Source organism: Lujinxingia vulgaris, from assembly GCF_007997005.1.
Taxonomy (GTDB): domain Bacteria; phylum Myxococcota_A; class Bradymonadia; order Bradymonadales; family Bradymonadaceae; genus Lujinxingia.
Genome location: NZ_VOSL01000006.1, coordinates 1 through 57,671, shown reverse-complemented (window position 1 = coordinate 57,671; position 57,671 = coordinate 1). Strand labels below are relative to the sequence as shown.

49 protein-coding genes and 1 pseudogene (1 of these 50 running past the window's edge) are annotated in these 57,671 nt (G+C 64.1%); 27 read left to right on the top strand and 23 right to left on the bottom strand.

The window, feature by feature from the left end; translation table 11 throughout:
* On the bottom strand, positions 1-805 hold the start of the coding sequence (fusA, locus tag FRC96_RS01080; RefSeq protein ID WP_146972195.1) for an elongation factor G. The gene continues 1,283 nt to the left of window position 1, outside the view; 805 of the gene's 2,088 nt are visible here — the first part of the coding sequence; its start codon is at positions 803-805; its stop codon lies off the left edge, out of view.
* A 566-nt stretch (positions 806-1,371) separates the two neighbouring features.
* Between fusA and FRC96_RS01075 the strand changes: the two genes are divergently transcribed.
* On the top strand, positions 1,372-4,167 hold the full coding sequence (locus tag FRC96_RS01075; RefSeq protein ID WP_230469720.1) for a DNA translocase FtsK: 2,796 nt from the start codon (positions 1,372-1,374) through the stop codon (positions 4,165-4,167).
* Between the two features lie 68 nt (positions 4,168-4,235).
* Here FRC96_RS01075 and FRC96_RS01070 read toward each other — a convergent pair whose 3' ends face one another.
* A complete protein-coding gene (locus tag FRC96_RS01070; protein WP_230469718.1) occupies positions 4,236-5,012 on the bottom strand; it encodes an ATP-binding protein in 777 nt (258 codons plus the stop codon).
* A gap of 216 nt (positions 5,013-5,228) precedes the next feature.
* On the opposite strand from FRC96_RS01070, the gene FRC96_RS01065 reads away from it, so the two are divergent.
* Positions 5,229-6,158, top strand: a complete 930-nt coding sequence (locus FRC96_RS01065; RefSeq protein ID WP_146972192.1) for an FHA domain-containing protein — start codon at positions 5,229-5,231, stop codon at positions 6,156-6,158.
* Between the two features lie 133 nt (positions 6,159-6,291).
* Here FRC96_RS01065 and FRC96_RS01060 read toward each other — a convergent pair whose 3' ends face one another.
* From FRC96_RS01060 to FRC96_RS01020, 9 genes are all read right to left on the bottom strand, one after another.
* On the bottom strand, positions 6,292-7,935 hold the full coding sequence (locus FRC96_RS01060) for an NADH-quinone oxidoreductase subunit N (protein WP_146972191.1): 1,644 nt from the start codon (positions 7,933-7,935) through the stop codon (positions 6,292-6,294).
* 63 nt (positions 7,936-7,998) lie between these two features.
* Entirely contained in the window at positions 7,999-9,816 is a 1,818-nt protein-coding gene (locus FRC96_RS01055; RefSeq protein ID WP_146972190.1) for a complex I subunit 4 family protein, read from the bottom strand.
* 94 nt (positions 9,817-9,910) lie between these two features.
* Complete coding sequence (gene nuoL / locus FRC96_RS01050; RefSeq protein WP_146972189.1) at positions 9,911-12,034, bottom strand: NADH-quinone oxidoreductase subunit L; 2,124 nt, start codon at positions 12,032-12,034, stop codon at positions 9,911-9,913.
* Positions 12,035-12,128: 94 nt separating this feature from the next.
* Entirely contained in the window at positions 12,129-12,440 is a 312-nt protein-coding gene (gene nuoK, locus FRC96_RS01045) for an NADH-quinone oxidoreductase subunit NuoK (protein ID WP_115603029.1), read from the bottom strand.
* Positions 12,441-12,528: 88 nt separating this feature from the next.
* Positions 12,529-13,302 (bottom strand): NADH-quinone oxidoreductase subunit J family protein, encoded by a 774-nt coding sequence (locus FRC96_RS01040; protein WP_230469716.1) that lies wholly within the window; start codon positions 13,300-13,302, stop codon positions 12,529-12,531.
* A 174-nt stretch (positions 13,303-13,476) separates the two neighbouring features.
* The gene (gene nuoF / locus FRC96_RS01035; protein ID WP_146972247.1) at positions 13,477-14,778 is read right to left on the bottom strand and encodes an NADH-quinone oxidoreductase subunit NuoF; all 1,302 of its coding nucleotides are present in this window, start codon (positions 14,776-14,778) and stop codon (positions 13,477-13,479) included.
* 94 nt (positions 14,779-14,872) lie between these two features.
* Positions 14,873-15,403 carry a complex I 24 kDa subunit family protein gene (nuoE, locus tag FRC96_RS01030; protein WP_146972187.1) on the bottom strand — a complete coding sequence of 177 codons (531 nt, stop codon included), beginning with the start codon at positions 15,401-15,403 and terminating at the stop codon, positions 14,873-14,875.
* A gap of 118 nt (positions 15,404-15,521) precedes the next feature.
* Positions 15,522-16,007: a GNAT family N-acetyltransferase gene (locus tag FRC96_RS01025; RefSeq protein WP_146972186.1), complete on the bottom strand. Its 486-nt coding sequence runs from the start codon at positions 16,005-16,007 to the stop codon at positions 15,522-15,524.
* 32 nt (positions 16,008-16,039) lie between these two features.
* Entirely contained in the window at positions 16,040-16,558 is a 519-nt protein-coding gene (locus tag FRC96_RS01020) for a hemerythrin domain-containing protein (protein ID WP_146972185.1), read from the bottom strand.
* 472 nt (positions 16,559-17,030) lie between these two features.
* Here FRC96_RS01020 and FRC96_RS01015 point away from each other — a divergent pair, with 472 nt between their 5' ends.
* The 3 genes from FRC96_RS01015 (at position 17,031) to FRC96_RS01005 (ending at position 19,807) form a co-directional block, all read left to right on the top strand.
* Entirely contained in the window at positions 17,031-18,425 is a 1,395-nt protein-coding gene (locus FRC96_RS01015; protein WP_146972184.1) for a zinc-regulated TonB-dependent outer membrane receptor, read from the top strand.
* A 64-nt stretch (positions 18,426-18,489) separates the two neighbouring features.
* Positions 18,490-19,263 carry a hypothetical protein gene (locus tag FRC96_RS01010; RefSeq protein ID WP_146972183.1) on the top strand — a complete coding sequence of 258 codons (774 nt, stop codon included), beginning with the start codon at positions 18,490-18,492 and terminating at the stop codon, positions 19,261-19,263.
* Positions 19,264-19,363: 100 nt separating this feature from the next.
* Positions 19,364-19,807, top strand: a complete 444-nt coding sequence (locus FRC96_RS01005; RefSeq protein ID WP_146972182.1) for a hypothetical protein — start codon at positions 19,364-19,366, stop codon at positions 19,805-19,807.
* Between the two features lie 34 nt (positions 19,808-19,841).
* Here the strand turns inward: FRC96_RS01005 and FRC96_RS01000 are convergent, their stop codons facing one another.
* Positions 19,842-21,128, bottom strand: coding sequence for a Glu/Leu/Phe/Val family dehydrogenase (locus FRC96_RS01000; RefSeq protein WP_146972181.1), 1,287 nt, complete (start codon positions 21,126-21,128; stop codon positions 19,842-19,844).
* A gap of 186 nt (positions 21,129-21,314) precedes the next feature.
* Here FRC96_RS01000 and FRC96_RS00995 point away from each other — a divergent pair, with 186 nt between their 5' ends.
* From FRC96_RS00995 to trxB, 5 genes are all read left to right on the top strand, one after another.
* Complete coding sequence (locus FRC96_RS00995) at positions 21,315-22,499, top strand: ATP-grasp domain-containing protein (RefSeq protein WP_146972180.1); 1,185 nt, start codon at positions 21,315-21,317, stop codon at positions 22,497-22,499.
* A 68-nt stretch (positions 22,500-22,567) separates the two neighbouring features.
* Positions 22,568-22,909 carry a P-II family nitrogen regulator gene (locus FRC96_RS00990; RefSeq protein ID WP_115603038.1) on the top strand — a complete coding sequence of 114 codons (342 nt, stop codon included), beginning with the start codon at positions 22,568-22,570 and terminating at the stop codon, positions 22,907-22,909.
* A gap of 107 nt (positions 22,910-23,016) precedes the next feature.
* A complete protein-coding gene (gene glnA / locus FRC96_RS00985) occupies positions 23,017-24,450 on the top strand; it encodes a type I glutamate--ammonia ligase (RefSeq protein WP_146972179.1) in 1,434 nt (477 codons plus the stop codon).
* Between the two features lie 153 nt (positions 24,451-24,603).
* Positions 24,604-25,203, top strand: coding sequence for a hypothetical protein (locus FRC96_RS00980; protein ID WP_146972178.1), 600 nt, complete (start codon positions 24,604-24,606; stop codon positions 25,201-25,203).
* A gap of 83 nt (positions 25,204-25,286) precedes the next feature.
* Complete coding sequence (trxB, locus tag FRC96_RS00975) at positions 25,287-26,270, top strand: thioredoxin-disulfide reductase (RefSeq protein WP_146972177.1); 984 nt, start codon at positions 25,287-25,289, stop codon at positions 26,268-26,270.
* A gap of 82 nt (positions 26,271-26,352) precedes the next feature.
* Here the strand turns inward: trxB and FRC96_RS00970 are convergent, their stop codons facing one another.
* The 9 genes from FRC96_RS00970 to rimP all read right to left on the bottom strand — a co-directional run bounded on the left by FRC96_RS00970 (position 26,353) and on the right by rimP (position 38,004).
* Positions 26,353-28,473, bottom strand: a complete 2,121-nt coding sequence (locus tag FRC96_RS00970) for a Tex family protein (RefSeq protein ID WP_146972176.1) — start codon at positions 28,471-28,473, stop codon at positions 26,353-26,355.
* Positions 28,474-28,536: 63 nt separating this feature from the next.
* Positions 28,537-29,598, bottom strand: coding sequence for a saccharopine dehydrogenase NADP-binding domain-containing protein (locus FRC96_RS00965; protein WP_146972175.1), 1,062 nt, complete (start codon positions 29,596-29,598; stop codon positions 28,537-28,539).
* A gap of 59 nt (positions 29,599-29,657) precedes the next feature.
* Positions 29,658-30,548, bottom strand: a complete 891-nt coding sequence (truB, locus tag FRC96_RS00960; RefSeq protein ID WP_146972174.1) for a tRNA pseudouridine(55) synthase TruB — start codon at positions 30,546-30,548, stop codon at positions 29,658-29,660.
* Positions 30,549-30,592: 44 nt separating this feature from the next.
* Positions 30,593-31,639 carry a DHH family phosphoesterase gene (locus FRC96_RS00955; protein ID WP_230469711.1) on the bottom strand — a complete coding sequence of 349 codons (1,047 nt, stop codon included), beginning with the start codon at positions 31,637-31,639 and terminating at the stop codon, positions 30,593-30,595.
* 53 nt (positions 31,640-31,692) lie between these two features.
* Positions 31,693-32,058: a 30S ribosome-binding factor RbfA gene (rbfA, locus tag FRC96_RS00950; protein WP_146972172.1), complete on the bottom strand. Its 366-nt coding sequence runs from the start codon at positions 32,056-32,058 to the stop codon at positions 31,693-31,695.
* 41 nt (positions 32,059-32,099) lie between these two features.
* A complete protein-coding gene (gene infB / locus FRC96_RS00945; protein ID WP_230469710.1) occupies positions 32,100-34,862 on the bottom strand; it encodes a translation initiation factor IF-2 in 2,763 nt (920 codons plus the stop codon).
* 243 nt (positions 34,863-35,105) lie between these two features.
* Positions 35,106-35,672 carry a DUF448 domain-containing protein gene (locus FRC96_RS00940; protein ID WP_230469708.1) on the bottom strand — a complete coding sequence of 189 codons (567 nt, stop codon included), beginning with the start codon at positions 35,670-35,672 and terminating at the stop codon, positions 35,106-35,108.
* A gap of 68 nt (positions 35,673-35,740) precedes the next feature.
* The gene (gene nusA / locus FRC96_RS00935; RefSeq protein ID WP_146972169.1) at positions 35,741-37,468 is read right to left on the bottom strand and encodes a transcription termination factor NusA; all 1,728 of its coding nucleotides are present in this window, start codon (positions 37,466-37,468) and stop codon (positions 35,741-35,743) included.
* The gene (rimP, locus tag FRC96_RS00930; protein ID WP_146972168.1) at positions 37,465-38,004 is read right to left on the bottom strand and encodes a ribosome maturation factor RimP; all 540 of its coding nucleotides are present in this window, start codon (positions 38,002-38,004) and stop codon (positions 37,465-37,467) included. Before rimP ends, nusA begins: the two co-directional genes overlap by 4 nt.
* A 521-nt stretch (positions 38,005-38,525) precedes the next feature.
* Between rimP and FRC96_RS00925 the strand changes: the two genes are divergently transcribed.
* The 11 genes from FRC96_RS00925 (at position 38,526) to FRC96_RS00875 (ending at position 49,418) form a co-directional block, all read left to right on the top strand.
* Positions 38,526-39,365 (top strand): carbon-nitrogen hydrolase family protein, encoded by an 840-nt coding sequence (locus tag FRC96_RS00925; RefSeq protein ID WP_146972167.1) that lies wholly within the window; start codon positions 38,526-38,528, stop codon positions 39,363-39,365.
* Positions 39,366-39,488: 123 nt separating this feature from the next.
* Positions 39,489-40,319 carry a cytochrome c biogenesis protein CcsA gene (gene ccsA / locus FRC96_RS00920; protein ID WP_146972166.1) on the top strand — a complete coding sequence of 277 codons (831 nt, stop codon included), beginning with the start codon at positions 39,489-39,491 and terminating at the stop codon, positions 40,317-40,319.
* Between the two features lies 1 nt (position 40,320).
* On the top strand, positions 40,321-41,610 hold the full coding sequence (hemA, locus tag FRC96_RS00915) for a glutamyl-tRNA reductase (protein WP_146972165.1): 1,290 nt from the start codon (positions 40,321-40,323) through the stop codon (positions 41,608-41,610).
* Positions 41,600-42,508 carry a hydroxymethylbilane synthase gene (gene hemC / locus FRC96_RS00910; protein ID WP_230469706.1) on the top strand — a complete coding sequence of 303 codons (909 nt, stop codon included), beginning with the start codon at positions 41,600-41,602 and terminating at the stop codon, positions 42,506-42,508. Before hemA ends, hemC begins: the two co-directional genes overlap by 11 nt.
* A complete protein-coding gene (locus tag FRC96_RS00905; RefSeq protein WP_146972163.1) occupies positions 42,505-43,227 on the top strand; it encodes a uroporphyrinogen-III synthase in 723 nt (240 codons plus the stop codon). The genes hemC and FRC96_RS00905 overlap by 4 nt, the downstream gene beginning before the upstream one ends.
* Positions 43,224-44,252, top strand: a complete 1,029-nt coding sequence (gene hemE / locus FRC96_RS00900) for a uroporphyrinogen decarboxylase (protein ID WP_146972162.1) — start codon at positions 43,224-43,226, stop codon at positions 44,250-44,252. Before FRC96_RS00905 ends, hemE begins: the two co-directional genes overlap by 4 nt.
* Before the next feature lie 23 nt (positions 44,253-44,275).
* On the top strand, positions 44,276-45,682 hold the full coding sequence (hemG, locus tag FRC96_RS00895) for a protoporphyrinogen oxidase (protein WP_146972161.1): 1,407 nt from the start codon (positions 44,276-44,278) through the stop codon (positions 45,680-45,682).
* Positions 45,679-46,662: a porphobilinogen synthase gene (gene hemB / locus FRC96_RS00890; RefSeq protein ID WP_146972160.1), complete on the top strand. Its 984-nt coding sequence runs from the start codon at positions 45,679-45,681 to the stop codon at positions 46,660-46,662. The genes hemG and hemB overlap by 4 nt, the downstream gene beginning before the upstream one ends.
* A 24-nt stretch (positions 46,663-46,686) precedes the next feature.
* Entirely contained in the window at positions 46,687-47,715 is a 1,029-nt protein-coding gene (gene hemH, locus FRC96_RS00885) for a ferrochelatase (protein WP_146972159.1), read from the top strand.
* Positions 47,716-47,784: 69 nt separating this feature from the next.
* Positions 47,785-49,071, top strand: coding sequence for a glutamate-1-semialdehyde 2,1-aminomutase (hemL, locus tag FRC96_RS00880; RefSeq protein ID WP_146972158.1), 1,287 nt, complete (start codon positions 47,785-47,787; stop codon positions 49,069-49,071).
* Positions 49,072-49,106: 35 nt separating this feature from the next.
* Positions 49,107-49,418, top strand: a complete 312-nt coding sequence (locus FRC96_RS00875; RefSeq protein ID WP_230469705.1) for a GNAT family N-acetyltransferase — start codon at positions 49,107-49,109, stop codon at positions 49,416-49,418.
* An 18-nt stretch (positions 49,419-49,436) separates the two neighbouring features.
* Here the strand turns inward: FRC96_RS00875 and FRC96_RS00870 are convergent, their stop codons facing one another.
* Complete coding sequence (locus FRC96_RS00870) at positions 49,437-50,129, bottom strand: protein-L-isoaspartate(D-aspartate) O-methyltransferase (RefSeq protein WP_230469704.1); 693 nt, start codon at positions 50,127-50,129, stop codon at positions 49,437-49,439.
* 151 nt (positions 50,130-50,280) lie between these two features.
* On the opposite strand from FRC96_RS00870, the gene FRC96_RS00865 reads away from it, so the two are divergent.
* From FRC96_RS00865 to FRC96_RS00855, 3 genes are all read left to right on the top strand, one after another.
* The gene (locus FRC96_RS00865; RefSeq protein WP_146972156.1) at positions 50,281-50,853 is read left to right on the top strand and encodes a hypothetical protein; all 573 of its coding nucleotides are present in this window, start codon (positions 50,281-50,283) and stop codon (positions 50,851-50,853) included.
* A 102-nt stretch (positions 50,854-50,955) separates the two neighbouring features.
* Complete coding sequence (locus FRC96_RS00860) at positions 50,956-51,588, top strand: hypothetical protein (RefSeq protein WP_146972155.1); 633 nt, start codon at positions 50,956-50,958, stop codon at positions 51,586-51,588.
* Between the two features lie 85 nt (positions 51,589-51,673).
* Positions 51,674-52,066 (top strand): VOC family protein, encoded by a 393-nt coding sequence (locus tag FRC96_RS00855; protein ID WP_146972154.1) that lies wholly within the window; start codon positions 51,674-51,676, stop codon positions 52,064-52,066.
* Between the two features lie 154 nt (positions 52,067-52,220).
* On the opposite strand, the gene FRC96_RS00850 is transcribed toward FRC96_RS00855, so the two are convergent.
* Positions 52,221-54,335, bottom strand: coding sequence for a M13 family metallopeptidase (locus FRC96_RS00850; protein WP_146972153.1), 2,115 nt, complete (start codon positions 54,333-54,335; stop codon positions 52,221-52,223).
* Between the two features lie 288 nt (positions 54,336-54,623).
* Between FRC96_RS00850 and FRC96_RS00845 the strand changes: the two genes are divergently transcribed.
* The 3 genes and pseudogenes from FRC96_RS00845 to FRC96_RS00835 form a co-directional block, all read left to right on the top strand.
* Positions 54,624-55,412 carry a sulfite exporter TauE/SafE family protein gene (locus FRC96_RS00845; protein ID WP_146972152.1) on the top strand — a complete coding sequence of 263 codons (789 nt, stop codon included), beginning with the start codon at positions 54,624-54,626 and terminating at the stop codon, positions 55,410-55,412.
* 142 nt (positions 55,413-55,554) lie between these two features.
* On the top strand, positions 55,555-56,811 hold the full coding sequence (locus FRC96_RS00840) for an Nramp family divalent metal transporter (RefSeq protein WP_230469703.1): 1,257 nt from the start codon (positions 55,555-55,557) through the stop codon (positions 56,809-56,811).
* 136 nt (positions 56,812-56,947) lie between these two features.
* Positions 56,948-57,671: pseudogene (locus FRC96_RS00835) on the top strand (hypothetical protein); the annotation flags it as partial.

The window sequence follows — 57,671 nt, the reverse complement described above, 5'->3', positions numbered from 1 at the left end:
GAAGCTGAACACCCTTGTTCTTGTACGCCGAACCCATGAAGACCGGGGTCAGGGTACGCGAGATGGTGGCCTTGCGAATCGCCGGCACGAGCATCTCAGCGGTCACAGGCTCGCCTTCGAGGTACGCCATGGCGATCTCGTCGTCGAGGTCAGCCAGCGCTTCCACGAGCTTGGCGCGGTACTTCTCGACCTCGTCCTTGATCTCGGCGGGAACCTCTTCGGTGCGGATGATCTCACCGTTGTCGCCTTCGAAGTAGTGCGCCTTACGGGTCAGAAGGTCGACCGCACCGACGTGCTTGTCTTCCAGACCGATCGGGTACTGCATCAGCACGGCGTTATGCTTGAGCTGGTCACGCAACTGCTCGGTCACCGAGAAGGGGTCGGCGCCGGAGCGGTCGCACTTGTTGATGAACGCCATGCGCGGGACGTTGTAGCGGCGCATCTGACGGTCGACGGTGATCGACTGCGACTGCACGCCGGCAACCGAGCAGAGCACCAGGATGGCGCCGTCGAGAACACGAAGGGCGCGCTCAACTTCGATCGTGAAGTCGACGTGGCCCGGGGTGTCAATGATGTTGATGGCGTTCTCGCCCCACTTGCAGTAGGTCGCCGCCGACTGGATCGTGATGCCTTTTTCGCGCTCCAGATCCATGGAGTCCATCTTGGCACCGACGCCGTCTTTGCCGCGGACGTCGTGGATGGCGTGAATCTGGCCGGTGTAGAACAAGATACGCTCGGTGAGCGTGGTCTTACCGGAGTCGATGTGGGCGGAGATCCCGATGTTACGAAGTTTGTTCAGGTCCATGATCCTACTCGGTTATGTTGAGACGACGGGCTGGCGCGATTTGCGCGTAGCGCCTACCCCATTTCGGAGCGCCTGTCACGTCGGTTGACGAAGTTTTTTGCCACGCCCCGACGATCTTCGGGATACGGCATACGAAACCACCTCCCGGACCGGGAGGCAGCGGCCAGGCCTTCACGGGTGTGAACGCCTCACCAGATGCTCAGAGAAAACGACGCGGCGCCTGCGTCGCTCCGGCGAGCGCCGGCGGACTCTATAGCGGCTCTGCGCGAAATATCAAGCCCCACTCCCCTCTCCGCGCTGGCCCTTCAACGTGGGGCCCCACCACCTTCTTCCCGCAGACCTCCTCCACCGCCGCTTTTCCCCGGGACCGCCCCCTGCCCCATCCTATGGAAAACTTGCAGCCTGCGTTCGCCGTGGTAGGTTGCGCGTGGAATCGTCTCGCAGACTTGCGCGCCCTTTAGATGGTACGGGTGCGAGTCACGCGCACGGAAGCGCGCAACTCGCCAGCCCCACACGGCGCACACGCAAGCCTTGCGACCCCCAATGCATTGCCACGGAGGGCAGTCATGGCGGCCAAGAGCGCTGCATCCTCATCCTCAAAGAAAAAGTCGACCTCCCGCTCCTCGAGCAGCAAGGCCAAGAGCAGCACGTCCAAAGCGGCCCCCCGAGTTAACGGCACCTCCTTTGCGCTGCAGCGTGAACTCAGCGGGGTGGTGCTCCTGGCGCTAGCCCTGGTGCTCTTGCTCTCCATCGCCAGCTTCAACCCGGCCGACCTCGTCCGGGGTGATGGCGCGCCGACCAACCTGATCGGGCCCTTCGGGGTGTGGGTGGGCGACGTGCTGCTGACGATCTTCGGGCTGGGCGCCTTCTTCATCAACGCCCTGCTCTGGTACTTCGGCATCTCGATGCTGCTTGGCCGCGAGATTGAGGCGCGCCCCGGCGAGATCCTCGGGCAGCTGCTCTTCGTGCTCGCGGGCACGGTGCTCGGGCACCTGGCGCTGAGCGGTTATCTGGTGCTCGGTCACGAGCCCGGCGGCTGGATCGGCGCCTTCGGCGGTGAGCTGATGCGCGGCGCGGTGGGAACCGTCGGCACCGCCATCCTCGCCGGGAGCGCGTTTCTGATCGGCGCGGTGCTTGTGACCGACTTAAGCCCCGGCGCGGTCGCGCGCTGGTTCGCGGCGCAGATCCACCGCTTTATGGCCTGGATGCGACACCGCCGCGCGGTGCGACGCGAGTTCAAACAACGCTACCAGGAAGAGCGCGACCGCCTGCTCGCCGGCGAAGAGCTCACCATCGCCGAAGAAGCGCGCCTGGAAGCCGAGCGCGCCGTCCTGGGCACATCCACGCGCGGCTACGACTTTGAAGAGAGCCTCGACGAGGAAGTCGAACGCAAGGTCGCCGGCCGCCTGGCACGCCTCTTTGGCCCGCGCCTTCGCAACGCCGAGCTCGCCGGCGACGACGTCTCGAACGCGTCCGAGACCAGGGCTGACGAGGCTCCCGTCGAGAAGACCTCTGACAAAAAGGGCAAAAAAGCCGAGAAGAACGACAAAAAAGACGCCCCCTCCAACCCCGTCGCCGATGACGAGGGCTGGGAGATGGGCGAGCTTGCGACCGATGCCGACATCAAAGCCGAGCCGATCCCGATCGCCGGGCTTGATGAGGCCGGGCCTTCCGAGGAGGCCATCGAGGTCAGCGACACCCAGGTCATCGATATGCGCTCGGAGCGCGAGGCCAGCGCGCCGGTCAAAGGCGACTTCGGCCCGCAGATTGTCGAGAGTGAGGCCACCCGCAAAGCCCGTGAGCGCCAGCAGCTGCTGGAGAGCGACGACGACGGCGGCCTGCTCTTCAAACCTCAGAAAAAGGGCAACTACGAGCTCCCTCCCATCAGCTTCCTGAACTTCGACCGCGGCGAAGAGGTCGCCGTCGACTCCGACGCCCTGCGCGATATGGCCGCGCAGATCGAGAAGACTCTGGCCGACTTCAAGGTCGAGGGCACTGTGGTGGAGATCTGCCCCGGCCCGGTCATCACGATGTTCGAGTTCAGCCCGGCACCGGGCGTCAAGCTCTCGAAGATCGCCAACCTCTCCGATGATCTGGCCATGGCGCTGGCGGCCCACAGCGTGCGTATCGTGGCGCCCATCCCCGGCAAGGGCGTCGTCGGCATCGAGGTGCCCAACCCCTCCCGCGAGATGGTCTACCTCAAAGAGATCATCGCCGATGAGGCCTTTGCCGATAACAAGAAAATGCAGCTGCCGCTGGCGCTGGGCAAAGACACCGAGGGCGGGCCGGTCATCGCCGACCTGGCGAAGATGCCTCACCTGCTCGTCGCCGGTGCCACCGGCGCCGGTAAGTCGGTCGCGGTCAACACCATGGTGTGCAGCCTGCTCTACAAGCACACCCCGGATGATGTGCGCATGATCATGGTCGACCCGAAGATGCTCGAGTTCAGTATCTACGCCGACATCCCGCATCTTCTGCTGCCGGTTGTGACCGACCCCAAACAGGCCACCGTCGCGCTCAACTGGACGGTTCAAGAGATGGAGCGCCGCTACCAGGCGCTGGCCGATATGGGCGTGCGCAACGTCACCGGCTACAACGAGAAGATCAAAAAACTCACCAAGCAGGCCGAGCTCGATCAGCTCAACGGCCTGGAAGACTCCGAGGCCCTGCGCTCCTTAGGCATCGACCATAAGGGCGAGCCGGAGCATAAACATCTGCCCTTCATCATCGTGATCATCGATGAGTTTGCCGACCTGATGATGACCGCCTCCAAAGATGTGGAGACGGCGGTGGCGCGCCTGGCGCAGAAAGCCCGCGCCGCCGGCATTCACCTGATCCTGGCCACGCAGCGACCCTCCACCGACGTCATCACCGGCCTTATCAAGGCCAACTTCCCGACTCGCCTGGCGCTGCGCGTCACCAGCAAGACCGACAGCCGGGTTATCCTCGACGCCAACGGCGCCGAGAACCTCCTGGGCAACGGTGACATGCTCTTTGTGCCCCCCGGCACGAGCTTCTTGCAGCGTACCCACGGCGCCTACGTCTCCGAGAAGGAGATCGACAAGATGGTCGAGTTCCTCAAGGTCCAGGGCGAACCGAACTACGACGAGTCAATCCTGGCCGACGATGGCGAGGATGATGAAAGCGCGGTGGCCGACGAGGATAAAGACGAGTTCTACGAGGAGGCGGTGCGTCTGGTGGTGGAGTCGAAGCAGGCCTCGATCTCGATGCTCCAGCGCAAACTACGCGTCGGCTACAACCGCGCCGCCCGGATGGTCGACATCATGGAGATCGAGGGCATCGTCGGCGAATCCGACGGCTACAAGCCGCGCGAGGTGCTTGTGGACCAGTCGCCTTACTGAGGCGCCCTGCCCTGACGCCGCACGTGCAAGAGAACGAAAAAACGCCGCGCTTTGCGGCGTTTTATCGTTCAACCCTGCTCTCGAGCCTCTTCGACAAAGACCGCCGGATCGCCGTAGAGCGCCTCGCGCACCGAGGCGTACACATCCCGGTGGGCCAGCTCCGAGAAGCCCTGCCAGAAGGTCTTCACATCGCGGCGGCTCGACTGCGGGAAGCTGTCGCACACCGGGCAGGCTACGGGCATCAGGCCGACCTCATCGACCCAGGCCTCGATCTTACGCTCTTCTACCAGAATCAGTGGCCGAATCGTGGTCACCGGGTGCGTCGACGCCGGGGTGGCGGGCTTGAGCGGATCGAGACGGCTGCCAAAGAGGAGGTTCAAGAAGTAGGTCTCCACCGCGTCGTCGAGGTGATGGCCCATCGCGAGCTTCGTAAACCCGCGCTCGGCGCAGTACGCGTTGAGGATGCCGCGTCGCATCCGCCCGCAAATGGCACACGGGATCTGCCCCGGCTTGAGCATCTTCTGCACCACCGAGTGGGTGTCGCGGTCGATCACCTCAAGCGGCGCGCCCAGGCGCGCCATCGCCGCGTTAAGGCCATCGCGGTCAAAGCCGGGCTGGTTCTGATCGAGGTGAATCAGGGTGACCTCAAAGCCCATATCTTCGCGGGCAGCAAGCTCCAGCATCGCCGCCGCCAGCAGGAGGGAGTCTTTGCCCCCGGAGATGCCCACGGCCACATGATCGCCGGGCTCCACCAGCGAGAAGTCGCGCAAAGCGCGCTCCACAAGTTTCATCACCGGGCGGCTGACGCGGGGTGGTTCAGGGGTTTCAAAAGGCGCAGCGCTCATGGTGGGGCTCTCAGGGTGCAGGTTTGACAACATGCTGCCCGCGGGCAGCTTTGGCGGCGGATTCTACCGGCTGCGCGCCGGTGTGCAAGGTTCACAACGCCGGCCCGGGGGCGCCTCGCACAGGCCTAGGCGCGCGCCCCGATCGTAGAGTAGACTGCCAAAAGTGAGGCCACCTCTCGGCCACCCCCACGTCCGGAACCATCCCTGGAGGAGTTCATGTCCGACGCCATCATCTGCCCCCAATGTCAGACCGCTCACTATGCCAGTGAGGCCTACTGCGAGAGCTGCGGTGCCGATCTGAGCGCAGCGGCGCCGGCCCCCGAAGACGATCCCTTCGCCCTGGAAGACGCCGCCGACGAGGTCGACGCGTACCCGGCCGACGACGGCGAGGACTTCGAGCTGGCCGAGATCCCGGTCGAGCCCCTCGACGCCGAAGACGACGAGAACGGCGTCGACCCGGGGTTTGACGAGGGAGGCTACGATCTGGTCGAGGTCAGCGACGCCTCCCACGAGCCCCCGACGCCGCCCGGCGCCGAGGACGCGTTCGACTACCCGGACGTCGCCGTCGAGGCTGCCGTCAGCGAACATTCCGAGGACCTCGCCGAGTTCGGGACGCTCGACGTTGAGCCGATCGACGCTGACGATCATCCGCTCTTTGAGGACGCCGAAGACGATCTGGGCGACGCCCCTGACATGCTCGCGAGTGAACCCGACGTCGAGGTTGAGCAGACCCCCGCGGCAAAGCTTGAGCCGCAGCGCACCACCCCGCGCGAGCGCCCCGAGGTTCAGCCCCTGCCCGTGCCGGGGCCCTTTGAGGAGCCTGCCCTGCTCACGCTCTACCGCGACCAGAAGGCGCTGGAGACCTACGCCGTGGAGCTCGACGCGCTCGTGGTCGGCCGCGCCGATGCCGTCGCCGAGCACACCCCGCACATCGATCTGAGCGAGCACGCCGGCGACGCCGTGGCGCGCCGCCAGATCGCCATCTACCGCCAGAACAAAAACTACATCGTCTGCAACCTGGCGGCTTCCGGCACCCAGTATAACGATGAGCTTCTGGAGCCCGGCGATCGCCGCCGCCTCTCGGAGGGCGACACCCTCGTGCTGGGTGAGAAGCTCGCGCTGCGCTTCTCGCTGCCGGCGGCCTGAATCACCACGACCATCCTCGGGCAAGACACGTAAAAAAGCCCCGGAGCCTGACGGCTCCGGGGCTTTTTGGTAACTCGGTGTGCAGGCGTGACCCCGGCTCGCAACGGCAAACCGAAGGTCTATCGCGAGCGCCTTATTCGGCGGCCTGCCGGGCTTCCAGCGCTTGCTGACCAAGGTCGAGCGTGGCCTGCACCGCCGATGAGACGCCCTGGAAGTCGATGATCGACTCCTGCGTGATCTCGATGGCCCGCGCCGGGAAGATACCCAGATAGAGGGTCATCACCGCACACACCACCATCGCCACCTTCGGCCCGGTATGCTCCAGCGGGCGGAAGGCACGTTTTTCGGGCTTCATGTACATGTAGATGAGCACTTTCAGGTAGTAATACACACCGGCCACGCTGCTGAGCACACCGAGAATGGCCAGACCGATGAAGGAGAACTCGTCGGTCTGCATGCCCACATCGATCGCCGAGCGGAAGATGTAGAACTTGCCCAGGAAGCCGGCTGTGGGCGGGATGCCCGCCGCCGAGAAGATGCTGATGCCCATCACAAGCCCCATCATCGGGTACTTGATGCCCAGCTGCCCCAGGTCTTCAAAGGTCTCCACCGACTCGCCGCGACGGCTGAAGTAGGAGAGCACCGCAAAGGAGCCGATCGTGCCGAAGGTGTAGGCCACCAGGTAGAAGAGGATGGCGTCGTTGTGCAAAAAGAAGCGCGGGTGGGCGTTGGCGGCGGTGAAGCCGAGCAGCAGGTAGCCCGCGTGAGCGATCGAGGAGTAGGCCAGCATGCGCTTGACGTTGTTCTGCAAAAGCGCCACCACGTTGCCCAGCACCATCGAGAAGGCCGCGAGCGCAAAGGCGATGTCGATCCAGCCGTAGCCAAAGAAGCCCCCGCGCAGCACATCGAGCGGGAAGGCCACCACGAAGACGCGCAGCAGACCGGCGAACGCGATCGCTTTGACGGCGGTGGCCATGAACCCCACCACCGGCGTGGGGCTGCCGGTGTAGACGTCGGGCGTCCAGATGTGGAAGGGAACCGCAGCGACCTTGAACGCAAAACCGCTGAAGATCAGGAGCACACCCAGCATCGCCAGACCGAAGCCGGCGTGCTGCCCCTCACCACCTTCGAGGTAGTAGAGGTTCTGCGCGATCATCTCGAGGTTGGTCGTCCCGGTGGCGCCGTAGATCAGCGCGATGCCGTAGAGCATCAACGCCGCCGAGAAGGCACCCAGCACGAAGTACTTCATCGAGGCCTCGGCGCTGCGCGAATCCTCACGCAGGAAGCCGGCGAGCACGTAGATCGGGATCGACATGATCTCGAAGGCGATGAAGAGGCTGAGCAGGTCGGCGGACGCCGCCATAAAGATCATCCCCACCACGCTGAAGAGCACCAGCAGGTAATACTCCCCGCGGTCCATCCGGTGGCTTCGCAGCACCGCTGGCGAGCAGAGGATGGCCAGTGCCCCGCTCACACACGCCAACGCGCTGAAGAAGAGCGCGAAGCGGTCGAGGTAGAGCATCCCGAAGAAGGTCGGCGCCTCCAGGGTGCCGTCCCACAGGTACCAGCTGCTCGCGGCGCCCACGCCCAGACCGATGACCGAGAAGTAGGCCAGGTAGTCGCGCGGCGTCCCCTTACGGTGAAAGACGTCGATGAGAATAAACGCCAGCGCCACAAGCGTGACGATCATCCCGGGGACGATCGCGGCGAACTCCGCACCCTGGGGCGGCGTGAGCATCGCGAGCGTGTTCAATGTGGAGAGCAATTGCATGGTCATTACATCCGTCTCAGCAGCTACGGCGCAGAAAGGCACGCCGAGTTAACGTCCGGGCGCGCGCGCTCAGCGCTCGTTACGACGCTCTTTGGCCAGGTCGATCATCGAACCCTGCGGAACCCAGGTCGGGTCAAGAGGCTCCACCACCACGGTGTTGGCCTCGGTGACGTTCTGGTCCATGTAGGTCAGAAACTGGTGAATCGAGGGGTCCATCCGGCTCAGGAAGTACTTGGGGAAGACGCCCATGAAGATGGCCATCAGCACGATCGGCACGAGCACGCCAATCTCGCGGGCGCTCAGGCGAGGCATCGTGCGAATCTCATCGTGAACCACCGAGCCGAACATCACCCGCTTAAACATCCACAGCAGGTACGCCGCGCCCAGGATGACGCCGGAGGTCGCAAAGATGGTGAAGATAAAGGCGGTGATCTCCGGGCCGGCCTGACGCGACGACCCAATCGCCACATCGGTCATCGCCGAGAGCTCATAGACCCCGTAGCCCGAGCCGGCGTTCTCCGGCTTGATGAAACCAAAGGGCGTCTCAAACCACAGGAAGTGGCTCTGCGAGGTGCCCATGATGCTCAAAAACTCACCGACGAAGCCGTTAAGACCGGGCAGACCGGCCGAGGCGAAGGTGATGATCATAAAGAAGGTCGCGAACATCGGCATCACGCTGGCCACCCCGCCGAAGTCGGCGATCTGACGCGAGTGACGACGCTCATAGAGCACGCCCACACACAGGAAGAGACCGCCGGTGGCGATACCGTGAGCGAGCATCACATACATCGCGCCGCTGATGCCCTGAGGCGTCATCGCCACAAGACCCAGCACACAGAAACCGAGGTGGCTGACCGAGGAGTAGGCCACGAGCTTCTTCACGTCGTCTTGCACGAGCGCCACGATCGCCCCGTAGATGATGCCGATGACCGAGAGCACCGCGATATAAGGTGCGAAGGTCTTGAGCGCATCCGGGAAGAGCGGGAAGGCGTAGCGCAGGATCCCGTAGGTGCCCATCTTCAGCATCACCGCCGCCAGGATCACAGAACCCGCGGTCGGCGCCTGAACGTGCGCCAGGGGAAGCCAGGTGTGGAAGGGGAAGAGCGGAACCTTAATCGCGAACGCCAGGAAGAACGCTGCAAAGAGCCAGAACTGCTCGGTGGCACTGAAGTCCGCGGCCAGAATGTCGGTGTAAAGGAAGGAGAAGGTCCCGGTCTGCACGCCCGCCTGGAAGTAGACGTACATGATGGCCAGCAGCATCAGGATCGAGCCCAGCATCGTGTAGATGAAGAAGGTCGCCGCCGCTTTGACGCGCTCCGCCCCACCCCACACGCCGATGATGAAGTACATCGGGATGAGCATCACCTCCCAGAAGATGTAGAAGAGGAAGACGTCGGTGGCCACAAGCGCCCCGATCATCCCGACCTCCAGGAAGAGCAGGCAGATCATGTACTCTTTGACGTTCTCGTGCACCGAAGAGTACGTCGACCAGATCGCCAGCGGCATCAGGAAGGTGGTCAGCATCACCAGCCAGTAGCTGAAGCCGTCGACACCCAGCGCGTAGCTCACCCCCAGCGAGGGGATCCACTCGTAGGGCCCCTCGGTCAGCTGGAAGGTAAACGCCTCACCCGCGGCCATCGGCAGCGAGGGGTCGAAGAGCACGAGAATGCCAATGCTCACCGCGAAGACGCCCAGCGAGGTGAGCAGCGCCACGTTGCGCAGCACCTGCACCTGATCGCGCGGGATCAAAAGCAGCGCCAGAATCCCCAGAAGCGGCCCGAAGGTCGTCAACGTCAGCCAGGGGATCCCCCCTTCACCGACCGCAGCGGCCTGTGCCAGAAGCGGGTTGCCCACCAGGGCACTAAAGATGTTCGTCAATTGAACCATCGGTCCTAATCCAGTGCTCGGTTCACGTGTGTCGCAGGTTGCTGCGCCACGCGCGCCTTAAGGGTTACCTCGAACGTCCCAACGTCAGCTGCTCTTAAGCGAGGCAGCCCGGGTAGAAGATCGCCAGGACGACAAGCGCAAGCGCCAGGCTGATGTAGGTGGCGTAGCGCTGCACATTGCCGCTCTGCAGGTTGCGCAAGATTCGACCCAGGTTCTGGGTCATAAAGGCCGCGCCACCCACAAGCAGGCCGGAGATGATGTTCTTATCGAACCAGGTCATCACCTTTCCGATCAGCAGCGTCGGGCGAACGAACGCCGCGAAGTAGCCTTCATCGACGAAGTACTTGTTGGACAGCACGTAATGAAGTTTGGTCACGCGAGCGTGAATCACGCCGGGGAGGTCGGTGCGCTTGACGTACATCAGGTACGCCAGACCAATGCCCACACCGGCGATGATCACGCTGGTCGCCGCCGCCAGACCTTCCGCCAGGTAGGGGTGCTCGCCGAAGCGACCGATCACCCGGTAGGTGTCGGAGACGACGAAGACCTCGGCCAGCCAGTGCTCCAGCCCCAGCGCGTAGTACTTGAGCCCCTTGGGGAAGACCGCGGCGATGAAGTGCGGCCAGCCAATGTAGCCGCCAACCACCGAGAGGAAGGAGAGCACCAGCAGCGCCACCAGCATCGCCGAGGGCGACTCGTGGATGTGGCTCTTGGTCTCTTCGTCAGCGCGGCACTCGCCATGGAAGGTCATGAAGTAGGCGCGGAACATATAGAAGGCGGTCAGACCGGCGGTGAGCACACCGACGATGAAGACGAACCAGTTGATGAAGAGCGCCCCGCCGAGCACCTCGAGCGCGTGGCCTTCTGCGGCCACAACCGCCGGCGCCAGCGTGGTGGTGAACATCTCCATCTGCGCCGTCTCCAGCACGCCGACGACGTTGAGCACGTGCACGTTGGAGAGCGCACTCCAAAGGATGAAGTCCTTGGAGTAGAAGCCGGCGAAGAAGGGCACCCCGGCGATCGCCAGCGTCCCGATCAGGAAGGCGGCGTGGGTCCAGGGCATGTACTTCTTGAGCCCGCCCATCTTGCGCATGTCCTGCTCGTGGTGCATGCCGTGAATCACGCTACCGGCCGCCAGGAAGAGCAGCGCCTTGAAGAAGGCGTGGGTCATCAGGTGGAAGACCGCCGCGGTGAACGAGCCTACGCCCACGGCCATGAACATAAAGCCGAGCTGCGAGACGGTGGAGTAGGCCAGCACCTTCTTAATGTCGGTCTGAACAATCGCAATCGTCGCAGCCATCAACGCGGTCAGAGAGCCGACCACGGCCACAATCGCCATCAAGTTGGGATCGAGCGTAAAGATCCAGTTGATGCGCGAGAGCAAAAAGACACCGGCGGTGACCATCGTCGCGGCGTGAATCAGGGCGCTGACCGGAGTGGGACCCGCCATGGCGTCGGGCAGCCAGACGTAGAGCGGAATCTGCGCGCTCTTACCGGTGCAACCCAGAAAGATCAGCACACCGACCGGGAGCGCCACCGGAAGAAGAAGCGCAGCGGTGGCCGTGTTCGTGGCCAGCGCCTCAAGCTCCAGGTAATCCCAGGTGCCCACGGTGAAGTAGAGAATGAACATCCCCAGCAGGAAGAAGAAGTCGCCAACGCGGTTGACGATAAAGGCCTTCTGACCTGCGGCGGCTTTGTCGGCGTCGCTGTACCAGAACCCGATAAGCAGGTAGCTGGCCATCCCCACGCCCTCCCAACCGATGAAGGTCACGAGCATGTTCTTGCCCAGGGCAAGCAGCAGCATCGCGAACACAAAGAGGTTGAGGTAGGCGAAATAGCGCCACTTCGACGGATCCTCGGCCATATAGCCGGTCGAATAGATGTGGATCAGCAGCCCGACGCCGGTGATGATCAACACCAGCACCGCCGAGAGAGGATCGAACAAAAACGCGATCTCCGCGTTCAGGCTACCGCTGAAGATCCACTGGAAGGCGGTGTAGCTCAGATGCCCCACCTCCTCGCCATTGCCCTGATTGACCAGGGCCTGGAGGCTCACAAGCGCGAACGCGAACGAGAGCGCCATCGCCCCACAGGCCACCCAGTTGACCAGGTTCCTGGGGAGCTTCGCGCCAAAGAGGCCGTTGATGATCGCGCCGAGCAAGGGCATCAGCACAATCAGGCCAAGGAAATAAAAACTATCGGAGTAAAGCGGTTCCATGATCGCCTATTCTATCGCCAGGGAGTCGCACCTGCGGCCCCTCCCCTGCATCCACATCTGCGGGGAGCGGCCCATCCACCATGCGGCCCGTGTCCTAGTACTGAAGCTGCTGCATCTCGTCGACGTTCACGCTGCGCTTATGCCGGAAGACATGCAGCACAATGGCCAGGGCAACGGCCGCCTCGGCCGCCGCCACCGCCATGACAAAGAAGGCAAAGATGTGCCCGTCCATGTCGATGCGATAGCGGCTAAAGGCGATGAAAGTCAGGTTCACCGCGTTGAGCATCAGCTCGATGCTCATAAAGAGGATGATCGCGTTACGACGCACCATCACCCCGATCATCCCGATCGAGAAGATCGCCGCCGAGAGGATCAAATAATGTGCGAGGGTTGGTTCCCAGGACATGCCCACACTCCATCCACAAAGACGTGCAACCGGTTGCTCTCAGGCCGCCTACCTTGCGAGGTCGGCCCGGGTTGCGCATAAGCGTCGATTAAGCGACGCGTCGTTTAGCGATGATCATGGCGCCGATGATGGCGGCCAGAAGAAGAATCGCGGTCAACTCGAAGGGCACCACAAAGCGGTTCACAAGCGCGATGCTGATCGGCTTAAACGTGCCGTAAAGCCCCTGGCGACCGGGGGTCACCTGCCCTTCGCGAGCTTCCGCGCTGAGCGCGGGAGGAAGCTCAAAGGGCACGCTGTTATCAAAGCGGTTGTATTTACCTTGCGCGGGGTTCCCCAGCCCTGCCTCCCAGGCCGTCAGCTGCGCCTGGTAGGCGGCCTCCAGGCCCGTCTCATTGAGGTCAGCGGCAAGCCCCGGGATCTGCGAGCCCGTCAGCAGGGCGACCTTCTCGCCCTCCTCGACCTGCTCCATCTGCCGGGCGTATTCCTGGCGGCCCTGCTCGACACCTTCATCGCTGACGACCGCCAGAATGGACGCCCCGGCGAAGAAGAAGATCGCAAGACCGCTGGCGATCGCCGCCACAAAGTGCAGCTGAAAACGGTTCTCCCCCAGCTCCTCATCACGCAGGTTCAAGAGCATGATGATGAAGAGGAAGAGCACCATAATCGCGCCGCCATAGACCAGCACCTGAACGATCGCCAGGAAGTGGGCTGAGAGCAGCACGTAGAGGCCGGCAAAGAAGAAGAAGTCCACGATCAGCGCCAGAGCGCTGTACAGGGGGTTACGCACCACGATCACGGTGAGGCTTGTGATCAGCGCCCCCAGCGCAAACATCCAGAAGAAAAGGGGTTCCCAAAAACCCATTGAAACACTCCACGCGAGAGGCCCGGGCGCGTACGCCCGCTGCGGCCAACTTCGAAGCATTGGCAGAGCCTGCCGAGGCCGACCTCCATTCTGAAGGCCGGTGCAGGCGAAGGTCTGATAGCGCACTTTCTCAACGAGGTCAAAGCCCCAGACCGTGCGCTCAACGGTGTAAAATTAGGCCGCTTCGCTGGAGCCCTTGCGGCGCTTCGACCAGGCGGGGAAGGAGCAGCAACCCTCTTTGATGTGCTGCTCAAACTCCTCGCGGAACACCTGCACATAGCTGCGCACAGGGATGGCGATCGAGTCGCCCAGCGCGCAGATGGTGTTCCCCTCGATGTTTCCGCACATATCGAGCAGAAGATCGAGATCTTCCATGCGACCGCGGCCGGCCTCGATCTCGTCAAGGACCTTGGCGACCCAGCCGCTGCCTTCGCGGCAGGGGGTGCACTGGCCACAGGACTCGTGGTGGTAGAAGTGCGCCAGACGGGCGGCCAGACGCACCATGCAGGTGTCGGTATCCATAAAGGTGATGCAGGCCGTCCCCATGGAGCTGCCCGCCTCGCGCATGGTCTCAAAGCCCATCTCGGAGTCGAGCTTATCGGGGGTCATCACCGCGCAGGAGGAGCCTCCGGGGATGAAGGCCTTGAGCTCATGACCCGGGAGCATGCCGCCGGCGTAGTCTTCGAGAAGCTCTCGCACGGTCACGCCCGAGGGCGCCTCATAGACTCCCGGACGCACCACTGGGCCGGACACTCCGTAGAGCTTGGGACCACCGTTCTTCTCGACGCCCATCGACGCGAACCACTCCCCGCCCTTCTCAATGATCCAGGGGATCGAGGAGATCGTCTCGACGTTGTTGACGATGGTCGGAGCCTGGAAGGCACCAACGACGGCGGGAAAAGGCGGCTTCATGCGCGGCTGGCCGCTCTTGCCTTCGAGCGCCTCGATCAGACCGGTCTCTTCACCGCAGATGTAGGCGCCGGCGCCCGGGTGCACGTACAGATCAAAGTCAAAGCCGGTGCCCAGGATGTTCTCGCCAAGGTAACCTTTGGCGTAGGCCTCCTTGATCGCACCCTCCAGGCGACGAATCGCGTGCTGAAGCTCGCCACGCACAAAGATGTAGCCGTAACGAATGCCCAGCGCCCAGGCGGCGATGATGCAGCCTTCGATATGGCGATGCGGGTCGAGCTCCATCAGGTAACGATCCTTAAACGTGCCCGGCTCGCCCTCATCGGCGTTGATCACCAGGTACTTGGGAAGATCGCTCTCTTTGGGCAGAAAGCTCCACTTGATACCGCAGGGGAAGCCGGCGCCACCACGGCCGCGCAGGTTGGAGGTCTTCACCTCCTCAATGATCGTCTCCCCATCCATCTTGAAGGCTTTGCGCATCGCCTGATAGCCCCCGTTGGCCTCGAAGACCTCCAGGGTGTGCGCGTTGGGGATATCGAAATTACGGCTGAGGTACTTTTCCTGCATCATGACGTCTCTTCCCTTCAGGCTCACCAGCGACCTTTTAAGGTGGGCGGCGAGCTCCGTCTCAGTGCCGGTGGCTGCAACGCAGTCGGGCGGCTCAGTGCATCTTACGAGGATCGGGCAGGCTGGCGAGCCGCGTGTTGAGCTGCTCGATCACCTGATTGACTCGCGCCTCGTCGTCGAGGTTCTCGAAGTATTCGATCTCGCCATCGGAGTAGCTGACCTGGAACATCGGGGCGGTGCCGCACGACGCCAGGCACTCGGCCTCCGAGAGGGTGTAGGCGCCATCGTCGCGGGTCTCACCGAGTTTGACGCCGAGCTTCTCTTCGAGGTGCTCGATCAGCTCATAGCCTCCGCGAATCGCGCAGGAGAGCGTGGTGCAAACTTGCACGTGGCACTTCCCGACCGGCGTCTTGTTGTACATCGTGTAGAAGGTCGCCGCGTTGAGCACCTTGGTCGGGTGCACGTCCAGGCGCTCGGCGACGTAGTCCATCACCTCCACCGAGATCCAGCCGAACTCGCGCTGCGCCAGGTGCAGCACCGGAAGCATCGCGGCCAACGTGTTGGGGTATCGTGAGACGAGCTCTTTGAACTCGGCGTCCGCTTTCTCAGAGAATTCAACTGCCATGATCAGACGACCTTTCGATGTGGTGGCGAAAATCGGAGTGCAAATTGAGCACGCCTTTAGCCGGGGAAACCTAATTGCCGGGGCCGAGCGGTGTCAACTACACCGGGGCCGGATTTCATCAGAGGTACTCGGCCGGGCCGAGCCGATAATAGAAACGTTCTCGCCCGAGGCGATAAAAACCCAGCGACCGGTAGAGGATCGAGGCCGGGGTGTTGCCCTGGTAGGCCTCGAGATCGATGCCGCGGATGCCGTGTTCTTCAGCCCAGTCCAGCACCTCTTCGACCAGGCGTCGCCCCAGCCGTCGCCGGCGCGCTGACGGGGTCACGTAGAGCTCCTCGATCCACAGCGCCCGCCCGGCGAACTTGAGCGACCAGTGGAAGTTCGCCAGAACCACGCCGACGGCCTCGTCGCCCTTTTGAAGGCGAGCGACATAGCAGACGCATCGGGGGGGCTGGGCGCGGGCATCGTCGATGACGTCGCGGGCCAGCGCTTCCAGATCGTCGAGGGCGGTCTCCACGCCCAGATCGTTCATATCTTCCTGGAAGAGCCGCGCCAGCACGGGGGCGTCCTCGGCCACGGGAAGCTCGATCACCTCTTCAGACATCGCGTTCCTACCTCGGGGAAGATCTGGTCACTTCAGATCTCGCGCATCTTCTCAAGCAGCGCGCGGCGCTCATCGGCCGGAATCTTGGTCAGGACGTCATCAAAGAGCGCCGTCTCCTCCGCGGTGTGCTCCTCGATCATGCGCGCCATCGACTTGACCACGTCCTGAATCACCGTGAGGTTACGGCTGATCTCGTCGGCCGGCTTTCCGAGCTGCTCGTGCAGCCAGCGGGTGCGCTGCCCCATGAGTTCATGGCCTTTGACCAGCGCGGAGATTCGCTCGGAGAGCTCCGGAAAGCGCTCTTCGATCTCCACAAAGAAGATCTCTTCTTCCTGATTGAAGTGCTCCAGCATGTCATCAAGCGCGACCTCCATGTCTTCGGAGGCGGACTCAATGAGCTCGCGTCTGCGCTCCGGGCTGGTCTCTTCTGCACCAATGCGTTCAAACGTGCCGCTGAGATCTTCAAAGAGACGGCGCAAGTGAACATGCTCATGATGAACACGGTCGATCAGGTCCGACGAGGGCGTGGGTTGGGATGCGTCGTGGTCCATGTCTGCCTGGCTCTCCGGTACTGCGTCAGGGCGGTGCGCCTTCAGCTCGACGCGTACGCGCCGACGGGCGCGCGAAAGATAACGACCGGTTGCCAAAGGTGCAAGCCAGGTCGGCACGCTTTATCAAGCTAAACTCCCCGCGCTGAGCCCGCATACGATGGGATCTTCAGCCACATGAGCGTCTACGGCACAGGGCAATCGCAAAGTCCCACAAGACTTTTTATGGAGAACCCACCCAATCCGTAGGGAGGGGTCTTGTGCCCCTCCCGAACTCCCAGGGCGGGGACCCACAAGGGGTCCCCCTACGGTGGCGGGTGGTGGGAACCCACTTTGCGATTGCCCTGGTCTACGGCATCGCCGCTATTGCAATAGACTTGCATCTATGCAAGTTATCGTCTGGCGAACCGGGCGCATGGGAGGCGCCCATCGACGACCCGACCCCGCTGGCGCTTTCATATTACGAGACTGCATCATGCCCAGGCCCGCTGATCACACACCATGCTACCGTTCGACGTTGCGCTCGCGGAGCTTCGGCTACCTGCTGGCTGCATCACTGGCCATCGCGCTCATCGCGCCGCGTTCTGCCAGCGCGCAGCAGTCCGACGATGCGGTGGACGCCGAGCTCGAAGCGCTGGAGGCCGAGTTGGAGTCGCCCTCACCCGCCGCGCCGGAGGAGGAGTCATCAAGCCAGGAGGGCGTCGACGAAGAGCTGGAGCGTCTGGAGCGGGAGCTCTCAGGCGACGGGGCTCGACCCGTGAGCGTTGAACGCGAGACCGCACTGCCAACGCGCAGCGCGGAGGTGCCGGGAGCCGGGGTCATCACGTCGATGAACCCGGACATCTCGCTGATCGCGGACTTCGCGCTGGCCTGGTTCTCCGATGAGCCCTCCCTGATGGGCGGGCACGACGCCACACAGACCGGCTTTGACCTGCAGGGCCTGGAGCTGGGGCTGGCGGCGGGCATCGATCCGTACTGGCGCTTTGACAGCCACATTCTGATCTCCCTCTTCGGGTTGGAGGTCGAGGAGGCCTACGCCACGAGCCTGGCGCTCCCTTTCGGGTTGCAGGCCCGCGCCGGCCAGTTTTTGACCAACTTCGGGCGCGTGAACCCGACCCACCTGCATGCCTGGAACTTCACCACGCAGCCGTTGGTGCTCGGGAAGTTCTTTGGCGGCGAGGGGCTGCGCGGCCTGGGGGCGGAGCTCGGGGGGTTGTTACCCCTTCCCTGGCTGGCGAGCTGGACGGTCAGCGCGCAGAACATCGCCGGCGGTGCGACCGGGCGCAGTTTTCTGGCCTCGGCGAGCGACATCAACGCGCTCACGGATCTGAGCGTCGCGTTTCGGCTCGAACAGTTCTGGGACGTGAGCCGTCGCACCGGGCTGTTGCTTGGCCTCAGCGCCATCAATGGTCCCAACCGCAGCGGGCGGGCCAACCGCAGCGACATCTACGGGGTCGATCTGTTGCTTAAACGCACCGTCACCGGCAGCCGGGGTCGCTCGGAGCTGGGGTGGCAGAGCGAAGTGATGCTTCGTCGGCGTCAGGACGGTGGCGCCATCGACGAGCCCACCGGCACCGTTCTGCAGGACTGGGGGGGGTACACCGAGTTTTTCTTCAGCCCCAGCCTCTTCTGGAAAGTCGCCGCACGCTACGAGCGTGTCTCGGGGGTCGAGGACGACCCCCTTGATCCGAGCTGGCGTCAGGCGCGGCAGCGGGGCGCGGTGAGTCTGAGTCATATGCCCTCGCATTTTAGCCGTCTTCGCCTGCAGTACAGTCTGGATCACCTGCCCGAACCCGAGAGCCCGCTGATCCATATGGTCTTTTTGCAGCTTGAGCTGGTCGCCGGCGCCCACGGCGCCCACGCTTACTGAGCTCGCTACTCGGTCCACCGTCCCACCTTCACTCTTTTCGCCCTTTGCCTCGACGGAACGCACCATGATCACCGCCGCTCGCCAAGTACCCCGCCGACCGCTCATCGCCCTCGCCATGCTGACCCTGCTGAGCAGCGCCGGATGCGCCTTCAGCGATGGTGAGCCCTGGGGCTGGGTCGATGTGGAGGTCGAAAACGCGGGTGACACCGCCACGCCCTCGACCATCTCCTCGGTCGAACTGGAGATCACCTCCATCCGTCTGCTCAGCGAGAGCAGCGGGTCGACCGCGACCACCGAGCTCGACCCGGCCAACCCTCCCCCGGGCTTTTCGCTCTGCCACAATGGCCACTGTCACGCCGATGATGGCCGCCTGGTTCCCTACGACGAGGTGCTCCAGGAGAGCGCCAGCGGCCCGCAGGTGGTCTCGGCGATCGCGCTTGATGCCTCGCTCTCCGAGGGAAGTTCGACCTCAGGGCGGCTTAAGATCACACGCCAGGGCCCGCTCTCACAGGTGGAGGTTGAGCTTGGCGCGATGGAGCTTCGGGGCACCCTGCCCTTCGAGAACGCGAGCGTCGCGTTTCGCGCCAACGTCCCGGTGCGGGGGCTGCGGCTGACCATGCCCCTGGATCTTCGTGTCGACGCCGCATCGCCTCCGGAGCAACGACTGGACGCAGAGATCGTCTTGAACGACGACATCGCCGCGGAGCTCGACCTCCGTGAGGCGACCTTCGAGGAGGATGGTTCCCTGCGGATCACCAACACCCGAAACCGCGCACTCGCGGAAGCGCTGCTGGAGCGAGCGGCCCTCCAGCTGATGTTGAGCCCGGCGTCGCCCTGAGGTTTTGGACTTTGGTGCTTCAGCCTCGCGCCTAGCTTCGAGAGCAGCACACCGCGGGTGTTTCGCGGTGACCTCAGACCTGCCGACTCGGAGCTTAGCGATGTGGTTTAGCAGAGTGCAGCCGCCGGCGCGTTCCGGCTACATCTTTGTGAGCGTCTACCTGGCCCTGCTCGCCCTGCTCTTTTTAGGGCTGACGGTGTTGGGATTGAGTGTGGCAACGGGGGCCCTCGACATCCCGCTCGCCATCTCCCAGGTGCGCTTCGACCCGATTTTTTTCACCTCCGTGATGTTCGGCCAGACCCTGGCGTTTGGGATCGCCGCGGTGTTGCCTCCACGATCCTGGGCCTGGCAGTACATCTTCTCGGTGTTGGCGTTCTCCCTGGCCTATCTGATCACGATCCCGCTCTCGATCTTCGCCATGAGCATCTGGTTGCGCGATGACATCAAGCGTCCTTTCGGTCTTCATGTGCAGGGACCCGATACGGCGCTCCCCCCGGAGGATCAACGCGCCCACCAGAGCGAAGCGCCGCCGGCGGTCCTGTAGCCGGCCCTGCGGCATCATACTCGCGTCGCCGAGCTCAGAGTTCAGACTGGTAATACTCTCGGGTGCCCTGAGCGTGCAGCGCCTCGTTGAGATGCTCCAGCGCAACCACGTAGGCGGCCACCCGCCAGGAGACGCCGTGCTCCTTGCGTGCGTCGCGAACCCGCGAGAAGGCATCTCGCATTCTCTGGTCCAGCCGCTCCACAACGTCGTCTTCGGACCAGCTCTCCCCTCGCCGGTTCTGCACCCATTCAAAATAACTCACGGTCACCCCGCCGGCGTTGACCAGAATGCCCGGCAGCACGGAGATGTCGCGCTCTTCGAGCATCTGAGCGGCCTTTGAGGTTACCGGACCGTTGGCGACCTCGAAGATCACGCGGGCACGAATCGCGTCGGCGTTCTCCTCGGTGATCTGGTTCTCCAGGGCGGCCGGAATCAGGAAGTCCACGTCCAGCTCCAGCAGCTCTTCGTTGCTGATGCGCTCGACGCTCGCGTCATCACAGTCGCGCAGCGCATAGGCGTCGTAGACCCCGTTGGACTCATCGTGCGACTTGTATTCGCGCAGCGCGGGCACATCGAGCCCCGCCCGATCACAGACGGCGCCCTTCGAGTCGCTCACTGCCACGACCTTATAGCCCGCCTCGTAGAGTCGGGTGGCAAGCTCAGCGCCGGCGTTACCGAAGCCCTGAATGGCGACGGTCGTTTGCTCGGGGCTGCGCTCATGCTCGGTCATGAACGCGTCGATGATCATATACGCCCCGCTGGCGGTCGCCTTGTCGCGATGACGCGAGCCCCCGAGCGCAAGTGGCTTGCCCGTAATCACGGCCGGGTCGTGGCACCGCATAATCGTGGCGTATTGATCGGCCATCCACCCCATGATCATCTCGTTGGTGTACACGTCCGGCGCGGGCACGTCGCGGTTCGGGCCGATGAAGTCGGCAAACGCGTCGATGTAGGCGCGTGAGAGGCGCTCAAGTTCCATCTTCGAGAGCGCCTTCGGGTCGACGCGCACGCCGCCCTTCGCACCACCGAAGGGAAGGCGCAGCAAGGCGCATTTGAAGGTCATCCAGAACGCCAGCGTCTGCACATGATCGACATCGACCTCCGGGTGAAAACGCAGCCCCCCCTTCCCCGGCCCCAACGCCGTGTTGAAGCGCACCCGGTAGGCTGGAAACACCTTGAGATGACCGCTGTCCATGCGCACCGGAAGCGACATCTTCACGCTGGCGCTGGGATGGCGAAGACGTTCGATGACGTCCTCACTCAAATTTAATCGTTCGATCGCGGTGGCCAGGGCCTTACTTGCGTCTTCAAACAGGGTCATAGAGCTTCCGGACTAAGTTATCGTGAATCGCTGTTCGTGGATTGCGACCGGAGAAACTGCGCACCGAGCGCTGGCCATCAAGCACACGAGCCCGGAGAATGGGGCTCGCCAGTACGACTTTGCTTCCGAGCTGCCCGGTCCTATATTGCGCAGACTTTACGACACGACCCGCAGGCCCGAGACGCGATGAATCTGGTGATGATCGGCTTCCGCCGCGACGCTCACGAAGCCGCGCTGACGCGCGGCTGGCGTGCTCATTTTCTGGTCGACAGCACGCGACAGCCGCCCCGAAGCGGCGTCTCCTGGGCGAGCGTTGACCTTAATGGTGATGTGAAGGGCTGGGAGGAGGCCGCGCGCCGGCTCGCCAGCGGCGCGACCATCGACGCGGTGATCGCGTCTGGCGAGTCGTCGGTCGTCCCCGCCGCCCTGCTTCGCGAGCGCCTGGGTGTGGCGGGGATGAGCGTCGCCACCGCGCGACGCTGCCACGACAAAGATCGCATGAAAGACGCGCTCGGCGCCGCAGGCGTCCCCTGCGCCCGTTACCTGACCCTCACGCCGGCGTCCGATGTCGATGACGTGATCGAGACGCTGGGGCTCCCGCTGGTCATCAAAGCGTCCGACAGCTCCGGAGGACGCGGGACCCACATCTGCAGAAGCCGCGCCGACGTTGCGGCCGCACTCCGCCCGGGGTTGCTCGCCGAGGCCTTTGTGCCCGGGACTGAGTACAGCGTCGAGAGCTTCGTGCATCGCGGCCAGGTGTGTTTCTTAAACGTCACAAGCTACCTGCGCCCGGGCTGGGCAAACATCGTTCCCGCGGACCTGCCCGCCGAACGCGTCGAGACGATCGCAAAGCTCAATCGACAGACCATCGCCGCCCTGGGCGTGGAGCAAGGGATGACCCACATGGAGTTCTTCGCCTCCGAGCACGGCGACATCGTCGGCGAGTTGGCCGCGCGCCCTCCCGGGGGCGCGCTTATGGAGCTCATCGGGGAGGCGTACGGATTCGACGCCTGGCAGGCTTTTCTGGACATTGAGACCGGGCGTATCCCGCGCTTTCCCTCGGGCCGCCGCCGCTTTGAGGGCGTCTATTTTCTGCACCCGGGGCCGGGGCGCGTGCAGGCCGTTCGCGGGCTTAAGCGCAGTCGCCAGCTCGAACACATCAGCGCGGTGAGCTGTCGAGTCAAACCCGGCGACACCATCGAGGAGCGCGTGGGCGTCGGGCAGTCTGTCGGGCGCATTCGCGCAGGCGCACCCCACTACACCAGCGTGGCCGAGGCGCTCCTAAACGCTCACCGCTGCGTCGAGATTGAGCTTGCCCCGACGCAAAGCGTGTCTACATCCCCTGAGCCGTCGCATGATTCGGGTGGATAAATCGCTGCCAATTCGCTAAGTAACGCGTTTTGGCACTACGCCAATAACGGCTGCCCCCACAGGTCTCCATGAAGAAGATCGAAGCCATCATCAAGCCCTTTAAACTCGATGACGTGAAAGACCGTCTCGACGAGGCCGGCATCCACGGGATGACGGTCTCGGAGGTCAAAGGGTTTGGGCGAGGGGGAGGGAAAGCGCCGATTTATCCGGGCGCTGAATACATCGTCGACTTTGTGCCCCGCGTAAAAGTCGAGCTGGTCGTCCCCGACGAGCTCGTCCACAGCGCGATTGAGGCCATCACCGATGCATCGCGAACCGGTCACGTCGGCGACGGCAAGATCTTTGTCTTGCCGGTTGACGAGGCCATCCGCATTCGAACTGGCGAGTCCGGCCCGGACGCGCTCTCGTAAGCCTGAATCGATGTTCGCTGCGCACGCCCCCAGCGGTGTGCGGCGATCGTATTTTGTCCTGGGGAGTTTTTTGCGTTGATCGCGCACCCAACCAACAAAGGATCATCATGACCACCGCAACGACCGTCACTTCGATCAAAGATGCGATTGATTTCGCCCGGGACAACAACGCCGTGATGGCGGACCTGAAGTTCATGGACTTTCTGGGGACCTGGCAACACCTGACGATCCCGGCCCACCGTCTCAGCGAGGACCTCTTCGAAGAAGGTCTGGGCTTTGACGGCAGCTCGCTGCGCGCCTGGCAGCCGATTCAGGCCTCCGACATGCAGGTGCGCCCGGACCACACCACCGCGCGCATGGATCCCTTCTGCCGCGAGTCCACCGTCAGCTTCATCTGCAACGTCTTCGACCCGATCACCGGCCAGCCCTACAGCCGTGACCCGCGCTACATCGCGCAGAAGGCGGAGAACTACCTCAAGACCACCGGCATCGCCGACACGGCCTACTTCGGCCCTGAGGCGGAGTTCTTCATCTTTGACGACATCCGCTACAGCACCGCCACCCAGCACTCCTTCTACAAGGTCGACTCGGTGGAAGGCGCCTGGAACACCGGCCGCGACGAAGGGCCCAACCTCGGCTACAAGCCCGCTCATAAAGGGGGTTACTTCCCGGTCGCGCCCAACGACAGCCTCCACGATCTGCGCACCGAGATGTCCATGGTGCTTGAGGCCTGCGGCATCGAAGTCGATGTGCACCACCACGAGGTGGCCACCGGCGGGCAAAGCGAGATCGGCATCCGCTTCAACAGCCTGGTGCGCATGGCTGACGACCTCCAGTGGTTCAAATACGTCATCAAGAACGTGGCGCGCCGTCATAACAAGTCGGTCACCTTCATGCCCAAGCCCCTTCATGGCGATAACGGCTCCGGGATGCACACCCACATGAGCCTCTGGAAGGGCAGCCAGCCCCTCTTCGCCGGCGAGGGCTATGCCGGGATGAGTGAGACCGGCCTGCAGTTCATCGCGGGTATTCTGCACCACGCTCGCGCCCTCATCGCGCTGACCAACCCGACGACCAACTCCTTCAAGCGCCTGGTCCCCGGCTATGAGGCTCCGATTCGTCTGGCCTACTCCAGCCGTAACCGCTCGGCTGCCGTGCGCATCCCGACCTACGCCTCCAGCCCCAAAGCCCGCCGCATGGAGTTCCGCACCCCAGACGCCACGGCCAACGGCTACCTGGCCTTCGCCGCGATGCTGATGGCCGGTCTCGACGGCATTGAGAAGCAGATGGACCCGGGCGCCCCGCTCGACAAAGACATCTACAATCTCCCGCCCGAAGAGCTGGCCAAGGTGCCCAGCGCCCCGGCGAACCTGGAAGAGGCCCTGGTGGCCCTGGCCGAAGATCACGAGTTCCTGCTGCGCGGCGACGTCTTCACCGAAGACGCCATTGAGGCCTGGATCACCTACAAGATGGAGAACGAAGTCCATCCGGCGAACCTCCACCCCACTCCGCTGGAGTTTGCGATGTACTACGACGTCTGATCTGACGTCTTCGAGCGCGGGCTCCCCGGGAGCCCGCGCTCTTGCACTTGCCTCTCTTATGGCCTCCTTCAGGAAGATCCCGCGAGCACTGTCGGTTGGCTCGATGGAAACGATCGCCGCCTGATGTCCGGGCCACCTCTGTCATGAGCAACGATGACCCTCTTTCGCCTGCTGATTCTCTTGCCTGTCGCGCTGCTCGCGCTGATCAGCTCCACCGGCTGCGATGGCTGCAACGAGGAACCTGCGAGCCAGCCCGCCTGGCGCGTTGAGGGCCAACGAGCGCCCTATGCGCTGACCTTCCCGGCGGCATGGATCGCCGAGCCGCCGCAGAGCATCAATCCCCACGCCGAAGTCGCAGCGAGCCTCGACGATACGCTCTTTCTGATGGTCATCCCTCAGAAGCTGCCCACCTTTCCAACCCCCGACGTTCACCAGTTGCAGCGCCTGGGTATGGAGACTCTCGACCGCTCCGTCGACAACCTTATCATTGACCGCCAGAGCCCGATCCGCCTGGGCGGCGCCGAGGGCCTCTCGGTGATCGCGCGCGGTGAGCTCAACGGCGACCCGGTACGCTACATCAACGCCTACCTGGTCCATCAGGGCTTCGGCTATCAGATCATCGCGTTTGCCGGTGACGAGCACAGCGAGGCGCTTATCGCCCAGGTCGACCTGATTTTGGCCTCCTGGGAAAACCTGGCACCGCCCGCCGCGGAGCAACCCGCTGCCGAGCCCCCCGCCGCAGCCTCCCCCTGAGACATCCCCAACCTCGCCGGCCCGACCCCAGAATCGACGCCGGCCCCACCCTGTTGTAACCCGCAGTCCTACGGAGAAAGACGATGCCCGAACTCAAGAAAGAACTCTACGACGTGACCATCATGGGAAGCGGCCCGGCCGGCCTCACTGCGGCCATCTACACCGCCCGTGCCAACCTGGAGCCGGTCCTCTTTGAAGGTCCCCAGCCCGGTGGCCAGCTGACCATCACCACTGACGTGGAGAACTTCCCGGGCTTCCCGGAAGGCGTCATGGGCCCGGAGCTTATGGAGCGGATGCGCAGCCAGGCGATGCGCTTTGGCCTGGAGAACCACATCGCGCTGATCACCGACGTGGACACGTCCAAACGCCCGTTCAAGGTCACGCTCGATGACGGTACGGTCTTTCACACCCGCACCATGATCATCTCGTCGGGTGCCTCCGCGCGCCTGCTCGGGCTGGAGTCGGAGAGCGAGCTGATGGGCTACGGCGTCTCCACCTGCGCCACCTGCGACGGCTACTTCTTCCGCGATCAAGAGATCGTGGTCGTCGGCGGCGGCGACTCCGCCTGCGAAGAGGCCAACTTCCTGACGAAGTTCGCCTCCAAGGTCACGCTTGTGCACCGCCGTGACGAGCTGCGCGCCTCCAAGATCATGCAGGATCGCGTGCTCGCCAACCCCAAGGTCGAGATGCTCTGGAACAGCGAAGTCCAGGACGTCATGGGCACCCGCGAGTCGGGCGTCACCGGCATCAAGGTCTACAACAACCAGACCGAAGAGGTCAGCGAATTGGCCTGCACCGGCGTCTTTGTCGCCATCGGCCACACTCCCAACACCGCGGTGTTCAAAGGTCAGCTCAAGACCAACGAGAGCGGCTACATCCTCACCGAAGACGGCTCCACCGCGACCAGCGTTCCGGGCATCTTCGCCTGTGGTGACGTTCAAGACTTCACGTACCGACAGGCCATCACCGCTGCCGGCTCGGGCTGCATGGGTGCCATCGACGCGGAGCGCTTCCTGGAGAGCGAGCACGTCATCGAAGAGCGCCGCACCGAAGATTGGGACGCCTGATTCCTCTTGAAAAGCAGGCACTTAAAAGCTCGCCACCCTCGGGGATGGCGAGCTTTTTTTATCCTCGTCGAGCGGCCAACACTCAGGAAGAGGCTTGTTTCATCGACAGGCCGATGCGACCGCGATCTTTGTCGATGGACACAATGGCCACGCGCACGCGATCGCCCACGCCTACGACCTCGTAGGGGTTTTTGATGTAGCGATCGGCCATCTCGCTGACGTGCACGAGACCGTCCTGCTTGACGCCGATATCGACAAACGCCCCGAAGTCGACGACGTTGCGCACCGTGCCCTCAAGCACCATGCCTTCACGCAGATCGTTGACGTTGAGCACGTCACTGCGCAGCTTCGGCGGATCGAGCTCATCGCGGGGATCGCGGCCCGGTTGCACCAGCGCGTTGAGCACATCGGCCAGGGTCATCGCCCCGGCGCCGTGCTTCTCGGCGATCGTACGAAGCTCGCCGGAGCGCTCCAACGCATCGAGCGCAGACGGCAGCCCGGCGTCCCCCGGCCCTTTGCCGGCGCGCTTGAGAATGTCGCGCGCCAGCGGGTAGCTCTCCGGGTGAATCCCGGTGTTATCAAGCGGCTCTCGCCCGTCACGGATGCGCAAAAAGCCGGCGCACTGCTCGTAGGTCTTGGAGCCGAGCCCGCGCACATCTTTGACCGCCTCGCGCGATGCGAAGGGGCCATTGGCATCGCGGTGCGCCACGATGCGTTTGGAAAGGGTCGGCCCGATGCCGGCCACCCGCGCCAGCAGGGGCTGTGAGGCCGAGTTCAGGTCGACGCCCACCGCATTGACGACATCTTCGACCACCGCGTCGAGTTTCTGGCTGAGCGCGTTCTGATTGACGTCGTGCTGGTACATCCCCACGCCGATGCTCTTCGGATCGATTTTCACCAGCTCGGCCAACGGATCCTGAATGCGGCGCGCAATGGAGACGGCCCCGCGCATGCTCACATCGAGGTCGGGGAACTCCGCACGGGCCACATCCGAAGCGCTGTACACGCTGGCTCCAGCCTCATCGATGATGGCGTAGTGCACGCCCTCTTTGCCCCGCAGTCCCCGCGCGACAAGCTCCTCGGTCTCGCGGCTGCCGGTGCCATTGCCGATCGCCACCACCTGCACGCCGTGCTTGTGCACCATCGCCGCCACGATATCGGGCACATCGCGCTTGCGACCGTCATGCACATACATATGTCCGGTGTCGATCAGGCGCCCGGTGGCGTCGACCACCGCCAGCTTGCAGCCAGTACGCAACCCGGGGTCAACGCCCAGCACCACACGGCCGGCCAGCGGCGGCTGCAAGAGCAGATTCTTTAAATTCAGCGCAAACACGCCGATGGCGTGCTGATCGGCCTGCTCCTCCAACTCGCCACGCACATCGCGCTCGAGAGAGGGGTGAAGCAGGCGGCCGAAGCCATCGCGAATCGCCTCGCTGTAGTGTTTGCGGGCCACACCGCCGACCTTGACCCGCTGGCCGATGATCCAGTCGATGAGACGCTCTTCGGGTACCTCGATGCCGGCGCTCAAGACCTTCTCTTTTTCCCCGCGCCGAATGGCCAGCACCTGGTGGGGGCGCATCTTCTCGACCGGCGTGGAGAACTCAAAGTACATCTTGTACTTGGGGTCCTCGTCACCGCCGCGGCGGCGCTTGCTCATCAACTTGCCCTGACGTCGCATGGCGTCACGCACATAGGAGCGCACCGTGGCGTCGTCGGCCATCGCCTCGGCAAGGATGTCGCGCGCGCCTGAGACCACGTCTTCGTCGGTGGCGAAGGTCTCACAGCGAAAGCCCGATGCGAGGCGATACGGGTCTTCGCCCCGCTCGATCGCCTCGGCCACCGGACCCAGGCCAGCCTCCAGCGCGCGGGTGGCGCGGGTCTGACGCTTGGGGCGGTAGGGGGCGTAGAGGTCTTCCAGCTCGGAGAGCGTGGAAGCGGCGAGCAAGGCCGCTCGGAGCTGGGAGGTGAGCGCGCCCTGCTCTTCCACCGACGCAAGAATTGTCGCGCGACGCTCTTCGGTCTGTCGGATCTGCTCACTGAGGCGCGCCACGTCGCGAATCTGCACTTCATCGAGGCCACCGGTGCGCTCTTTACGGTAGCGCGCGATAAAGGGGACGGTGTTGCCTTCATCGAGCAGCGCCAGCGTGCCGCGCACCTGATCTTCGCGAACTCCTAACTCTCGAGCGATACGAGTTTCCATAACTTCCTTTATCATCGTCGTTTTTTCGATTTGAAAGGGCCGGCTGGTGGCAGTGGACCGCGCTCAGAGCAGGCGGCGCACACCTACCGACGCCAGAAACGTCTGCACGTCAAAGACGGCGGCTGGCGAAGTCACCCCCAGCTTGATGGGGCCTTCATCCAGCGTGCGGCATACACACTCAGCCGCAATGCTCACGCTCGTCGCATACACATCTTCGCCGGTCAACATCGCGTAGGGCTCGGAGTTTCTGGGGTCAAAGGCGATCACCAGGTACTCCCCCAGCGACGCGTCGTTCTCGTCGGACTGCTCCACGATGCGGTCCGCGACGGGCCTCAACGCGCGAAGCACCGAGGGTAACACCCCGGAGAGCGTCGCCAGGATCCGCACCACGGCCTCACCCGTGACCACGCAGCTCTCCACGCGCGAGACCCCGCCGCGAGGCGGCACAAGAATGGCCTCCGCGCCGGGGATCCACACCCCTTTTCGATGATGACCTCCGGGAAAAGGCACATCGAAGAGCCGATAGGCTGCGCGATGTTGCTCCAACTTGCCGTCGATGAAGCTAAAGCCCCCCTCGCCAAGCGCGTGCACGAAGGTCTTGCGCGCCCCCTGACTGAGCTTGATCTCGCGCACGGCATAACAGACCACGATGCGCGAGGCGGCTTTCATCAGCGCGATCTCGGCGGCGAAATCTCCCAGGGCGTATTCGATCGCGCAGGCCGGTATGACCACCAGACCGCGCTCCCGCGCCGGCTGGTCGACGTGCTCCCACATCCAGTGAACCTGGGGCTGCTCCCCGGCCATGTCGAAGATGTGGAGGCCCTCATCCAGCGCGGCCTGCACCAGCGCCCGGGTCTTGTTGCCCAGCGGGCCCGCGCAGTTCACGAGCACAGCGCAGCCGCGCAGGGCCCCGCGCAGACCAGCCTCATCACTGAGGCGCGCCTGGCGCACCGAGAGCTCGGTCACACCATCGGAGCGCAGCTCCTCTTCGAGCTCTTCGAGCCGCCCCAGATCGCGCCCGATCAGGCGCAGCGCCCGACCGCTCTCACCGAGCGTCCTGGCCAGCATGCGGCCCACAAAGCCGCTCGCCCCATAGATCGCAATGACCGGGTCCACCTCACACACCTCTGCTCGATAGGATCACGCCGACGACGATGGTGCCACAAGCCTGACCGCGCAAGCGATTAGATCAGCACGCGACGCGGCGCCAGACGGCTCCCCCGGGGATCGTGGCTCTCTTTGCGGGCCATGATCGCCACCAGAACATCCTGCGCATCGATCACCGCGACGGGAGCCCCCATCGGGAGCTCGGGTTCGACAAGGATCGTCTGTCCAAACCCCACAGCGCGGCGTTGGTCCTCGTCGATGTGAACCTGGGGGAGGCTTCCGACCATGCGCGCCGGCGAGAGCACCTTCTCCCAGAAGGTGTCTTCACTGAGCTCGTCGAGGCGGTGGGCCATGGAGAGGTTGAATTCTCCCACCGAGATGCGACGGATGCTGCGGGTATGCGCGACGCTTCCCACCGCCCTGCCAAGGTCGCGAACCAGCGCCCGAACATAGGTGCCCGAGCCGCAGCGCACCTGCATCGCGATGTGAGGCGGTTCAAAGCGCCTCAGCTCCAACTCGAAGATCTCCACCGGGCGCGCCTCAAGCCTCACATCTTCGCCGGCGCGCGCCAGGGCGTGGGCGCGCTTTCCGTCAACTTTCAGCGCGGAGTAGATCGGTGGGACCTGCTGGATCGTGCCCAGAAACCCGGTCATCGCGTCTTCAAAGGCCTCGCGCGTCACATGCTCCCATACGGCCTCCTCGATCACTTCACCGGAGGCGTCTTCGGTGTCGGTGGCGCTTCCGAGCACCATCTCGAAGGCGTACACCTTCTCGTCGAGGGTCAGGAAGTTCGCGAGTTTGGTGCAGCGGCCCAGCACGACCCCCATCAGGCCGGTGGCGTCGGGGTCGAGTGTCCCGGTGTGACCGACCTTGCGCGTGCCGGCCAGCCGTCGAACCCGGCGCACCACGTCAAAGCTGGTCATACCGGCGTCTTTGTCGATCAGGATCAAGCCATCCTGGCTTTGCATGCGCACTACTCCACGTGGATCGCCGCATAAGCGGCATCACCGCTTCAAGAAGACTCGGGTCGGTCGAGCATCTCAACGAGCGCCTCAGAGAGCTGACGCTCCACCTCACCAGGCGTCCCGCTGATGCGGCAGCCGGCGGCGTTATGATGTCCGCCACCTCCGAACTTCTCGGCCAGCGCGGAGACATCGACCTTGCCCCGCGAACGGAACGAGATTCGCCACTCCCCACCCTCGGCCTCTCGAAGCTGGGTGGCTACTTCCACGCCGCGGATCGACCGAGCGTAGTTGATAAACCCGTCGGTGAGATCCTCGTCCGAGTTCAGCCCCTCAAGCATCGCGTCTTCAACGCGCAAAAACGCCAGCCGACCGCACTCCGAGACGTTCAGCGTGCCCAACACCCGACAGAGAAGCTCAAGACGCTCGCGCGGCTGATCCTCGTAGATGTGGCTGGTCATATGCCACGGGTCTGCTCCGGCCTCCACCAGCTCTCCTGCCACGCGAAACGCCGTCTGGCTGGTGTTGGAGTACCGAAAGCTACCGGTGTCGGTCATCATGCAGCAGTAGAGGTTCTGCGCGATCTCCGAGCTCAGCGAGCCGTAGCGCCGCACCAGACGGTAGATCAACTCGCCGGTCGACGCCGCGCTCACATCGCGCACGTAGACGCTGGCGAAGTCCGGATCCCAGGTCTTGTGATGATCGACCACCGCCACCGTCGTGCCCCACGCGCCCTTCGGGAACCCTTCCCCGAGGCGACCGGGCTCAGCGCAGTCCAGCATCACCGTGACCTCCGGCGGCTCCGAAGGCGCCTCGGTGGTCCAGCGTCGGGCCCCCGGCAAAAAACGGAAGTTATAAGGGACAGGGTCGACGTTAAAGAAGACGACGTCCTTGCCAAGCTGCTCCAGAAGCAGCCCCATCGCCAGCGTGGAGCCAACCGCGTCCCCATCGGGATAGGCGTGCGCCACCACCAGAAAACGTTGGTGCGTGTCGAGAAGCTCGCCGAACGCATCGATCTGCGCTTCGAGCTCGGGGCTGGTCGGGATGGTAACCGGCGCTGCGGCGGCGCCCGACGGATGGTGTGTCTCCGCACTCATGACCACTATCTCCATTCAGGCGCCGCACACATCGCGGGCAAGCATTCACGTGTTTATGTCTCGGAGCTCTCGGGGAGCTTTGAGAGGAGCTCGTCCATGGCCCGTCCGCGCATCACCGCCTCGTCAAACTTAAACGTGAGTCGGGGCACAAATTGCAGGCGAAGTTGCTCGCCAATGGAGCGCTGTGCGAAACCCGCGAAGCGCTCCAGGGCAGGCTCCACGCCCTCTTCGGGCTCTTCTCCATCAAGCATGATGAAGTAGACCTTCGCGTAGCGAAGATCCGGGCTCATCTCCACCGCAGTGACCTGCACCATTTGCAGGCGCGGGTCATCGGCGTCGGTGAGCAGCAGCCCCGCGATAACTTCGTGAAGCTGCTGCCCGACCCGTTCGGTGCGTTTGTAGCTGCGTTTCTGTTTCATGATGTTCTCCAGCTACCCGCAACTGAGGTGACGTGCTCACCTCAATCGAAGGTCGCCTTGACCTCTTCGAGTTCGAAGACTTCCACAACGTCACCGACTTTGATGTCGTTGTAGTTCTCAATGCTCAGACCGCATTCAAAGCCCGTCTTGACCTCTTTGGCGTCATCCTTGAAGCGACGCAACGAACCGACCGTCGACTCGTAGATGACCCGTTCGCCGCGAAGCAGGCGAGCCTTCGCGTTGCGGCGGACGATCCCGTCGGTCACGTACACACCGGCGATAGTACCGATCTTCGGTGCGCTGAAGGTCTCGCGAACTTCGGCGTGACCCAGGACCTTCTCCTGGACAACCGGAGAGAGGAGCCCTTCGAGGATACCGCGCACCTGCTCGATGGCGTCGTAGATGATGCTGTGGGTGAGGATCTGCACGCCGTACTTCTCGGCGACCTCGGCGGCCCGGTTGTCCGGACGCACGTTGAAGCCCACGATCACCGCGCCGGCATCGGAGGACGCTGCCAGGTTGACGTCGTTCTCAGTGATACCACCCACACCGGTGTGGATGATCTTGGTGCGAACCTCATCGTTGCCGAGCTTGCCGAAGGCCTCCTTAATGGCCTCGACCGAGCCCTGCACATCGCCCTTAAGGATGACTTTGAGGGTCTTCATCTCACCGCGGGCAATCATCGCCGAGAGATCTTCCAGGCTACCTGCAGACTCCTTGGCGCGGCTGGCCATGACCTCTTTACGACGCTGATCGGCGACGTTCTCGGTGATGCGCTTGGCGTCGCGCTCTTCGGTCACCACAAAGAAGGGCTCGCCGGCTTCGGGGATACCGCTCAGACCGGTGATCTCGACGGGCTGACTGGGGCCGGCCTTGTCGATGGTCTGGGCGCGGTCATTGTGCATGGTACGCACGCGGCCGTAGTAGCGACCGCTGACCAGGATATCGCCGCGGTTGAGCGTACCGCGCTGCACGAGCACGGTGGCCACCGGACCGCGTCCGATGTCGAGCTCGGCTTCGATCACGATACCCTGAGCGTCGCGATCGGGGCGGGCTCGGAGCTCCTGGAGCTCGGCCTGCAGCGAGATCGCTTCGAGCAGCCCTTCGATATTGAGCTTCTCAAGGGCGCTGACTTCCACAAAGAGGGTGCTTCCGCCCCATTCCTCGGGGATGAGGTTGTACTCGGTCAGCGCGGTCTTTACGCGGTCGGGGTTGGCGCCCGGCTTATCGATCTTGTTGATCGCCACGATGATCGGAACCTCGGCGGCGCGGGCGTGGTTAATCGCCTCAACCGTCTGCGGCATCACACCGTCATCGGCGGCGACGACCAGGACCACGATATCGGTGGCCTTGGCACCACGGGCACGCAGGGCGGTGAACGCCTCGTGACCCGGGGTATCCAGGAAGGTCACCATACCGGCCGTGGTCTCCACCATGTAGGCGCCGATATGCTGGGTGATGCCACCGGCTTCGCCGCTGGTCACCGAAGAAGCGCGCACCGCATCGAGGAGCGAGGTCTTCCCGTGGTCGACGTGACCCATCACCGTGACGACGGGAGCGCGACGCTCGAGGGTCTCTTCTTCATCGGGGTTCGTGTCGTAGAAGTTCGCGATATCGAAAGCGACGTTCTCCACCGTGTAGTCGAACTCATCGGCGATCAACGCGGCGGTCTCGAAGTCCAGAGTGGTGTTCACCGTGGCCATCATGCCGCTCTCGATGAGCTTCATCGCGACCTGTGCGGCCTTGATGCCCATCTGGTGCGCGAGGTCACCGACCGAGATGACGTCTTCAATGCGAATGACGCGCTTATGCTCGGCTGCCTGCGTGATCTCGGTCTTCTGCGTCTTCTTGGCCCGGCCACGGCTGCGACCTCGCGATCCTCCGCGACGGCTGCGGCGGGACTTCGGCCCGTACAGATCCGATCCTTCGACCACGCGCTTGGTGCGACCACGGCGACGGCTGCTCGACGAACGCGAGCCGCCTCCACCGCTGGGACGACGCGACGGCCCGGGGGTAAAGTCTTTATTCTCGGCGGCGAGGCGATCTTTGAGCACGCTCTCGCTGATACGACCGAGCACCTTGGCGCCACCCTTGGGGTTACGCGGCGGCGGACGACGCACCGGAGGCGCCACAGGGGCAGCCGGCGTCTCACCGGCTTCCGCAGCTGCTTCACCGGCATCACTCTTCGCTTCTTCGGCAGGCTCTTCGGCGGCTTTCTCTTCGGCGACCGGGGCTTCTTCGGCAGCAGGCTCTTCGGCGGCAGCGGCGACCTCTTCGGTCTCCTCAGCCGGCTCAGCGGCCTCCTCGCTCGCTTCACCCTCTTCAGGCGCAGCCTCTTCGGCGGCCACTTCTTCGGCCGGGGCCTCTTCGGCGACAGGCTCTTCGGCGGCGGGCGCTTCGGCAGCCTCGACCTCTTCGGGCTTCTCAGCCTCGACAGCCGGCTCCTCAGCGCTCTCCTCGACCTCGTCGGCCGTCTCGACCTTGCGGCGACGACGCACCGTCGGGCGGACCACCTCGACCTCGGTCTCGGTGCTCTCCTCGGTGGACTCGTCCTCCTCGGTCGACGCTTTGCGACGACGGCGAACCACCGGCGCGGCCGGAGCGGCCTCCACCTTCTCTTCGGCGGGCTCGTCGGCCTTCTTCGAGCTCTTCTTCTTGCTCGACTTGGTGGACTTCTTCTTGGGCGCTTCGGCCTTCTTGCCACCGAGCGCGGCCTTGATCGAGTCGATCTCCGGCGGGTTGAGCACCGTCATGTAGTTATTGACGGAGAAGCCCAGGTCGAGCTCGTTAATCTTGGATACCAACTCTTGCTTATTGATCTCTAGCTCTTGGGCTAGCTCATATACGCGTTGCTGCTTAGGCATATCGTCTCCACTCTGTCCGTCGGGGTTTGATGACGCTCCGCGCGGACAGTCTTCTTTCTCGTCGCGATCGTCGGCTTTCTTGACCATCTATCGCCTTCTCGAGCGCTTACTACCACAAAGAGAAGGCCCTTCAAAACGCAGGCACCCTCACCGGCTGGCGAGGATCCGCGACGTGTTCAATCACTATGTTTTCGAAGTCGCACTGAGCGCCTCCAAACTCTTCCAATGCTTCACGATTCGCTCGGCGTGGGGGCCGGCTTCAACGCCAATCACGGAGACGTAGGCCTGGCCCTTCGCCATCTGGCCCAGCTCGTCGCCGGTCCAGAGTTCGATCACGTCTATGCCCTTGCGCTGCGCGTTGGTGGTGAACTTGGTGCGGGTGCTCTCACCGGCGTCGCTGGCGAGGATGAGCACGACGATCGTGTCGTTGCGCATCGCCTCCTTGACGAAGGTCTGCCCCGGGGTGGTGGCGCGAGCCCGCAGCGCGATCTGCAGCGCCTCATTGAGGCGACGGCGGGCACCCTCTCGAAGCTGCGCGAGCAGCTCGGAGAGCTGCGGCAGCTCCACGCGACGCTTGAGCGAGCGTTGAAACCCGCCGCGCTCAAGCGCCTTCTGCAGACAGTGCGGATCGGCGTGAACCCACACCCCGCGGCCGGGTGCCTTGCGTCGCACGTCGTGGATCAACCCGTGACCCTCGACATAGACGAAACGCTCCCAACCCGCGGGCTCCCCAACCTCCCGACACCCCACGCAGGTACGCTGCGGGGTGTGGGAAGGCTCGGGGTTTTGTTCACCTGGTGCTGTGTGCTTACCGACGTTCAGGCGTCCTCCTCATCATCACTCTTGGTGGCTTCCGCCGGCTCCGCAGTGTCCTCGCCGGCGGTGGCCGGTTGTTCGTCCTGTGCCTCGGCGGCCTCGGCCTCGTCACCCGACGCGGCGCCTTCGGCCTGCGCAGCCTTAAACTCGGCCCGACGCGCCTCGAAGGCTTCATCGTCGAGCTCCAGCTCACGCTTGAGGTGATCTTCGGCGGCGCTGAGGATCTGTTTGGCCTTCTTGACGTTCTTGCCCAGACCCGCGGCCTCGGCCAGTTTGCTGGCGTCTTCGGCGAACGCGATATGCTCCACGCTGATGTAGCCCGAGTCGTGAAGCGAGGCGGCCACCTTGGTGCCCACACCGCGGATATCTTCCAGCGCCTTACGCTCGTAGTCCGCCTCGGTCATCGCCTCCGGCGAGCCGGGGGCGGGACGCGCGAGGATCTCGGCGGCGGCCGCAATGATGCGCTCGGCCGACTCGGCGTTGAGTCCCGGAATCTGTGCAAGCTCGGGAGCGGCGGCGTGTGCCATATGCTCGAGCTTGTTGTATCCAAGCGTGAAGAGCGTATCGACCATATCCTCGGTGATCCCCTCAAACTCCAGCAGCTGGGCGCGCGACTCGGCCATCATGTTCTTGAGTCGAGTCTCGCTGATGATGTCGAGGTTCCAGCCGGTGAGCTGAGCGGCCAGACGCACGTTCTGACCACCGCGACCGATCGCCAGGCTGAGCTGATCGTCGGGGACGATAAGCTCCATGGTCATGTTCGACTCGTCGATCAGGACCTTGGCGACCTCAGCGGGGCTGATGGCGTTGCACACAAAGCGGGCGGTGTCTTCGACGTAAGGCACAATGTCGATCTTCTCACCGCGCAGCTCCTGAACCACCGCCTGGACGCGCGAGCCGCGCATCCCGACGCAGGCGCCGACCGGATCGACATCGCTGTCACGGCTGTAGACGGCCACCTTGGTGCGCACGCCCGGCTCACGCGCCACGGCCACAATACGCACCGCGCCCTCGTGAATCTCCGGAACCTCCTGTTCAAACAGCTTGAGCAGAAGCATGGGATCGGCGCGCGTTAAGACAACCTGCGGATCGCGGCTGGACTTCTGAACCTCTTTGATCATCGCCTGCAGACGGTCGCCCGGGCGGTAGCTCTCACGCGGGGTCTGCTCGCGGCGCGGCAGGATCGCGTCGGTGCGACCCAGGTCCACGATGATGTTGCCCTTCTCAAAGCGGCGCACCCGACCGATGACCATGTCACCGACGGTGTCTTTGTACTCATCGTAGATGATGTCGCGCTCGGCCTCGCGCACGCGCTGAATGATGACTTGCTTGGCAGTCTGCGCGGCGATGCGGCCGAAGGTGGAGTTGTACGAGTCGAGCTTGAGCAACTTGCCGTAGCGCTTGTCCTGCGCCTTGGCCTTCTCTTTGTCGTCTTCGCGGTAGAAGATCTGGAAGAGGAGCTCATCGCCAGGCTCGGCTTCAAAGCCCGCCTCGCGCACCTCCTCCACGGAGACCTCGCGGTAGGGGTTCTCCACATCATCACTGACGGTGATGATCTGGAAGAGTTGCACCTCCCCGCTCTCTTCGTTGTATTCGGCCTCGATCTCGCGCTGGGCGCCGTAGGTCCGGCGCGCCGCGGTCAAGATGGCCGCCTCAAGGGTCTCCACAAGGATCGAACGATCGATCCCTTTGGTCCTTCCGACCTCTTCGATGACACTGTTGAGATTCATCGCTGCTTCGCTCCTGAAAAGTCGAACGTCAACTTCGCCCGGCTCACCCCGCTCAACGGGATGTTCACCGTGGCGCCGTCCATCTCGAGGGTCAGCGTGTCGTCCTCAAAAGACGTCAGCCGCCCGACTACCTTGTTCTGTCCATCGATCTGCTCGCGAACCACAAGTTCAACCTCGCGATCGACCGCTTTTTCGTAATGCGCAGGTTTGGTGAGTTTGCGCTCCACGCCCGGGCTGGAGACCTCCAGCACGTAACGCTCCGGGACCCGCTCATCGGCGTCGAGCAACGCCTCGACATAACGGCTGACGCGGGCGCAGTCCTCAACGGCCACGCCCGTGCCGGGCTCGGCGTCGGGGCGATCCACAAAAATCTGCACCGACCAGCCACCGGCGCTGCTGGTGACCACATCGTAGAGTTCCAGCTCATGCACCTCGGCAGCCTCATGCGCCCAGCCCTCGATCGCCTGGGCGATCTCGTTGCTCAGGGGCAGCGCTGGCGCTTTGGCGCGTCGCTCTTTTCGTCGTTTCTTACCCACGTGTCCTCGGCCTTACCTGTGTTCAACATGCGTTGCGTGTCGCTGCATCCTGGGATGCGCTACCCCCGGGCCTGAAAAATAAAAAAAGCGGGCTTGGAGGGCCCACTTTCGCTCAGCGCCGCGAAATGTAGCGAGACGCCAGATGATCTCACCTTTACCTGACGTCGCCCGAGAAGAGACCTGCAAAAACTGAACACATTCTCAGACCTCTCCCTGCCAGCTCTATCCCGATGAACTGACAACCCGGCACGCTTCTTCCAACGAATCTGCCTGCCGCGGGCCGATGTAGTAAACAAGGCCTGAGAATCTGTCAAGGTGCAGTCTTCGACAGGCGCCCCGGAGCCCACGCCAGCGGCCGCTCAAAGGGCAACGCAACCGCCGGTGCGCAGGGACATTGACAGCAGCCTGGAGGCTCACGATGTTTCAACGCTCAGGCTGATGGTTTGCGCCTTAGAGGTGAGGCCTGATGACGTTAAAGACGTTCGCCCCGAGTTCACCCTCCCCTCCGCACCGGAGTCGCCATGCGCGTCGCACTCGCCCAGATCGCCTCAACCCGCGACATCGAAGACAACCTGAAAACCTGCCACCAGCTCGCCGAAGACGCCGCGGAGCAAGGCGCAGGCTGGGTGATCTTTCCGGAGTGCGCGCCTTTCCTGGGCCCGGACCGCGACAAACTGCCCGTCGCCGAGCCCCTCGACGGCCCTCAAATTCAGACCTACCGCAAGATGGCCCGCGAGCTCGGCGTCTTTTTGACCGTGGGCAGCTTCGCAGAGACCTCTCCCGACCCCACCCGCACCTTTAATACGCAGGTTCACCTCACTCCCGAGGGCGATATCGGAGCGGTCTACCGCAAGATTCACCTCTTTGACGCGAAGGTCGACGGCGATCTCACTCTGATGGAGTCGAAGAGCGTGATGGGGGGACGTGAGCTTGTCTATGCCGACGTGTCCCTGGGTCAGGAGCAGGCGCGCGTCGGGCTGACGATCTGCTACGACCTGCGCTTCCCCGAGATCTACCGGGAGCTCGCGCTCAAGGGCGCGGAAATGTTGACGGTGCCCTCGGCGTTCACGTTGCCGACAGGCCGTGCCCACTGGCACACCCTGCTTCGGGCTCGCGCCATTGAGAATCAGTGTTTTGTGCTCGCGCCCAACCAGTGGGGTCACCATTACGGCAGGCGCTCTTCGTATGGAAACTCCGTCATCTACGACCCCTGGGGCGAGTGCCTGGGGTGCCTTGAGGAAGGCAACGGCGTGGTGGTTGCGGATCTGAGCCTGGAGCGTCAACGCGAGATTCGCCAGAGCATGCCGGTGCTCACACATCAACGTCTGGGGCTTCGGGGCCCGGACGCACACGAGGTTTGACCCGCCGCCCCCGGCGGACTATCAGTGCCCGCGGAGGCCAAGACCAACTCGGCCAGCCATGCCTCAGCGGCGGGCTTGCCGACGTCACTCCGCCCCTTTTGTTGTCAGCCGTAGAGGCCCCGCATGTTGCAGGTCTTTCAACTCATTGAGATTGCGCTCCCGCTGGCTTACCTGGCCATCTTCGCGCTCTACGTTCGCCGCTTTGTGGCCCGTAAGGATCGCGGGGATCAGCGCTTCTGGGGCTCCCCCCTGCTCTACGGGACGCTGGGCACACACGCGCTCTATCTGGCGCTGCGCGGTGTGGAGCTGAACCACTTTCCGGTCTCCTCAAAAGGTGAGTTTCTCTCGCTGCTGGCGCTGGCCATCGGGCTGATTTATGCGCTGACCGAACGGCGTCATGGTGAGCCCAACACCGGCGCGTTCTTCGTGGGGCTGGCTGCCGTGGCGCAGACCTGGTCGTCGCTGATCATCGATCCCAACACGGCCCACCCCCTCTTGCACGAGCACCCGATCTACGGGGTGCATGTGATCTTCATCCTCTCGGGCTTTGTCTCGCTGGCGATCAGCGCCATCTACGCGCTGATGTACGTGCTGCTCGCCAGGCAGCTTAAGAGCCGTGAGCTGGGCGCGCTCTTTCGGAGGCTCCCCCCCTTAAATACCCTTGAGAACATGAGTCGGCTGGCCACACTCGCCGGCATCGTGCTCCTGGGGCTGGGGCTTTTTTCGGGGCATTTTGTCGCGATCTACGTTCTGGACGACTTTAGCTTGCTCGACCCCAAGATCGTCATTACTTACGTGGCCTGGGCCGCCTACGCGGTGGCCTTTATCTGGGCGAAGCTGCGCAAGCTCAGCGGGCTGCGCATGGGCTACCTCTCGCTCGGGGGCTACCTGGCGCTGATCGCGTCAATGGTGCTCGTCAACACCTTCTTTAGCTCCTTCCACACCTTCCAATAGCATGACCTCACCCAACCGGCTCACCCTCATCTCGTTTAGCCATCGCAACGCGACGCTGGCTGAACGCGACGCCCTGGCGATGAGCGCTGCAGACATTGCAGCGCTGGTACCGCTCTGCCGTCAGCGATGGCTCAGTGAGGCCGCGGTGCTCTCGACGTGCAACCGCACCGAGATCTACCTCTACGGCCCCACGCCGCGCACCCTCTGGGAGGAGCTGGCCCCGGAGGTCGCCCGGCTGCGGGGTATGGAGCTGGCCGCGCTGCCCGCGCCGATGATCGCCTTCGACGATGCGGCCGCGCGCCACGCCTTCCGCGTGGCGGCTTCGCTGGAGTCGCTGGCCCTGGGGGAAAACCAGATCCTCGCTCAGGTCAAAGATGTGCATGACCAGGTGCTGGCCAACCCCGCCAAATCGCCGGTACTCGACCGCCTCTTTCAGTTCGCTATTCGCGTCGGCAAGCAGGTCCGCACCGAGACGGCGCTCTGCGAGGGGGCCGTCTCGATCAGCTCGGCGGCGGTGGATCTGGCCAGCAAGATTTTTGGTGACTTCAACCAGCGTGAGATCGTGCTCGTGGGCGCCGGTGAGACGGCGGAGGCCGCCGCGATGCACTTTGAGAAGAGCGGCGGCACCCGATTCGTAGTGCTCAACCGCTCCGAGGAGCGCGGGCGCCTGCTGGCCGACCAGTTCAAAGGCACCTACCGCCCGCTCGAAGAGCTCGAAGACGCCATCGTGAGCGCCGAGGTCGCCGTCTTTGCCACCGGCTCACCGGATTATCTGCTCACGCACGCCGCGCTCAAGTCGGTGATGAAGGCGCGCAAGCGCCGTCCACTTTTCCTGATCGACATCAGCAACCCGCGAAACGTCGACCCGGAGGTGGCGCGCTTCGACAGCGTGTTCCTCTACAACATCGACGACCTGGAGCACGTAGTGGCCGCCAACCTGGCCACCCGCAAAGATGAGATCCCGGCGGCGGAAGCCATCATCGAACAGATGCTCGATCAGTGGCGCGCCTGGCAGCAGTCGATGGCTGTGACCCCCACCATCGCGTCTCTGGCCCGCTACTTTGAAGACGTCTGCACCCAGGAGATTGACCGCCACAACAAGCGCATCTCCGAGCAGGAGCGGGTGATGCTCGAAGAGTTCAGCCGCGGGTTGGTCAAAAAACTTCTGCACAACCCCATCTCGTACCTGCGCACCTCGGTGGCCAACAACACGCTGCGCTCCGAAGATCTCAACCTGGTGCTCTCGCTCTACAACTTACAGAACAACGATGAGAACCCCGATGAACCTTAAGCTCGGCTCGCGAAAGTCAGCGCTGGCGCTGTGGCAGACCCATCACGTGGCCGACCTCTTGCGGGCGGCGCACCCGGGCCTCACCGTCGAGATCGTCACGATGGACACCCTGGGCGATCTGCGCACCGACGTGCCGCTTCCGGCCATTGGAGCCAAAGGGCTCTTCACCCAGGAGCTGGAGGCGGCGCTGGCCTCCGACGCCATCGACCTGGCGGTGCACTCGCTCAAGGATCTCCCCTCGACCCTGCCCGAGGGCATGAAGTTCGCCGGAAGTCCGCGGCGAGCGAGCCCGCTGGATGCGTTCATCTCCACGCGCTACGCGTCTTTTGATGAGGTGCCCGACGGGGCGACCATTGCCACCGGCAGCCAGCGCCGCAAAGCGCAGCTCTTGCACCGCCGGCCTAACCTGACCTTTGCCGATCTGCGCGGCAACATCGGCACCCGCCTCGAGAAGCTGGAGCGTGAGGGCTTTGACGGCATCATCATGGCGCATGCCGCGCTGGAGCGCCTGGAGATGGGCGACCGAGTCACCTCGGCGCTGCCCGCCGACCAGTATGTCCCGGCGGTAGGCCAGGGAGCGATCGGCCTGGAGTCGCGCATCGGCCGCGACGACATCGACGCGCTGATCGCCCCGATCCTCGACGAGGCGACGATGCGCGCGGTCACCGCCGAGCGCATCTTCATGCGCCGGCTCGAAGGGGGTTGTTCGGTGGCGCTGGGGGCTTACTGTGAGCCGGCCGAGGCGCCCGGGCAGTGGGTCTTTCATGCCTGGGTCTCCTCGACCGATGGTCAACAGTGCCTGCATGAGAGTCGCACTGGCGAGGAGCCCGACCAGCTCGCAAACGCGCTGGTCGACGACTTCCTGGAGCGCGGCGCCCGCAGCATCCTTCGCGCATGACCCCCACCCCGGAGACCGCGTTGCGCATCCTGGACACCGGCACCCGACCCGCCGCCCCGGTTGAGGGCGCCGAGCTTTTGCACTGCCCGGCGCTGCTGGTGGCCTGGCTCGAGCTTGACGCCGACGTCCTGCGCGCGCGCCTGGGCGCTCCGCACCTTGTGATCTTCTACAGCGCGCGCGCCGCCGAGGCTGTGCTCGCCAGCGAGGTGTTGACCCGCCAGAGCGCCCGCGACCACCACCTGGTGGCCGTGGGACCGCTCACCGCTGAGCTCCTGGCCAACGCGCTGGGCGTGGCGGTGTCGGTGCCCGCCGAGCATCATTTTGAGAGCCTTAAAGACCTCCTCGAGAAGGTCGAAGCGCGCGACATCCTCGCCTTCGGACTGCTCGATAAAGAGCGCGACTTGAGCGCGCTGGCCGAGCGTCGCGGCGTTGCCTTCCACCCTGTGCCGGTCTATGAGAGCGTGCCCGACATCGCCGCGCTTCGCGCGGCCCTGCTTGAGCATCGCCCCCACTGGATCACCGTGACCAGCTCCCGCGGCGCCGAGGCCCTGCACCAGGCGCTTGACGCCCTGCCCGCCATGGAGACACGGCCGCGACTTGCGGCCATTGGCGAGCGCACCGCGGAGCGACTTCGCGACCTCGGCTTACCCGTCGACCTTATTGCCCCGAGCCCCGACCGCGACCTTCTGGTCGAGGCCATACTTCAGGACCCTTCATGAACCGCCGCCAACGCTTCCTCGCCGCCTGCAAGAGCCAGCCTGTGGACCGCCCGCCCATCTGGGTGATGCGTCAGGCCGGCCGCCACCTGCCCGAGTACCTTAAGCTCAAAGAGAAGTACTCCTTCCACGAGCTGGTGCAGACCCCGGAGCTTGCGCTGGAGGTCACCACCCAGCCCCTGCGCCGCTACGATATGGACGCGGCGATCCTCTTTAGCGACATCCTGGTGATCCCCGAGGCGCTCGGCCAGCCCTACCATTTCCGCGATGTGGGCGGCATCGAGATGGAGTTTGCGCTCAAGTCGAAGGCCGACATCGACAAGCTCTCCATCGACGCGATTGAGGAGAAGCTGGCCTATGTGCCCGCGGCCATCAAACTGATTCGCGAGGAGCTCGGCGATGAGCGCGCGCTGATTGGCTTTGGCGGAAGCCCCTGGACGCTTGCGACGTATATGATTGAGGGCGGCTCCTCCAAAACCTACGCCCGCGCCAAGCAGATGTTCTACTCCGAGCCCGCGCTCTTTGAGGCGCTCATGGAGAAGATCACCGCCGGGCTGGTGCGCTACTTCGAGATGCAGATCGACGCCGGCGTCGACGCCCTGCAGATTTTCGACAGCTGGGGCGGCGTGCTCTCGCCACACGCCTTTGAGCAGGCTTCCACGAAGTGGATGGGCCGGGTGGTCGAGGCGATTGGCGGGCGTGTGCCCACGGTGGTCTTCTCCAAGGGGATGCATCATCTGCTCGACCCGCTGGTGGCCACCGGCGCCGACGTGCTGGGCGTGGACTGGACCGCGCGTCTGAGCGATGTGCGTCGCGCGCTGCCGGCTAACGTGGCGGTGCAGGGCAACCTCGACCCGATCATCCTCAACACCACCCCGGAGATCGTGCGCAAAGAAGCCACGCGCATCCTCGATGATATGCGGGGCGTCGACGGGCACATCTTTAACCTGGGTCACGGCATCACCCCCCAGGCCAAGATCGCGTGCATGGAGGCGCTGGTCGAGACGGTGACCTCCTACGGTCAGTAACCCGGCCTTTGAGCGGAGCCACCATGACACCTCATATCGCCGTCTTAGGAGCGGGCATCTCCGGGCTCTCGATCGCGTACGCCCTGGAGCAGGCCGGGATGCGCGTGACCCTCTTTGAGGCCAACGCGCGTGTGGGTGGGCCACTGCGCTCCTCGCGCATCGACGGCTACCTGGTCGAGCACGGCCCGCACACCCTCTTTCAGCGCACCGCCGCCCTGGCCTCGTTGCTCTCGGAGCTGGGGCTGGATGACGCGATCGTCGACGCGCGCGAGAGCGCCTCGCGCCGCTATGTGGTGCGCTACGGTCGACCGCTGGTGTTGCCGCAATCGCCGGCGGCTTTTTTGAAGAGCGAACTTCTCTCCACCTCGGCCAAACTTCGCCTCCTGGCTGAGCCGCTGATTCCCGGCTTCGATCGCGAAGGCGTCGATGAGAGCCTGGCGAACTTCGTCGAGCGCCGCCTGGGCCAGGAGGTGCTCGACTACCTGCTCGATCCTTTCGTGGGAGGCACCTACGCCGGCGACCCGCGCCAGATGTCGGCACGCCACACCTTCGGGATGCTTAAAGAGCTTGAGGATGAGGCCGGCTCCCTGGTGCTCGGCGCCATCAAACGCAAACTTCAACCCTCCGACTCCGAGACACCGCCGGCAAAGAAACGCCTCCTCTCATTCACAGGTGGCCTTCAGACCCTGACCGACGCGCTCGCGGCCAGACTCAACGGTGACCTTAAGCTCGGCGCCCCGGTGACCGGGCTTCGTCGCGATGAAGGCAGCTGGCGAGTGCTCTACCGCCGCGGCAAATCCACCGCCGGCGTCAGCGTGGATGCGGTCGTCTCGACCCTGCCCTCCTACGCGCTGGCCGATCTTCGTTTCAAGGGTGTGACACCTCCGGAGCGCGCGCTTGAGCGTGTGAAAAACATCACCTTCGCGCCCTGCACGCTGGTCTCCACCGGCTTTAAGCGCGAGGACGTTGCCCACCCCCTCGACGGCTTTGGGGTGCTCGCCCCCCGGGTCGAAGAGATGCACACCCTGGGCACCCTCTTTATCTCCTCAATGTTCCCGGAGCGCGCGCCCGAGGGCCGCGTCAACCTCACCACCTTCGTGGGCGGGGCGCGCCAGCCCGAGCTCGCGCTCCTCGATGATGACGCTGTGGTGGAGCTTGTAAAGTTCGACCTCAACCGCATCCTCGGGCTGCGCGCCGAGCCCGACTTTGTGCACGTCTCGCGCTGGGAGCGCGCCATCCCCCAGTTTGAGGTGGGCCATCAGCTGATCCTCGACGCCTATGCCTCGCTGGAAGAGGCGATGCCCGGCGTCTTCTTTGCGGGCAACACCCGCGACACCGTCGCGCTTCCCGCGCTACTTAACGCGCGCCACGACCACGCCGCGCGCGTCACCGACTTCCTTCAACTCGCCACTTCCCCGGCTTCATCATGAGCTCTTTTGACCTGACTCGCCGACCGCGCCGCCTGCGCGCGAGCTCGCATATTCGCGATCTTGTGCGCGAGACGCATCTTCGCCGCGATGATCTGATCATGCCGATCTTTGTGTCGCACGGCAGCAACATCCGCCGCGAGATCCCCTCGATGCCCGGCATCTTCCAGCACTCGCTCGACGAGCTCGACCGCGAGCTCGACGCCATCAGCCAGGCCGGCGTCCCGCGCGTGATCCTCTTTGGCATCCCCGAGCACAAGGACGCCGTGGGCTCCGACGCCTTCGATACCGAAGGTGGCATCATCCAGCGCGCGGTGCGCCACATCAAAAAGAGCCACCCGCACCTCTACGTCATCACCGACGTCTGTTTTTGCGAATACACCGACCACGGCCACTGCGGCGTGCTGGCCGACGACGGGCGCCTGCTCAACGATCCGACCTTGAGCAACCTGCAACGTCAGGTGCTCTCGCACGCCCGCGCCGGCGCCGACATGGTCGCGCCCTCGGGCATGATCGATGGCATGATCGGCGCGATGCGCCAGGCGCTCGACGAGGACGGGTTTAGCGATCTTCCCATCATGAGCTACGCCGTCAAATACGCCTCGGCCTTCTACGGACCTTTTCGCGACGCGGTCGACTCGGCGCCCCAGTCCGGCGACCGGCGCGCCTACCAGATGGACCCGGCCAACGCCCGCGAGGCCCTCATTGAGGCCGCCCTCGATGTGGAGCAGGGCGCCGACATCCTGATGGTCAAGCCCGCCCTTGCCTACCTCGACATCGTGGCCAGTATCCGCGCCAACTTCGACCTGCCGGTGGCGGCGTATAACGTCAGCGGCGAGTACTCGATGGTGAAGGCTGCCGCGGCGAAGGGTTGGGTGGATGAGCGCGCGCTCGCCACCGAAAAACTTCTCGCGATGAAGCGCGCCGGCGCCGACATCATCATCACCTACTTCGCCCGCGACCTGGCCGGCGAACTTAGCTGACCTCTCTTCTTCAGGCATGTAGTTATGAGTAAAGGTGTCCTGCTCGTTAATCTGGGCTCTCCCGACTCCACCGATACCGGCGATGTGCGCCGCTACCTGCGCGAGTTTCTGAGCGATCCGCGGGTGCTCGACATCAACCCGATTCAGCGCTCGGCGCTGGTGAACTTAATCATCGCTCCGACCCGCGCGCCCAAGTCGGCCGAGGCTTACAAAGAGGTGTGGACCGAGCAGGGTTCTCCGCTTATCGCCACCACCTACCGGGTGCGCGATCTTCTGCGCGAGCGCATCGATCTTCCGGTGGAGGTGGGCATGCGCTACGGCAACCCCTCGACCGAGTCGGGCATCCGCGCGCTGATGGCCCGGGGCGTCACCGAGCTCTTTCTGGTGCCGCTCTACCCGCATTACGCCATGTCGAGCTATGAGACGGCCGTGGCCAAAGTGCAGGACACGATGGACGCCATCGCGCCCAACATGCGTCTTGTGGTGCAGCCCCCTTTTTACAACGACCCGCAGTACATCGACGCTGTTCTGGAACGCGCCGAAGGCGCCCTGGCCAGGAAGCCCGACCACGTGCTTTTTAGCTTCCACGGCATCCCGGAGCGCCACGTCAAAGCCACCGACCCCTCCGGCTGCTACTGCCTGCGCATGGAAAACTGCTGCGAGATGCGCCACCCGGCGCACAGCTTCTGCTACCGCCACCAGTGCTTCACCACCGCGAAGATGTTGGCCGCGAAGGCGGGCCTGGAGCGCGAGCAGTGGTCGGTGTCGTTCCAGTCGCGCCTGGGGCGGGACCCCTGGCTCAAACCCTACACCGACTTCGTGCTCGAAGAGCTCCCCTCAAAGGGCGTCAAATCCATCGCGGTGTTCTCGCCAGCCTTTGTGGCCGACTGCCTGGAGACGATCGAGGAGCTGGGCATGGAGGGCAAAGAAGAGTTCCTCAAAGCCGGCGGCAAAGATTACGTCCTTGTGCCCTGCCTCAACGACTCCACCCTGTGGATCGACCTCCTTGAGCGTTTTGTGACCGACTACCTCGACGGCAAACTCGCCGCCTGAGTGTCGACGCGTTGCTCCCCGAAGATCGCATCAGACCTTAACTTCTCACCAACTCAGGAAGCCTCCGCTATGCTCGAAAAAAGCCAGCAGCTCCTTCAGCGCGCCACCAAATCCATCCCCGGCGGGGTCAACTCGCCAGTGCGAGCGTTTAAGTCTGTTGGGGGCACCCCGCCCTTTATTGAGCGCGCCGAGGGAGCGTATCTCTTTGACGCCGATGGCAACCGCTACATCGACTACGTGCTGACCTGGGGCCCGGCGATCATTGGTCACGCCCACCCGGAAGTGGTCGAGGCGTGTCAGGCGGCGATGGCGAAAGGCTCGTCCTTTGGCGCGCCCACCGAGTTGGAGATCGAGCTGGCCGAGACGATGATCGCGCGCGTGCCCGGGCTCGATGTGGTGCGTCTGGTCAACAGCGGGACGGAGGCCTGCATGTCGGCGATTCGCCTGGCGCGCGGGGCCACCGGTCGCGACAAGTTCATCAAGTTTGCCGGCTGCTACCACGGTCACGCCGACTCCTTTTTGATCGCGGCGGGCTCCGGCGCGCTCACCCTGGGCACGCCCAACTCCCCCGGCGTGACCGCGGGCACGGCCAGGGACACGCTGCTGGCGCAGTTCAACGATCTGGACTCGGTGCGCAGCATCTTTGAGACCTTCCCCACCGATGTGGCCGCGATCATTCTGGAGCCGGTCTGCGGCAACACCGGCTGCATTCCCCCTGATCCCGGGTTCCTCGAGGGCCTGCGAGAGCTTTGCGACGCCCACGGCACGGTCCTCATATTCGACGAGGTCATGACGGGCTTCCGCGTGGGCTACGGTGGCGCTGCGGGCCGATTTGGCGTCACTCCCGACCTCTACACCTTCGGCAAGGTGGTGGGCGGGGGCTTCCCGCTGGCCGCCTACGGCGGCCGCGAGGATCTGATGCGTCATGTCGCCCCCGACGGGCCGGTCTACCAGGCGGGCACCCTCTCGGGTAATCCGATCGCGGTGACCGCAGGCCTGAAGACCCTGCAGCTGCTCACGCCGGAGGTCTACGAGCAGCTCGAGGCGGCCAGCCTGCGCCTGAGCAAAGGCATGCAGGCAATCATCGACAAACATGGCTACCCGATGACCCAGCACCGCGTCGGCGCGATGTTCGGAGTCTTCTTCAGCGACCAGACCGTGCATACCCATGAGGACGTGCATGGCTGCGACCTGGATCGCTTCAACGCCTTTTTCCACGCCATGCTCAAGCGCGGCGTGTACCTGGCGCCCAGCCAGTACGAGGCCGGGTTTTTGTCGACGCACCACAGTGACGAGATTATCGATCAGACCCTTGAGGCGGCCGAAGACGCGCTGGCCGAGGTCTTCGCGGCCTGAAGCACGCCCATCCCCACTTGCCAAAAGGAGCCACCGTGACCGAGCACGAGCCCAACTTTTCGCATCAAGAGACCGAAGCCGGTGGCTCCATCTATCTGGAGCGCGATGGAGAGCGGGTGGCGTCGATCGACTACCGACGCGCTGCGTCGGGAGCGATGGAGGTGCACCATACCTTTGTCGACGAATCGCTGCGGGGACAGGGGATGGCGCGAAAGCTGGTCGCCGAGGCCGTCGAGCATGCGCGCACGACCGACTGCAAGATCTCGCCATCCTGCTCCGCGGCGCGCGCGATCCTGCAGAAGACGCCGGAGTACCACGATGTGCTTGAGGCGGCCTACCTGCCCTGAGCGCCGAGAAGGGCTCGATTAAAACCAGAAATCCCCCCGAGAGGACGCCGAGTCGGCGTCCTCTTTGCGGATCAGGGGCACAAAACGCACCTGCCCGAACTCTTCGCGTCGGTAGCGCCGCTCGGAGGTGCGCGTCACGCGCACCAGGGTCTGCGCGGCGCTCGATGCCCCCAGGGGCATCACCAGCCTGCCGCCGACACGGAGCTGCTCCAGAAGCGCCTCGGGGATGGTGAGGGCGCCGGCGGTCACGATGATGCCTTCAAAAGGCGCGACCCCGGCCCACCCGAGTGAGCCATCGCCGCTGCGCACCGCGACGTTATCAACACCTAAATCCGCCAGAGTGTGGCGCGCACGTTCGGCGAGCTCATCGACCCGCTCGATGGTGAAGACCTCGTCGACGAGCCTGGCGAGTACGGCGGCCTGGTAGCCCGATCCGGTGCCCACCTCCAGCACGCGGTCGTGGGGATGGGGTCGCAGAAGCACCGTCATCCAGGCCACCAGATAAGGTTGCGTGATGGTCTGGCCGCCCCCGATCGGCAGTGCCGTATCCTCGTAGGCCTCCGATCGGTAGCGCCGGGGTACAAAGCGCTCCCGCGGCACCTCACCCATCGCCTTTACTACCGGCTCCAGCTCAATGCCCCGGGAGCGGATCTGCTGCTCGACCATCCTCTGGCGCGCCGGGGCGTAGCGATCCTCTTGTGCGTCTGACATCACGGCTCCGCGTAACGAGGAAGTTCATCGCTGCTGATCGCAAAGCTGCACACCCGCGGAGTTGCACCAAACCTGAAGGCCCACACCTTGAGCGAGGCCGACGGCTGGATTAGGCTTGCCTGGCGCTGTCTTCCTCCACCCCGGCTGACCGATGTCTCGACGTCCTGAAGTTCTCATTCGCTGCGGCGCTGCGTTGCTGCTCAGCGCACTGTTGGCCGCCTGCTCCTCCGACGCGGCGCCCGCCTGCCAGAGCGATCTGGACTGCTTCGATGGCGAAGCCTGCCAGGGGGGCAGCTGCACGGCGGTGGCGTGTCTGGAGCCCGCACGCGCCTGCAACCCCAATGAGGGGCCGGCCTGCTGTGAGGGGACCTATTGCGCCTATGACGAGCCCTGCAACGTCAGCACCGAGGACGGCTGCTTCACCCGGGGGACGTGTGAGCCAAAGCGCGAGCCCGGCGAGCCCTGCGACGACGCCAGCCAATGCGCCGGTCCCGGGGCGTTTTGCTCCGGGCCGGCCGAGGGCCCGGCCACCTGCAAAATCGCCTCCGAGGAGCTCGACCAGCAGCGCTGCGAAGAGAACGCCGACTGCTCGAACGCCGACGGCATCCGCCGCGCCTGCGAAGACACCTATTGCAGGCGGATGAGTGGCGAGCCCTGCGAGGCGAATAACGAGTGCGCGTCGAACCTCTGCTCTCCCCTGCTCAACCGGAACACCTGCACCTGAGAACCCTCCTCGCCACTGGCACGCTCTCTGCACCTATTCAGCGACGAAGCCCGAATCACGGGCGCGTTGGATACGCGTCACCCCATGCTTGAGAGGCCTGCCATGTGTTCTGGACAACACCTCCTCCATCGCTTCGCGATCGCCCTGATGACGCTGACGATGAGCCTGGGCGCCTTTGTTGATGAAGCCGCGGCGACCAGCCCCGAGCTCGGCCCGCTGCGTTGCACGACCGATGCGACCATCGCCGAGACGCTCGATTGCCTGGAGAGCGACGCCCCCTTCGAGGTGTTGCCCGAAAGCGAGGACCACTGCGCTATCAGCATCACGCTGACCAACCGATGCGAGCACGCGTTGAGCTTCTATGACGGCGAATGCGTCGCGCTGGAAGCCGATGGCGAGCTGGATGAGCGCTGCCTCCTGGCCGAGATCCCCGCCGACGCAGAGCTGGAGGTTCCCCTGGAGGCCGGGCTCGACGAGGCCGGTGAGCCCTTCATCGGCGAAGACACAACCTCGGCGTTTCTGCTGGCGGACGATGGGGATGTGGCTCACGAGGTGAACCTGAGCCTGGAGCAATCCTACAGGCTTCCGCCGGGCCAGCGCTCCGACGAGGGCGCGCTGGATTGCAGCAGCAGCGGCAGCCCGTCGAGCCCCAACCGCCTGCTGATCATCTTGCTTCTGGGGTGGTTCGGCCTTCGCGCGATGGCCGCCGCGCCGCGCGCAGGGGCTCGGGCCTGAACGCAACTCGGGCCCACCGCTAGACGGCCCTGCGCGCTCATGCGATGGTTTGCTCGGACACCTTCCTCCCACCGAGGAGCATCGCATGGCACGCGTCACCGGCATTGGCGGCATCTTCTTTCGCGCCACCGACCCCAAAGCCCTTCAGGCCTGGTACGTCGAACATCTGGGGCTTCCCGACTTCGATGGCTACGTCATCTTCAAGAACAAAGAGGAGACGCAGCCCGAGGCTTACAGCATCTTTGCGCCCTTCAAGAAAGACACCGAGTATTTTGGCGACGAGCGCCAGTCCTTCATGATCAACTTCCGCGTCGACGACCTCGACGCCATGCTCCAAAGCCTGCGCGACGCCGGGGTCGAGGTCGACGCGAAGACCGAAGATTCGGAGTTCGGCAAGTTTGGCTGGGCGGTCGACCCGGAGGGCAACCGCTTTGAGTTGTGGGAGCCGCCGACCATTCCGTTTAGCCCCGACGCCTGAGTTCGTTGGAGCGTTCTTTTGTATAGCTCCCTGAACGAAAACACCCCCGAGATCCACGTGAATCTCGGGGGTGTTTTTCATTCAGGCAGTGCGTTTGATGTTGGGGGGCATCAACGCCTCACCCAACTTCGGACCCAGCTCCCCTGATTAAAAATTACCAGATGCGCACGCGCTCCTCCGGCGGCAGGTAGAGGGCGTGGTCTTCGGTCACATCGAAGGCTTCGTACCAGGCGTCGAGGTTACGCACCACGCCGTTGACGCGGTACATGCCCGGGGAGTGCGGGCCGTTGACGAGCTGGGCGCGCAGCGCATCGTCCCGGTAGAGCGAGCGCCAGACCTGAGCCCAGGCTAAGAAGAAGCGTTGGTCGCCGGTGAAGCCGTCGATCACGGGCGCTTCGCCCTCGGGGTAGGTCTTCTCGACGAAGTTGCGGTAGGCCGCATACGCCATCTGCATACCGCCCAGATCTCCGATGTTCTCCCCCATCGAGAGCTTGCCGTTGATGCAGAGATCGTCGATCGGGCAGAACTGCGAGTACTGCTCGCCAAGTCGGCTGGAGGCCTCCTCAAAGGCGGCGTTGGTCTCGGGGGTCCACCAGTCGCGGATGCGCCCCTGAGCGTCGAAGCGGCGGCCCTGGTCGTCGAAGCCGTGTCCGATCTCATGGCCGATGACCGCGCCGATCGCGCCGTAGTTCATCGCCGGGTCGGCGTGGGGGTCAAAGAACGGCGCCTGCAGAATGCCCGCCGGGAAGGTGATCTGGTTCATCAGCGGGTTGTAGCTCGCGTTGACCATCTGCGGCGGCCAGCTCCAGCGCTCGCGGTCGACGGGCTCCTTGAAGCGCTTGAGCTCCTCATTCCAGCGATGCTCACTGATGCGCATGCGGTTGCCAAAGTAGTCGTCGGCCGCAAGCTCCAGCCCCTCGTAGCTGTCCCACTTCTCGGGGTAGCCGATGCGGGGCTCAAAGGTCGACAGCTTCTCCAGAGCCTGCTCCCGGGTGGCGTCGTCCATCCAGTCGAGGGTCTTGAGGCGGCCCTCAAAGCCTTCGGTGAGGTTCTGCACCAGATCTTCCATCTGGGCCTTAGACTCCGGTGGGAAATGCAGCGCGACATACTCCTGGCCGACCGCATGCCCCAGCGTCCAGCCTACAAGCTCGGTGCCACGGCGGTCGCGCTCGCGCTGCTCTTCGGTGCCGCGCAGTGTCTTGGAGTAGAAGTTGAAGCTGGCCTCATCAAACCCGCTCGGAAGCCAGGAGGCGCGGTCCGAGATGAAGTGGAAGGTCAGATAATCTTTCAGAAGATCGAGCGAGGCGTTCTCAAAGACCTCGCCAATCCCCTCGACCGCGCTTGGCTGCGAGACGATGACCTTCTCGATGTCGGTCAGGCCGCGGATCTCCAGGCCTTCGGCGAGCTTGAGGGAGGGGGCCAGCGCCTGATACTCGGGCACGCTGAGCACGTTGTAGGTCTCTTCGATCTGGCGGGAGCGCTCGCGGGTCCAGTGTGCCCGGGCGATCGCCGTCTCCAGCTCCAGAATGGCCTCGGCTTTGGCCACGCCGTCCTCGATCTCGGCCAGCTCAAAGAGGCGCGCGATGTACTCGACGTAGGCCTGGCGGTACTGCACAAAACGCTCGGACTCATCCAGGTAATAGTCGCGGTTGGGCATCCCCAGCCCGCTCTGCCCCGAGCTCACTGTGTAGACCGTGGGATCGGCGGGGTCAGGCATGATGCGCACGCTGACCATCACCGGATAGACCGGGTCGGCCATCAGGCGGGCGGCAGCCTCGTGGGAGTCCAGCGCGTTGATCGCGTCGAGATGGGGCGTTAAGGGGCTCAGGCCGGCCTCTTCGATGCTCTCGGCGTCCATCCAGCTCGCGTAAAGATCGCCGATGAGCTGGGTGTTGCTGCCCGGCTCACCGCCCTCTTTTGCCGCCGCGAGGATGATCTGGTTGACCTGCTCCTCGGCTTCCAGGCTGAGCATGTCGAAGACGCCGTAGCGGGCGCGGTCGGAGGGGATCTCGGTGGTCTCCTGCCAGGTGCCGCTGGCGTAGGCGTAGAAGTCATCGCCGGGCACAACCTCGGTGTCCATGCCTTCGGTATCAAAGCCGAAGTTACCAAAACGCGGCTCACCGGTGGCCTCCGCCTCTTCAGCCTCCTCGACCTCCACGCCGAGCTGTGGCTCGGTCTCTTCGCTCGCACTTTGCGGCTGGGTCGCACAGGCCGCCCCCACCGCCAGGCCCAACCCGGCCAACCACCAGCTGCTCTTCTTTAACCTCATATACGCCTCGTTTGTCTCGTCACATGGCTATGCCATCTGCCCGGGCAGACGGCGCTACGGCTCAAAAACTCGCAACCTGCTTAAACGCCATCACGCTCCTCGGCAATCCTCGCGCAACGCGTGTCTTCGGGAGAATCTTCGATCGGCCCTCCCCAAAACGCCCGGAATTATGTATACTCTGCGCGCTTTATGGGTGCACAGGTCACCTCTTCCCCCCGACCTTCCGCTGCGCCCTGCGTTCGTCGCCGTCCCTTCGGACAGCCTGGTTGACCCTCTGTAAAGGCCCCCATGACTCTCGGGCTTGGTTTCATCCTTGTTCTCATCGCGCTTGTGGGCGGGGTGTGCATCACCACGATCGGCCCCGGTGGCATCTTCGTCACCATCGCGCTCTTTTTGCTGCTCGACATCGATCCGGCCACCGTCGCCGGCACCGCCAGCGTAACCTTCATCGGTACCGGCCTGCTGGGAAGTTACGCCTACTTGCGCTCCGGCCAGCTTGCGACGCGCACCGCGCGCAACGCCGCGCTGATCTTAAGCCTCACCAGCGTCGTGGGCGCTTTTGTGGGGGCGCGGCTCAACACGGTGCTCGACGCCGACCTTTTCGGGCTCTTACTCGGTGCCTTCGTGCTGATGACCGGCGTGATCATCTTTGCGCTGGAACGCTCCCGGGCCCGCGCGCTGGAAGCGCCGGCCGACTTCGAGCTCGACTCCCCGAAAGGCCGCCTCGCGATGGCAGGGCTGGGCCTGGCGGTGGGGCTTCCCGGCGGCCTGCTCGGCGTCGGCGGCCCGGTGCTCGCCGTGCCCCTGATGGTGGTGCTGGGCGTGCCGATGCTGCTGGCCGTAGCGCTTGCCCAGGTGCAGTCGATCTTCATCGCGGCCTTTGCGGCGCTGGGCTTTGCGATGGTCGGCGCCATCGACTGGGGACTGGCCGTGCTTGTGGGCATCCCCCTCTTCATCGGCACCATCGCCGGCTGGGTCATCGCCCGCCGCATCGACCCCACTCGCCTCAAAACCGGCCTGGCGTTCGTGCTTGTTGCCCTGGGCATCTACATGCTCTCGGGCGCCGGGGCGACATAGCGCTCCCGAAGGCCTGGCATCGCGCCACACTCCGGCGCGTCTTCCCTGAAGCGATCACCCCGCAACGCTCCCGCTGCGCGAGCTCACTCGCCAGGGTTCCCCGCACCCTTGCCCCTTTCCACCCCTCACACAACGAGATCTCATGTTGAAAGTGCAGTCCCTTATGAAGCGTTTTTTCGAGAAGTACGGCCTGAGCTTTGTGATGGTCGCCAGCTACTTTGGTAGTGGTTCGATCTACATCGCAAGCCAGGCCGGAGTGGAGTACGGCTACACCCTGATCTGGGCCGTCATCGGCGCGGTTCTCCTGGGCTTTATGGCGCAGGACATGAGCGCGCGCCTGGGCATCTTTGGCGACACCCTGATGGGCTTTATCCGCAAAAAGATCGGCAAAGGTCCGGCGCTGATCATCGCCCTTTTTCTCTCCCTGGGGTGCATCGCCTGGACCGTCGCGCTGACCGCGGCGGTGGGCATGTCCGTGGAAATTCTGACCGGTGAGGCGCTGGCCTGGCAGCCGGTCGCGCTCGTTGCCGGGGTGGGGGCGATCCTCACAGGCGTGCTCAAGTACGACCGCGTCGAGAAGTTCGTGACGGCCATGATGTTCGTGCTGCTCGTGCTCTACATCGTCGTCGCCGGCGCCAGCGGCCCCTCCCCCATGGAAGTCGCTCAGGGCTTTGTGCCCTCACTCCCCGACCAGGGCGCAATGCTCTTAGGGGCAGCCATCCTGGGTACGACGGCGCTCTGGCCGAACTTCTTTCTGGAGTCGATCCTCGTCAAAAAGAAGGGCTGGACGACCAAAGACGATCTCTCGGATGTGCGCCACGACTTGAGCTTTGGATACATCGTCGGCGGTATCATCACCGTGTGCATCATCGTGGTCTCGGCGGCTGTGCTCCGCCCGGCCGGCTACACCGAGCTGACCAGCTTCATTACGCCCGGAGAAGCCCTGGCCGAAGTTCTTGGCGAGTGGGCGATGGTCGTCTTTTTGCTCGGAGTCATCGGCGCTGCGTTTAACAGCATCGTGCCGATCATGTGGACCATCCCCTACATGATCCTGGAAGCGGTCGACGCCCCCGAGAAAGACCAGGATTCCAAAGCGTTTAAGACCATCTACGCCGGCGGCATCCTTTTGGGGATGTCCTCCCCCATTGTCTCGGCGGTAACCGGGCTGACGATCGTGCAGATGATCACGCTCTTCCCGGCCTTCAACGGCGTCTTCGGGCTTCCCCTGACCGCGGCCTTCCTCTTCTGGGCGGTGAACGACAAGAGAACGATGGGCGAGCATGTCAACGGCTGGAAGAGCAACCTGATCAACGTGGTGCTGGTGATCTTTGCGACCTACGTGGCGATCAGCTCGGGCCGCGGGGTGCTCGACGCCATCTTTGGCGGCATGCTCGGCTGAGCGGCTTGCGATAACCCCCTCAAAGGGGGGCTGGCCATCGGGGTCGGGGTGTGCTTAACGTAGCGTAACAATTACCCCGACCCCCGAGCGAGACGCGCCGACGCTGCGACTCGCCAGCACATCGGAGCCCACTACGATGGTCCGCCCCCTTCTTCGTTTCCTCATCCTCCTTTGTTTTGCCCTGGCCATGGCGGCCTGCGGCGACGACGCCTCGGTCCTCCCGGCGGTGGCCGATCCCGCCTGCGACGATGGTGTGCAGAATGGCACCGAGACCGACGTCGACTGCGGTGGCACGTGCGGCGCCTGCGATTTGGAACAAAGCTGTCTGGAGAACAGCGACTGCGCCAGCGAGGTCTGTGACGAAGGCGTGTGTGTCAGCCCCGCGCTTCCCGACCCCACCTGCGACGATGATGAGCATAACGGCAACGAGACCGATGTCGACTGCGGCGGCGACTGCGGCGCCTGCGAAGACGGCTTGAGCTGCAACCTCCCCGAAGACTGCACCAGCGGCGTCTGCGACGACGGCTCCTGTGCTGTGCCCACCTGCGACGATGGCGTGCAAAACGGCAATGAGACCGATGTCGACTGCGGCGGCGACTGCGGCGACTGCGATGACGGCCTGATGTGCAACCTCCCCGAAGATTGCACCAGCGGCGTCTGCGACGATGGAACCTGCGCCGCACCCACCTGCGACGATGGCGTGCAGAACGGCACCGAGACCGATGTCGACTGTGGCGGCGGCGACTGCGGCGACTGCGATGACGGCCTGATGTGCAACCCCCCCGAAGATTGCACCAGCGGCGTCTGCGACGATGGAACCTGCGCCGCACCCACCTGCGACGATGGCGTGCAGAACGGCA

Bases quoted from the DNA above. Each gene is read 5' to 3' on its own strand.
- FRC96_RS00955 (WP_230469711.1), bottom strand. From the start codon at position 31,639: ATGAGTGCGGAGACACACCATCCGTCGGGCGCCGCCGCAGCGCCGGTT.
- FRC96_RS00905 (WP_146972163.1), top strand. From the start codon at position 42,505: ATGACCCCCACCCCGGAGACCGCGTTGCGCATCCTGGACACCGGCACC.
- FRC96_RS00870 (WP_230469704.1), bottom strand. From the start codon at position 50,129: ATGTCAGACGCACAAGAGGATCGCTACGCCCCGGCGCGCCAGAGGATG.
- FRC96_RS00845 (WP_146972152.1), top strand. From the start codon at position 54,624: ATGACTCTCGGGCTTGGTTTCATCCTTGTTCTCATCGCGCTTGTGGGC.
- trxB (WP_146972177.1), top strand. From the start codon at position 25,287: ATGCCCGAACTCAAGAAAGAACTCTACGACGTGACCATCATGGGAAGC.
- FRC96_RS01010 (WP_146972183.1), top strand. From the start codon at position 18,490: ATGATCACCGCCGCTCGCCAAGTACCCCGCCGACCGCTCATCGCCCTC.
- FRC96_RS01015 (WP_146972184.1), top strand. From the start codon at position 17,031: ATGCCCAGGCCCGCTGATCACACACCATGCTACCGTTCGACGTTGCGC.
- FRC96_RS01000 (WP_146972181.1), bottom strand. From the start codon at position 21,128: ATGACCCTGTTTGAAGACGCAAGTAAGGCCCTGGCCACCGCGATCGAA.
- nuoF (WP_146972247.1), bottom strand. From the start codon at position 14,778: ATGCAGGAAAAGTACCTCAGCCGTAATTTCGATATCCCCAACGCGCAC.
- truB (WP_146972174.1), bottom strand. From the start codon at position 30,548: ATGCAAAGCCAGGATGGCTTGATCCTGATCGACAAAGACGCCGGTATG.
- nuoL (WP_146972189.1), bottom strand. From the start codon at position 12,034: ATGGAACCGCTTTACTCCGATAGTTTTTATTTCCTTGGCCTGATTGTG.
- FRC96_RS00970 (WP_146972176.1), bottom strand. From the start codon at position 28,473: ATGGAAACTCGTATCGCTCGAGAGTTAGGAGTTCGCGAAGATCAGGTG.
- nusA (WP_146972169.1), bottom strand. From the start codon at position 37,468: ATGAATCTCAACAGTGTCATCGAAGAGGTCGGAAGGACCAAAGGGATC.
- FRC96_RS01020 (WP_146972185.1), bottom strand. From the start codon at position 16,558: ATGGACCACGACGCATCCCAACCCACGCCCTCGTCGGACCTGATCGAC.
- FRC96_RS01065 (WP_146972192.1), top strand. From the start codon at position 5,229: ATGTCCGACGCCATCATCTGCCCCCAATGTCAGACCGCTCACTATGCC.
- FRC96_RS00855 (WP_146972154.1), top strand. From the start codon at position 51,674: ATGGCACGCGTCACCGGCATTGGCGGCATCTTCTTTCGCGCCACCGAC.
- FRC96_RS00980 (WP_146972178.1), top strand. From the start codon at position 24,604: ATGACCCTCTTTCGCCTGCTGATTCTCTTGCCTGTCGCGCTGCTCGCG.
- FRC96_RS01060 (WP_146972191.1), bottom strand. From the start codon at position 7,935: ATGACCATGCAATTGCTCTCCACATTGAACACGCTCGCGATGCTCACG.
- FRC96_RS00990 (WP_115603038.1), top strand. From the start codon at position 22,568: ATGAAGAAGATCGAAGCCATCATCAAGCCCTTTAAACTCGATGACGTG.
- FRC96_RS01040 (WP_230469716.1), bottom strand. From the start codon at position 13,302: ATGGGTTTTTGGGAACCCCTTTTCTTCTGGATGTTTGCGCTGGGGGCG.
- nuoK (WP_115603029.1), bottom strand. From the start codon at position 12,440: ATGTCCTGGGAACCAACCCTCGCACATTATTTGATCCTCTCGGCGGCG.
- FRC96_RS00860 (WP_146972155.1), top strand. From the start codon at position 50,956: ATGTGTTCTGGACAACACCTCCTCCATCGCTTCGCGATCGCCCTGATG.
- hemC (WP_230469706.1), top strand. From the start codon at position 41,600: ATGAACCTTAAGCTCGGCTCGCGAAAGTCAGCGCTGGCGCTGTGGCAG.
- hemG (WP_146972161.1), top strand. From the start codon at position 44,276: ATGACACCTCATATCGCCGTCTTAGGAGCGGGCATCTCCGGGCTCTCG.
- glnA (WP_146972179.1), top strand. From the start codon at position 23,017: ATGACCACCGCAACGACCGTCACTTCGATCAAAGATGCGATTGATTTC.
- hemH (WP_146972159.1), top strand. From the start codon at position 46,687: ATGAGTAAAGGTGTCCTGCTCGTTAATCTGGGCTCTCCCGACTCCACC.
- hemL (WP_146972158.1), top strand. From the start codon at position 47,785: ATGCTCGAAAAAAGCCAGCAGCTCCTTCAGCGCGCCACCAAATCCATC.
- ccsA (WP_146972166.1), top strand. From the start codon at position 39,489: ATGTTGCAGGTCTTTCAACTCATTGAGATTGCGCTCCCGCTGGCTTAC.
- FRC96_RS00850 (WP_146972153.1), bottom strand. From the start codon at position 54,335: ATGAGGTTAAAGAAGAGCAGCTGGTGGTTGGCCGGGTTGGGCCTGGCG.
- FRC96_RS00995 (WP_146972180.1), top strand. From the start codon at position 21,315: ATGAATCTGGTGATGATCGGCTTCCGCCGCGACGCTCACGAAGCCGCG.
- FRC96_RS01070 (WP_230469718.1), bottom strand. From the start codon at position 5,012: ATGAGCGCTGCGCCTTTTGAAACCCCTGAACCACCCCGCGTCAGCCGC.
- FRC96_RS01075 (WP_230469720.1), top strand. From the start codon at position 1,372: ATGGCGGCCAAGAGCGCTGCATCCTCATCCTCAAAGAAAAAGTCGACC.
- nuoE (WP_146972187.1), bottom strand. From the start codon at position 15,403: ATGGCAGTTGAATTCTCTGAGAAAGCGGACGCCGAGTTCAAAGAGCTC.
- hemB (WP_146972160.1), top strand. From the start codon at position 45,679: ATGAGCTCTTTTGACCTGACTCGCCGACCGCGCCGCCTGCGCGCGAGC.
- FRC96_RS01005 (WP_146972182.1), top strand. From the start codon at position 19,364: ATGTGGTTTAGCAGAGTGCAGCCGCCGGCGCGTTCCGGCTACATCTTT.
- FRC96_RS00840 (WP_230469703.1), top strand. From the start codon at position 55,555: ATGTTGAAAGTGCAGTCCCTTATGAAGCGTTTTTTCGAGAAGTACGGC.
- hemE (WP_146972162.1), top strand. From the start codon at position 43,224: ATGAACCGCCGCCAACGCTTCCTCGCCGCCTGCAAGAGCCAGCCTGTG.
- hemA (WP_146972165.1), top strand. From the start codon at position 40,321: ATGACCTCACCCAACCGGCTCACCCTCATCTCGTTTAGCCATCGCAAC.
- FRC96_RS00925 (WP_146972167.1), top strand. From the start codon at position 38,526: ATGCGCGTCGCACTCGCCCAGATCGCCTCAACCCGCGACATCGAAGAC.
- FRC96_RS01055 (WP_146972190.1), bottom strand. From the start codon at position 9,816: ATGGTTCAATTGACGAACATCTTTAGTGCCCTGGTGGGCAACCCGCTT.
- FRC96_RS01025 (WP_146972186.1), bottom strand. From the start codon at position 16,007: ATGTCTGAAGAGGTGATCGAGCTTCCCGTGGCCGAGGACGCCCCCGTG.
- FRC96_RS00865 (WP_146972156.1), top strand. From the start codon at position 50,281: ATGTCTCGACGTCCTGAAGTTCTCATTCGCTGCGGCGCTGCGTTGCTG.
- rbfA (WP_146972172.1), bottom strand. From the start codon at position 32,058: ATGAAACAGAAACGCAGCTACAAACGCACCGAACGGGTCGGGCAGCAG.